Annotated in this window: 50 protein-coding genes, 1 tRNA gene and 1 other RNA gene (2 of these 52 cut by a window edge); 29 read left to right on the top strand and 23 right to left on the bottom strand. The window is 66.2% G+C overall.

Going from position 1 to position 56,340, the window contains the following annotated elements:
- Positions 1–712, bottom strand: partial view of a MurR/RpiR family transcriptional regulator gene (locus ASD75_RS10095; protein ID WP_055400817.1) — the 5' portion only. It extends 209 nt beyond the left edge of the window; 712 of the gene's 921 nt are visible here — the first part of the coding sequence; it begins with the start codon at positions 710–712; its stop codon lies off the left edge, out of view.
- A 99-nt stretch (positions 713–811) separates the two neighbouring features.
- On the opposite strand from ASD75_RS10095, the gene ASD75_RS10090 reads away from it, so the two are divergent.
- From ASD75_RS10090 to ASD75_RS10065, 6 genes are all read left to right on the top strand, one after another.
- Positions 812–1,993 carry a M20 family metallopeptidase gene (locus tag ASD75_RS10090; RefSeq protein ID WP_056745310.1) on the top strand — a complete coding sequence of 394 codons (1,182 nt, stop codon included), beginning with the start codon at positions 812–814 and terminating at the stop codon, positions 1,991–1,993.
- Between the two features lie 43 nt (positions 1,994–2,036).
- Complete coding sequence (locus ASD75_RS10085; RefSeq protein ID WP_056745865.1) at positions 2,037–3,026, top strand: tripartite tricarboxylate transporter substrate binding protein; 990 nt, start codon at positions 2,037–2,039, stop codon at positions 3,024–3,026.
- Between the two features lie 130 nt (positions 3,027–3,156).
- Positions 3,157–4,197 (top strand): dihydroorotase, encoded by a 1,041-nt coding sequence (gene pyrC, locus ASD75_RS10080; protein ID WP_056745863.1) that lies wholly within the window; start codon positions 3,157–3,159, stop codon positions 4,195–4,197.
- Positions 4,182–4,955, top strand: coding sequence for a DUF3025 domain-containing protein (locus ASD75_RS10075; RefSeq protein WP_056745308.1), 774 nt, complete (start codon positions 4,182–4,184; stop codon positions 4,953–4,955). Before pyrC ends, ASD75_RS10075 begins: the two co-directional genes overlap by 16 nt.
- 186 nt (positions 4,956–5,141) lie before the next feature.
- Positions 5,142–6,020 carry a protease HtpX gene (gene htpX, locus ASD75_RS10070; RefSeq protein ID WP_056745306.1) on the top strand — a complete coding sequence of 293 codons (879 nt, stop codon included), beginning with the start codon at positions 5,142–5,144 and terminating at the stop codon, positions 6,018–6,020.
- A gap of 229 nt (positions 6,021–6,249) precedes the next feature.
- Positions 6,250–7,824 carry a methyl-accepting chemotaxis protein gene (locus ASD75_RS10065; protein WP_056059331.1) on the top strand — a complete coding sequence of 525 codons (1,575 nt, stop codon included), beginning with the start codon at positions 6,250–6,252 and terminating at the stop codon, positions 7,822–7,824.
- Between the two features lie 19 nt (positions 7,825–7,843).
- On the opposite strand, the gene ASD75_RS10060 is transcribed toward ASD75_RS10065, so the two are convergent.
- Positions 7,844–8,908, bottom strand: coding sequence for a GlxA family transcriptional regulator (locus ASD75_RS10060; protein ID WP_056745861.1), 1,065 nt, complete (start codon positions 8,906–8,908; stop codon positions 7,844–7,846).
- Positions 8,909–9,030: 122 nt separating this feature from the next.
- Here ASD75_RS10060 and ASD75_RS10055 point away from each other — a divergent pair, with 122 nt between their 5' ends.
- Positions 9,031–10,374, top strand: coding sequence for an amidohydrolase (locus ASD75_RS10055; protein ID WP_056745305.1), 1,344 nt, complete (start codon positions 9,031–9,033; stop codon positions 10,372–10,374).
- 34 nt (positions 10,375–10,408) lie between these two features.
- Here the strand turns inward: ASD75_RS10055 and ASD75_RS10050 are convergent, their stop codons facing one another.
- The 10 genes from ASD75_RS10050 to ASD75_RS10005 form a co-directional block, all read right to left on the bottom strand.
- Positions 10,409–12,127, bottom strand: coding sequence for an NAD(P)/FAD-dependent oxidoreductase (locus tag ASD75_RS10050; RefSeq protein WP_056745303.1), 1,719 nt, complete (start codon positions 12,125–12,127; stop codon positions 10,409–10,411).
- A gap of 189 nt (positions 12,128–12,316) precedes the next feature.
- Complete coding sequence (locus ASD75_RS10045; protein ID WP_056745301.1) at positions 12,317–13,384, bottom strand: lysylphosphatidylglycerol synthase domain-containing protein; 1,068 nt, start codon at positions 13,382–13,384, stop codon at positions 12,317–12,319.
- A 17-nt stretch (positions 13,385–13,401) separates the two neighbouring features.
- Complete coding sequence (clsB, locus tag ASD75_RS10040; RefSeq protein WP_056745299.1) at positions 13,402–14,628, bottom strand: cardiolipin synthase ClsB; 1,227 nt, start codon at positions 14,626–14,628, stop codon at positions 13,402–13,404.
- Positions 14,625–15,398 (bottom strand): endonuclease/exonuclease/phosphatase family protein, encoded by a 774-nt coding sequence (locus tag ASD75_RS10035; protein ID WP_056745297.1) that lies wholly within the window; start codon positions 15,396–15,398, stop codon positions 14,625–14,627. Before ASD75_RS10035 ends, clsB begins: the two co-directional genes overlap by 4 nt.
- A gap of 186 nt (positions 15,399–15,584) precedes the next feature.
- Positions 15,585–16,502, bottom strand: coding sequence for a cysteine synthase A (gene cysK / locus ASD75_RS10030; RefSeq protein ID WP_056059308.1), 918 nt, complete (start codon positions 16,500–16,502; stop codon positions 15,585–15,587).
- 125 nt (positions 16,503–16,627) lie between these two features.
- Positions 16,628–17,695 (bottom strand): RNA 3'-terminal phosphate cyclase, encoded by a 1,068-nt coding sequence (gene rtcA, locus ASD75_RS10025; RefSeq protein WP_200947581.1) that lies wholly within the window; start codon positions 17,693–17,695, stop codon positions 16,628–16,630.
- Positions 17,692–18,912: an RtcB family protein gene (locus ASD75_RS10020; RefSeq protein WP_056745296.1), complete on the bottom strand. Its 1,221-nt coding sequence runs from the start codon at positions 18,910–18,912 to the stop codon at positions 17,692–17,694. Before ASD75_RS10020 ends, rtcA begins: the two co-directional genes overlap by 4 nt.
- Before the next feature lie 21 nt (positions 18,913–18,933).
- Positions 18,934–19,674 carry a hypothetical protein gene (locus tag ASD75_RS10015; RefSeq protein ID WP_056745295.1) on the bottom strand — a complete coding sequence of 247 codons (741 nt, stop codon included), beginning with the start codon at positions 19,672–19,674 and terminating at the stop codon, positions 18,934–18,936.
- A gap of 27 nt (positions 19,675–19,701) precedes the next feature.
- Positions 19,702–20,835, bottom strand: coding sequence for a slipin family protein (locus ASD75_RS10010; protein ID WP_056745856.1), 1,134 nt, complete (start codon positions 20,833–20,835; stop codon positions 19,702–19,704).
- 297 nt (positions 20,836–21,132) lie between these two features.
- Positions 21,133–21,205, bottom strand: a tRNA-OTHER gene (locus tag ASD75_RS10005).
- Between the two features lie 344 nt (positions 21,206–21,549).
- On the opposite strand from ASD75_RS10005, the gene rtcR reads away from it, so the two are divergent.
- Together rtcR and rnpB are read left to right on the top strand one after the other, a co-directional pair.
- Positions 21,550–23,184 carry an RNA repair transcriptional activator RtcR gene (gene rtcR / locus ASD75_RS10000; protein ID WP_056745294.1) on the top strand — a complete coding sequence of 545 codons (1,635 nt, stop codon included), beginning with the start codon at positions 21,550–21,552 and terminating at the stop codon, positions 23,182–23,184.
- Between the two features lie 10 nt (positions 23,185–23,194).
- Positions 23,195–23,534: RNase P RNA component class A (gene rnpB, locus ASD75_RS11870), an RNA gene on the top strand.
- Positions 23,535–23,600: 66 nt separating this feature from the next.
- Here rnpB and ASD75_RS09995 read toward each other — a convergent pair.
- The 6 genes from ASD75_RS09995 to ASD75_RS09970 form a co-directional block, all read right to left on the bottom strand.
- Positions 23,601–24,824, bottom strand: coding sequence for a M48 family metallopeptidase (locus ASD75_RS09995; RefSeq protein WP_056745293.1), 1,224 nt, complete (start codon positions 24,822–24,824; stop codon positions 23,601–23,603).
- A 2-nt stretch (positions 24,825–24,826) separates the two neighbouring features.
- Positions 24,827–26,092: a YjgN family protein gene (locus ASD75_RS09990; RefSeq protein WP_056059294.1), complete on the bottom strand. Its 1,266-nt coding sequence runs from the start codon at positions 26,090–26,092 to the stop codon at positions 24,827–24,829.
- A gap of 290 nt (positions 26,093–26,382) precedes the next feature.
- Positions 26,383–27,177: an rRNA pseudouridine synthase gene (locus ASD75_RS09985; protein WP_056745292.1), complete on the bottom strand. Its 795-nt coding sequence runs from the start codon at positions 27,175–27,177 to the stop codon at positions 26,383–26,385.
- A gap of 33 nt (positions 27,178–27,210) precedes the next feature.
- The gene (locus tag ASD75_RS09980; protein WP_056745291.1) at positions 27,211–28,908 is read right to left on the bottom strand and encodes an MBL fold metallo-hydrolase; all 1,698 of its coding nucleotides are present in this window, start codon (positions 28,906–28,908) and stop codon (positions 27,211–27,213) included.
- 80 nt (positions 28,909–28,988) lie between these two features.
- Positions 28,989–29,741: an Asp/Glu racemase gene (locus ASD75_RS09975; RefSeq protein WP_047351093.1), complete on the bottom strand. Its 753-nt coding sequence runs from the start codon at positions 29,739–29,741 to the stop codon at positions 28,989–28,991.
- A gap of 92 nt (positions 29,742–29,833) precedes the next feature.
- On the bottom strand, positions 29,834–30,796 hold the full coding sequence (locus ASD75_RS09970) for a tripartite tricarboxylate transporter substrate binding protein (protein ID WP_052952277.1): 963 nt from the start codon (positions 30,794–30,796) through the stop codon (positions 29,834–29,836).
- Between the two features lie 98 nt (positions 30,797–30,894).
- Here ASD75_RS09970 and ASD75_RS09965 point away from each other — a divergent pair, with 98 nt between their 5' ends.
- Positions 30,895–31,764, top strand: coding sequence for a LysR substrate-binding domain-containing protein (locus ASD75_RS09965; RefSeq protein ID WP_056745290.1), 870 nt, complete (start codon positions 30,895–30,897; stop codon positions 31,762–31,764).
- A 7-nt stretch (positions 31,765–31,771) separates the two neighbouring features.
- Here ASD75_RS09965 and ASD75_RS09960 read toward each other — a convergent pair whose 3' ends face one another.
- Positions 31,772–32,974 (bottom strand): MFS transporter, encoded by a 1,203-nt coding sequence (locus ASD75_RS09960; RefSeq protein ID WP_056059279.1) that lies wholly within the window; start codon positions 32,972–32,974, stop codon positions 31,772–31,774.
- Positions 32,975–33,097: 123 nt separating this feature from the next.
- Between ASD75_RS09960 and ASD75_RS09955 the strand changes: the two genes are divergently transcribed.
- A complete protein-coding gene (locus ASD75_RS09955) occupies positions 33,098–33,982 on the top strand; it encodes a LysR family transcriptional regulator (RefSeq protein ID WP_056745289.1) in 885 nt (294 codons plus the stop codon).
- A 25-nt stretch (positions 33,983–34,007) separates the two neighbouring features.
- Here ASD75_RS09955 and ASD75_RS09950 read toward each other — a convergent pair whose 3' ends face one another.
- Positions 34,008–34,205 (bottom strand): hypothetical protein, encoded by a 198-nt coding sequence (locus ASD75_RS09950; RefSeq protein ID WP_015012532.1) that lies wholly within the window; start codon positions 34,203–34,205, stop codon positions 34,008–34,010.
- A 120-nt stretch (positions 34,206–34,325) separates the two neighbouring features.
- Positions 34,326–35,030 carry a glutathione S-transferase N-terminal domain-containing protein gene (locus ASD75_RS09945; protein ID WP_056745287.1) on the bottom strand — a complete coding sequence of 235 codons (705 nt, stop codon included), beginning with the start codon at positions 35,028–35,030 and terminating at the stop codon, positions 34,326–34,328.
- A 95-nt stretch (positions 35,031–35,125) separates the two neighbouring features.
- Here ASD75_RS09945 and dapF point away from each other — a divergent pair, with 95 nt between their 5' ends.
- The 4 genes from dapF to lepB all read left to right on the top strand — a co-directional run bounded on the left by dapF (position 35,126) and on the right by lepB (position 38,514).
- A complete protein-coding gene (gene dapF, locus ASD75_RS09940; RefSeq protein ID WP_056745286.1) occupies positions 35,126–36,007 on the top strand; it encodes a diaminopimelate epimerase in 882 nt (293 codons plus the stop codon).
- Complete coding sequence (locus ASD75_RS09935; protein WP_056059265.1) at positions 36,004–36,693, top strand: DUF484 family protein; 690 nt, start codon at positions 36,004–36,006, stop codon at positions 36,691–36,693. Before dapF ends, ASD75_RS09935 begins: the two co-directional genes overlap by 4 nt.
- A gap of 56 nt (positions 36,694–36,749) precedes the next feature.
- Positions 36,750–37,727: a tyrosine recombinase XerC gene (locus ASD75_RS09930; RefSeq protein WP_056745282.1), complete on the top strand. Its 978-nt coding sequence runs from the start codon at positions 36,750–36,752 to the stop codon at positions 37,725–37,727.
- Between the two features lie 118 nt (positions 37,728–37,845).
- Complete coding sequence (gene lepB, locus ASD75_RS09925) at positions 37,846–38,514, top strand: signal peptidase I (protein WP_082522360.1); 669 nt, start codon at positions 37,846–37,848, stop codon at positions 38,512–38,514.
- 47 nt (positions 38,515–38,561) lie between these two features.
- Here lepB and ASD75_RS09920 read toward each other — a convergent pair whose 3' ends face one another.
- A complete protein-coding gene (locus tag ASD75_RS09920; RefSeq protein ID WP_056745281.1) occupies positions 38,562–40,217 on the bottom strand; it encodes a methyl-accepting chemotaxis protein in 1,656 nt (551 codons plus the stop codon).
- A gap of 32 nt (positions 40,218–40,249) precedes the next feature.
- Positions 40,250–40,777 (bottom strand): chemotaxis protein CheW, encoded by a 528-nt coding sequence (locus tag ASD75_RS09915; protein WP_099731229.1) that lies wholly within the window; start codon positions 40,775–40,777, stop codon positions 40,250–40,252.
- 228 nt (positions 40,778–41,005) lie between these two features.
- Between ASD75_RS09915 and ASD75_RS09910 the strand changes: the two genes are divergently transcribed.
- The 14 genes from ASD75_RS09910 to murD all read left to right on the top strand — a co-directional run.
- Positions 41,006–42,241 carry a class I SAM-dependent rRNA methyltransferase gene (locus ASD75_RS09910; protein WP_056745280.1) on the top strand — a complete coding sequence of 412 codons (1,236 nt, stop codon included), beginning with the start codon at positions 41,006–41,008 and terminating at the stop codon, positions 42,239–42,241.
- Positions 42,242–42,353: 112 nt separating this feature from the next.
- Positions 42,354–43,415, top strand: coding sequence for a GTP-binding protein (locus ASD75_RS09905; RefSeq protein WP_056745279.1), 1,062 nt, complete (start codon positions 42,354–42,356; stop codon positions 43,413–43,415).
- A gap of 197 nt (positions 43,416–43,612) precedes the next feature.
- Positions 43,613–44,410, top strand: a complete 798-nt coding sequence (dksA, locus tag ASD75_RS09900; RefSeq protein ID WP_082564985.1) for an RNA polymerase-binding protein DksA — start codon at positions 43,613–43,615, stop codon at positions 44,408–44,410.
- 47 nt (positions 44,411–44,457) lie between these two features.
- On the top strand, positions 44,458–46,197 hold the full coding sequence (locus tag ASD75_RS09895; protein WP_056745278.1) for an STAS domain-containing protein: 1,740 nt from the start codon (positions 44,458–44,460) through the stop codon (positions 46,195–46,197).
- 153 nt (positions 46,198–46,350) lie between these two features.
- Complete coding sequence (gene hslV, locus ASD75_RS09890) at positions 46,351–46,917, top strand: ATP-dependent protease subunit HslV (RefSeq protein WP_056059237.1); 567 nt, start codon at positions 46,351–46,353, stop codon at positions 46,915–46,917.
- A gap of 132 nt (positions 46,918–47,049) precedes the next feature.
- Positions 47,050–48,375 carry an ATP-dependent protease ATPase subunit HslU gene (gene hslU / locus ASD75_RS09885; RefSeq protein WP_056745276.1) on the top strand — a complete coding sequence of 442 codons (1,326 nt, stop codon included), beginning with the start codon at positions 47,050–47,052 and terminating at the stop codon, positions 48,373–48,375.
- A gap of 252 nt (positions 48,376–48,627) precedes the next feature.
- Positions 48,628–49,056, top strand: coding sequence for a division/cell wall cluster transcriptional repressor MraZ (gene mraZ / locus ASD75_RS09880; RefSeq protein WP_015012546.1), 429 nt, complete (start codon positions 48,628–48,630; stop codon positions 49,054–49,056).
- 8 nt (positions 49,057–49,064) lie between these two features.
- A complete protein-coding gene (gene rsmH / locus ASD75_RS09875; RefSeq protein ID WP_056059230.1) occupies positions 49,065–49,991 on the top strand; it encodes a 16S rRNA (cytosine(1402)-N(4))-methyltransferase RsmH in 927 nt (308 codons plus the stop codon).
- 1 nt (position 49,992) lies between these two features.
- Positions 49,993–50,322 carry a cell division protein FtsL gene (ftsL, locus tag ASD75_RS09870; protein ID WP_056059227.1) on the top strand — a complete coding sequence of 110 codons (330 nt, stop codon included), beginning with the start codon at positions 49,993–49,995 and terminating at the stop codon, positions 50,320–50,322.
- A complete protein-coding gene (locus ASD75_RS09865; RefSeq protein WP_056745274.1) occupies positions 50,319–52,064 on the top strand; it encodes a penicillin-binding protein 2 in 1,746 nt (581 codons plus the stop codon). The genes ftsL and ASD75_RS09865 overlap by 4 nt, the downstream gene beginning before the upstream one ends.
- On the top strand, positions 52,064–53,578 hold the full coding sequence (locus ASD75_RS09860) for a UDP-N-acetylmuramoyl-L-alanyl-D-glutamate--2,6-diaminopimelate ligase (protein ID WP_056745272.1): 1,515 nt from the start codon (positions 52,064–52,066) through the stop codon (positions 53,576–53,578). The genes ASD75_RS09865 and ASD75_RS09860 overlap by 1 nt, the downstream gene beginning before the upstream one ends.
- The gene (murF, locus tag ASD75_RS09855) at positions 53,569–55,047 is read left to right on the top strand and encodes a UDP-N-acetylmuramoyl-tripeptide--D-alanyl-D-alanine ligase (RefSeq protein WP_056745270.1); all 1,479 of its coding nucleotides are present in this window, start codon (positions 53,569–53,571) and stop codon (positions 55,045–55,047) included. Before ASD75_RS09860 ends, murF begins: the two co-directional genes overlap by 10 nt.
- Before the next feature lie 39 nt (positions 55,048–55,086).
- Entirely contained in the window at positions 55,087–56,265 is a 1,179-nt protein-coding gene (gene mraY / locus ASD75_RS09850; protein WP_015012552.1) for a phospho-N-acetylmuramoyl-pentapeptide-transferase, read from the top strand.
- On the top strand, positions 56,262–56,340 hold the start of the coding sequence (gene murD, locus ASD75_RS09845) for a UDP-N-acetylmuramoyl-L-alanine--D-glutamate ligase (protein WP_369817477.1). 1,898 nt of this gene lie beyond the right edge of the window; the window shows 79 of its 1,977 coding nt (coding positions 1–79); its start codon is at positions 56,262–56,264; its stop codon lies off the right edge, out of view. Before mraY ends, murD begins: the two co-directional genes overlap by 4 nt.

Genomic DNA, 56,340 nt, shown 5'->3' with positions numbered 1-56,340 from the left:
GGTGGTGGGACAGCGCCGCCAAGGGCGCGGCGGCGCTGTCGGTGATGGCCAGCACCTGGGCCCCGGCGTCGCGAAAGCGCTGCGCCACTTTCACCGGCCCGCTGGCGTAGCGGCGGATGCTGAAGACCAGCAAGGCATCTTCGGGCTGGATCCACAGCAGCTGGTCGGTGGCGTCCACCGCGCCAGCCCCCAGTTCGTGCACGCCCGGGCGGCACATGTTCAGGTGCAGCGCCAGCCAGGCGGCCACCGGGGCACTGTTGATCTGCGCCAGCACAAAGATGCGTCCCTTGCCCTGTGCGATACGTGCCACCATGGCCTCGAAGGCCGCCATGTCCAGTCCGTCGCGCGTGGTGGTGAGGTTGTGCTGGTCGTGCAGCAGCGCGTCGTCCACGCACTGCTGCAGGCTGCGCCGGGTGCCGATGGTGACCGGCGCGCGCTGCCCCGCCGTTTGCAGCAGGGCGGTGACCTCGGCCCGCGCCTCGCGCTGGGCCTCGGCATAGCTGCCGTAGCCCAGCTTGGCAAACAGCCGCACCACGGTCGATGCACTGGTGCCAGTGCGCGCAGCGAGGGCGGTGGCGGACTCCAGCAGGGCGTGGGGGTAGTCGCGCCCCAGGGCCTCGGCCAGCGCCCGTTCGCTGGCGGTCAGGTCGGCGTCCTGGCGGGCCAGCCGCTCGGTCAGCAAGGCGCTGGATTCGTGCAATGATGATTTCATAAAATTCTCATTCGTGCAAAATACGTTGCAGAACCCCGGGTCGCGTGCAACACTGCGGCCCAAATTTTGCCCCTACCTGGGGCTTGCCCAAGGACAACGATGCTCAATACCCTGAACGAAGTTCTGCTGCCGGTGCGTGCGCAGGTCCTGGACTGGCTGGCCAGACAGCAGCAGTCCATGCAAGACCTGTTGCAAAAAGTGGTCAATATCGAGAGCGGCAGCCGCAATGAGGCGGGCGTGACAGCCGTGGCCCATGCCCTGGCCGAGCGCCTGCAGGCGGCCGGTGTGCCGGTGCAGTTTGAGCCCGTGCCCGGTTATGGCGTGCTGCTGCATGCGCAGGTCAACCCGGCAGAGGGCGCTGCAGCCGGTGGCGCGCCCATCATCCTCATGGGGCACATGGACACGGTGTTTCCCGATGGCACCGTGGCCAAGCGCCCTTACCGCGAAGAAGCGGGGCGCGCCTACGGCCCAGGCGTGGCCGACATGAAGTCCGGCCTGGTGCTCAACGTGTTTGTGGCCGAGGCCTTTGCGCGCTGCGGCGGCCTGCAGGCGCCGCTGCACCTGTTCTTCTCGTGCGATGAAGAGATCGGTTCGCCCGCCACGCGTGACCTCATCATGGCCCGCGTGCGGGGGGCGCGTGTGGTGTTCAACGCCGAGCCGGGCCGCGTCAGCGGCAACGTGGTCACCAGCCGCAAGGGCTCGATGGTGGTGGAGTTCGAGGTGCAGGGCGTGGCCGCGCATGCAGGCATCAACCATGCCGCTGGCGCCAGCGCCATCGAAGCCCTGGCCCGCAAGACCCTGGCGCTGCATGCGCTGACCGACCCGGCCACGGGCGTCACCTGCAACGTGGGCGTGGTGCAAGGGGGCATCGTGCCCAACATGGTGGCCCCACACGCCCGCGCTGAGGTGGACCTGCGCTTTACCGCCGACACCAACCCCGACGAACTGCTGGAGCGCGTGCGTGTCATCGTCGAAGAAGAGTCCGTGCCCCGCACCCAGGGCCGCATCACCACCACGCGCCGCACCCTGCCCATGAAGCCCACCCCGGACGACCTGCTGGCGCTGTACCAGCAAGGCGCGCGGTCGCTGGGCTTTGAGGTGCAAGGCGAGTTCACCGGCGGCGCGGCCGACAGCGGCCTGACCGCATCAGTGGGCGTGCCCACGCTGTGCGCCACGGGCCCGGTGGGCGGCCACGCACACACCGAACGCGAGTACTGCGAGCTGTCCACCTTTGTGCCACGCGCGCAGGCCGTGGCGCTGGCCGTGCTGGCACACCCCTGATTTCTTGTACCTCCCCGCCCCTTTTTTGAGTTCTTTGATCGTCATGCACACCACACCTTCCCGTCGCCACCTTCTGACCACCGGACTGGGCCTTGCCGGCCTCACCGCGCTGCCCGCCATGGCGCAAGACAAGTTCCCTTCGCGCCCGATCACGCTGGTGGTGCCCTTCCCGCCGGGTGGGTCGGTGGACATCATGGCGCGCCAGTATTCCGAGCCGCTGTCGCGCGTGCTGGGCGTGCCCATCGTGGTGGAAAACCGCGCCGGCGCGGGTGGCTCGGTGGGGGCGCAGTATGTGGCGCGCTCCAAGGCCGATGGCTACACCCTGGTCGTGTCATCGCAAAGCAGCCACCTGGCCAACCCGCTGACCCAGCCCAAGATCGGCTACGACCCGGTCAAGGATTTTGAGAACATCGCCATCCTGGGCCGCCAGCCCAACGCGCTGGTGGTGCACAGCAGCCTGCCGTTCAAGACCTTCAAGGAGTTCATCGACTACGCCAAGAAGAACCCGGGCAAGCTCAACTACGGCAGCGGCGGCGTGGGCAGCATGGGCCAGCTCAATGTGGAAATGCTCAAGGTGTCCACGGGCGTGTTCACCACGCACATTCCCTACCGTGGGGGCACGCCGCTGATCACGGGCGTGCTGGGCAACGAGGTGCAGTTCATCCTCGACAACCTGGTCATCATGCTGCCCCACATCCAGGCGGGCAAGGTGCGCGCCCTGGCCGTGGCGGCCGACCAGCGCCTGCCGCAACTGCCCGATGTGCCCACCATGGCCGAGGTGGGCCACCCCGAGCTCAACCTCACATCCTGGACGGGCCTGGCCGCGCCTGCGGGCACACCCGATGCGGTGGTGCAGACGCTGTACAAGGCCGTGCGCCAAGTGGCCACATCGCCCGCCATGGTGGCCAACCTCAAGGACCGTGGCGTGATCGTGCCTGAAGAGATGTCGCCCGCCGCGTTCGAAAAAATGATGGCGGACCGGATGGTGAAGTTCGGCGCGGTCGTCAAACGCGCAGGGATCACCGCCGAATAAACCGGCAGATCTGCCCCTGGCGCTACCGTGATGAGCCGTTTCATGCGGTAGCGCTACGAACATATGCCTCGCTAGCTATGAAATTGAGAGCGCTTGGAGGCGGCATGTCCGCAATGGGACAATGACGCCCATGACTGCAGCCCCCCAAACCCTCACCATCACCCGCCCCGACGACTGGCACCTGCACGTGCGCGACGGCGAGCCCCTGCACACCGTCGTGCCCCACACCGCCGCCCAGTTCGGGCGCGCGATCATCATGCCCAACCTGCGCCCACCGGTCACCACGGCCGAGCAGGCCCTGGCCTACAAGCAGCGCATCCTGGCCGCCGTGCCCGCCGGCATGAGCTTTGAGCCGCTGATGACGCTGTACCTGACCGACAACCTCCCACCCGAAGAAATCGTGCGTGCCAAGGCCGCAGGCGTGGTGGCCTGCAAGCTCTACCCCGCAGGCGCCACCACCAACAGCGACGCGGGCGTGACCGACCTGCGCAAGACCTATAAAACGCTGGAAGCCATGCAGAAGGCCGGCATGCTGCTGCTGGTGCACGGCGAAGTGACCAGCAGCGACATCGACCTGTTCGACCGCGAGGCCGTGTTCATCGAGCAGCAGCTCATCCCGCTGCGCCGCGACTTCCCCGAGCTGAAGATCGTCTTCGAGCACATCACCACCAAGGATGCGGCCGACTACGTGGCCAGCGCCGACCGCTTCACCGCCGCCACCATCACCGCGCACCACCTGCTGTACAACCGCAACGCCATCTTCATCGGCGGCGTGCGCCCCCATTACTACTGCCTGCCGGTGCTCAAGCGCGAGACCCATCGCGTGGCCCTGGTGCAGGCCGCCACCAGCGGCAGCAGCAAGTTCTTTTTGGGCACCGACAGTGCACCGCACCCGGCGCACCTCAAGGAGCACGCCACCGGCTGCGCGGGCTGCTACACCGCCCACGCGGCCATCGAGATGTATGCGGAGGCATTCGACAATGCCGGGGCGCTCGACCAGCTCGAAGGCTTCGCCAGCTTTCACGGCCCGGACTTCTACAGCCTGCCGCGCAACACCACCACCATCACCTTGCGCCGCGAGTCGTGGACACCGCCCGACAGCTTTGCGTTTGGCGAAGCCGAACTCAAGCCCCTGCGCGCCGGTGAAGCCCTGCCGTGGCGGCTGGTGTAAGTCCGCCCTTCGACGCCATCGACTGGAGCGCTCCCTGGCTGGCGCCGTGGCGCGGCCTGGGCCAACCCCTGGCCCAGCAGCTGCTGCAGGATGACCCATCGGTGCACCAGGCATTGCAGACCGCAGCGCCGCAGGGTGCTCCCGTGGTCTTTGTGCCCCAGTCTTACCTGCCCGAAGGCACCGCCTACGAGCAGTACATCTGGGACACCCGCCGCGTGCCCACGCGCGACAACCTGCACGACTTCTTCAACGGCCTGGTGTGGTTGCGGTTTCCGCACACCAAGCGGCGTCTGAACCAGCTGCAGGCCCAGGCCATCGCCGCCGATGGCGTGCAGGCCGTGCGCGGACCGCTGCGCGATGCACTTACGGTGTTTGATGAAAACGGCGCACTGCTGCAGGCGCCGGATGCCCTGTGGGATGCGCTCCGGGCGAGGGACTGGCAGCGCCTGTTCACCGACCTGCGCCCGCTGTGGGGCCAGGCCCGGCTGGTGCTGTTCGGGCACGCACTGCTCGAAAAGCTGGTTTTTCCGCGAAAACCCATGGTGGCGCACGTATTTCATGTGCCAGCAGCTATTGATTTCATAGCGAACGTGGATGCGTGGCTGGCAGGGCAGGTGGAGGCCTCGGCATGGTCCAGCAAGCCCTTCACGCCGCTGCCCGTGCTGGGCGTGCCCGGCTGGTGGCCGGCCAATGCAGCGCCGGGCTTCTATGCCGATGCGCAGGTGTTCCGGCCCTTGCGGGCTGCGGCGGTTTCGTAATTCCCGCCAAGGCTTGTGTGATAAGGCCCCGGCCGGGGTTTGCACCTACCATAGCGCGATGAAATCGCGGCCATGGGGGGCTGTCACGGCCTCGCCGCCTGGAGACTGGCGCTTGAAGCGGCGCCCCCGGCCCCCATCTGAGCCAGCAAACACTCGTTGTTGTTTACCCCACGGAGAAACCATTCCATGAAGCGGATCCTTTTGTTTGTGATGACCAACCTGGCCGTCGTTGTCGTGCTGGGGGTGGTGGCCAGCCTGCTGGGCGTGAACCGCTACCTCACGGCCAACGGGCTCAACCTGGGCGCGCTGCTGGGCTTTGCGCTCATCATGGGTTTTGGCGGCGCGATCATCTCGCTGCTCATCAGCAAGCCCATGGCCAAGTGGACCTCGGGTGTGCGCGTGATCGACGGCTCCGGCTCGCCCGATGAGCGCTGGATCGTCGAGACCGTGCGCAAGTTCGCCGACCAGGCCCAGATCGGCATGCCCGAAGTCGGCATCTTTGAAGGCGACCCCAATGCCTTTGCCACGGGCGCGTTCAAGAACTCCGCCCTGGTGGCGGTGTCCACCGGCCTGCTGCAGGGCATGACCCGCGACGAGGTCGAGGCTGTGATCGGCCACGAAGTGGCCCACATCGCCAACGGCGACATGGTGACCATGACACTGATCCAGGGCGTGATGAACACCTTCGTGGTGTTCCTGTCGCGCGTCATCGGCTACGCGGTGGACAGCTTCCTGCGCAAGAACGACGAGAACAGCTCGGGCCCTGGCATCGGCTACTACGTGACCACCATCGTGCTCGACATCGTGCTGGGCTTTGTGGCCGCGATGATCGTGGCCTGGTTCAGCCGCCAGCGCGAGTTCCGCGCCGACGCGGGCGCAGCCCAGCTGATGGGCCGCCGCCAGCCCATGATCAACGCGCTGGCCCGCCTGGGTGGCATGCACCCCGGCGAGCTGCCCAAGAGCGTGGCGGCCATGGGCATCGCCGGTGGCATTGGCAAGCTGTTCAGCACCCACCCGCCCATCGAAGAGCGCATTGCTGCGCTGCAAAACGCACAGCAGCAATAACCCGAACCGCCTCAGGCGCGACGCCTGATCGGCCCCGAAGGCCGCCACAGTCTTGCACTGTGGCGGCCTTTTTGTTGGTGCGTGGCGGCTGTTGCTTTGGCGCTCCGGCAGGGTGTGGCCTGTTGTGGGCCGGCTCAAGGACTTGTAACCTTTTGTCGATACATTCCCAACGCCTGCCACCTCCAGCGGCTGTCCCGCGTTGCCCCATTCACCCTCACGAGAGCCTCCCATGTCCATCTCCCACGCACGTGTTGCTGTCCGCCTGGCCCTGGCTTTTGGTGTGGTCTGCCTCGTCATGTCCCTGTCGGCGGCGGTGGGCATCTGGCGGCTGGCCGGGCTGCAGGACATTGCGGACGACCTGGGCGGTGCGTCGTCCGAGCGCGCACTGCTGGCGCGGGAGCTGCACGCCATCGTGGTGCTCAGCTCCGCCCGCGCCGAAACGCTGCTGGAGATCGACAACAACCCCGACTACGCGGCGCGCATCGACGCCGACCGCAAGACCACCTCGGCCCGCTCGTCCGAAGTGCGCAAGCGCCTGGACGAGCTGGCGGCAGACCCGGAATCGCAGGCCTTGTTCGATGCCATCGACAAGGCGGGCAACGGTTTTCGCACGGTGCGGGACGACCTCGTCAAGCGCCGCAAGGCGGGCGAGGCCCTGCCGCCCGACGCCATTGCCAAGCAGCTGCGGCCTGCGGCAGACGCCTATGCCGCCTCGGTGAACAAGCTGGCCGAGTACCAGCGCCAGCGTGTGGCCGAGGCCCGCGAGGCTGCCGCCCGCAGCGAGAGCCAGGGCATCACGCTGTTGGCCGCAGGCTCGTTGGTGGGCTTGCTGCTGAGCCTGGGCTGCGCCTGGCTGCTGTCGCGCTCCATCCTGCAGCCCCTGGCCCATGCGTCCGAGGTGACCGACCGCATCGCCGAAGGCGATCTCACTTCCCCCGTGCCCGCGCCGCAGGCGGGCAACCGCGACGAGCTGCAGGCCCTGCTGGCGCGCCTGGGGGGCATGCAGGCGCGGCTGGCCGAGCTAGTAGTGGGCATGCGCCAGGCCAGCACCTCGGTGGCCGGTGCCAGCAGCGAGATCGCGGCGGGCAACAGCGACCTGTCGGCCCGCACCGAGCAGACCGCCTCCAACCTCGAAGAGATCGCCGCCAGCATGGAGGAGCTGCTGGCCACCGTGCGCCACAGCGCCGACGCGGCTGCGCAAGCCAGCACCCTGGCCACTGGCGCCAGCAGCGTGGCCCAGCGCGGGCGTGAGGCGGTGGACCGCGTGGTGGGTACCATGGACGGCATTGCACTGTCGTCGCGCCGCATTGCCGACATCACCAGCGTGATCGATGGCATTGCATTCCAGACCAACATCCTCGCGCTGAATGCGGCCGTGGAGGCAGCCCGTGCTGGCGAACAAGGGCGGGGCTTTGCGGTGGTGGCGAGCGAAGTGCGCAGCCTGGCGCAGCGTTCCGCCACGGCGGCGAAGGAGATCGGGGGCCTGATCAGCGACAGCGTGCGGCAGGTGGACGAGGGCACCCAACTGGTCCACGCGGCAGGCGGCACCATGGGCGAGATCGTGAACTCGGTGCAGCAGGTGGCCACCATCATTGGCGAGATCAGCACTGCGGCGCGCGAGCAGACCACGGGCCTGAGCCAGGTGGGCGAGGCGGTCTCGCAGCTCGACCAGATGACGCAGCAGAACGCCGCACTGGTGGAGGAGTCCTCGGCCGCCGCGCAGGGGCTGCGGGTGCAGGCGCAGCAGCTGGCCGAGCTGGTGGAGGCGTTTCGCCTGCCTTCGGGCAACGCGCTGCCTCGCTAGGCGAGAGTACACCGGGCTTTCACGTCAGATCCACCCGCCAGCGCCGCCGGGGCGCACGCAGTGCGTGGCGCTTGCGGTACTCCCCCGGCGCCATGCCGGTGTAGCGCACAAAGATGCGCCGGAACGCCGCCGGGTCGGCATAGCCGCAGGCCGTGGCAATGCTGGGCACGCTCTCCAGCGTCACCTCCAGCAGCACCTTGGCGCGTGCGCAGCGCAGGCTGTGCAGGTGGTCCAGCGGCGACTGCGACAGCTCCAGCTGAAAGTGCCGCAGCAAAGTGCGCGGGCTCACCGCCGCCGCCTCGGCCAGCCGGGCCAGCGAATAGGGCTCGTCCAGATGGGTCTCCATCCAGGCCATGGCGCGGGCCAGGGTGCTGTCGCGCGTCGCTGGGATGTGTTGCTGCGCGTTGGCCTGCAGCGCAGCCCGGGCGCGTTCGTGGTCGGGCCGCAGCACGCTGGCGCAGGTCTGGGCCAGCGCGTCGCCCAGTGCGTGGCGCACCAGGGCGATGGCCATTTCTCCCAGGCTGTGGGGCAACGCGCAGCTGAGCCAGGGGCCGTCGTCGGTCAGGTCGTGGCCTGCATCGAGGTCGATGTCGGGAAAGTCGCGCTCAAACCCGGCCAGGTAGAACCACGGCAGGCCGCAGCGGCGGCCCTGCAGGCGCCCGCTCTGCGCCGCCAGCCAGGCACCGTTGCCGACGGTGAGCACCTTGTGCCCGGCATCCAGCGCAATGCCGATCTGGCGCGAGAGGGCGCGGTGGCGCGACGCCACGCTGCGGATGGCGGGGATGTCGGCAGCGTGGAAGGAGGGAATGAACCAGGCGAATGCCGGCCCCTCGGCAGGTGCCGCCGTGGGCTGCGTGTAGGCCGCCAGCGGGCCCGGCTGGTGCGCCAGCGGCAGGCCTTGGGCGTCCAGCAGCCGCCAGGCCAGGCGGGGCGAGCCAGCTCCGCCCCGCAAGCCGGCCAGCAGATTGGCGCTGCGCAAGAGGTCGATGAACTGCAGTGCGTTGCCCACCGCCGATTCGGGCAGCAGCGGGATGTCGATGCGAAAAACCGGCGCCGTCGCAGAGGGGACAGAAGAACGGGGCATGGCGATATTGGCTCTGTGGATGGCCATTTTCGCTTGTCTGCAGCGTGGGGTGGGCTCTTAGCATGAACGTGCGTTTTTTGCCGCGTTCCTTTTTGTTTTCACTTCCTGCACGGATCTGTCTCATGCACAAACCCCTCTCTGCCATCTCGCTGGCCACCGGCCTGCTTCTCAGCGGGCTGACGTTCGCACAGTCCGCCCAGGCCCAGGCCCTGGACGCCGCCGGCCTGCAGGCCATCGATGCCGCCGTGACGGCCGTGGCGCCCAAGATGGTCAACTGGCGCCGCGACATCCATGCCCACCCCGAACTCTCGGGCCAGGAAGTGCGCACGGCCAAGCTCGTGGCCGAGCACCTGAAGAAGCTGGGCATGGACGTGCAGACCGGCGTGGGCGGCACCGGCGTGGTGGGCACGCTCAAGGGGGGCCTGCCCGGCAAGGTGGTGGCCCTGCGCGCTGACATGGATGCCCTGCCCGTGCCCGAGAACACCGGCCTGCCGTTTGCGAGCAAGGCCAAGGCCAACTACCTGGGCAAGGAAGTGCCCGTGATGCACGCCTGCGGCCATGACGCCCACACCGCCATGCTGATGGGCGCGGCCGAGGTGCTGGCGGGCATGAAGGCGCAGCTGCCGGGCACGATCAAGTTCATCTTCCAGCCCGCCGAAGAGGGCGCGCCCGTGGAGCCCGACGCCAACGGCAAGGTGCCCAGCTTCGGCGCCAAGGCCATGATCGAAGCCGGTGCGCTCAAGGACGTGCAGGCCATCTATGGGCTGCACATCACCTCCAACCTGCCTGGCGGCGTGGTGGGCTACCGCAGCGGCCCGCTGATGGCCGGGTCGGACAACATCACCATCCATGTGGAAGGGCGTGGCGGCCATGGCTCGTCGCCGTGGGCCACCATCGACCCCATCGTGGCCGCCAGCCAGGTGGTGATGGGCCTGCAGACCGTTGTGAGCCGCCAGCTCAACATCAGCCAGGAGCCGGCCGTGGTCACCATCGGCCAGATCCAAGGCGGCACCCGCTACAACATCATCCCCGACAAGGTGGAGATGATGGGCACGCTGCGCACCTTTGACGAAGACATGCGCCAGGAAGCGCTCAAGCGCATCACCACCACGGCCGAGTCGATTGCCGCCGCCAGCGGTGCCAAGGCCAGCGTGCGTTTTGGCCCCGTGGCCTACCCCGTGACCACCAACCCCGCGCCGCTCACGCAGGCCTCGCTGCCCGCGCTGAACCTGGCCATGGGCGGCAAGACCATGGTGATCCCGAAGGTGGCAGGGTCGGAGGACTTCTCGGAGTTCCAGAAGGTCGTGCCGGGCTTCTTCTACTTCCTGGGTGCGCCACCCAAGGGCAAGGATTTTGCCAAGGCCCCGCCCAACCACTCTGCGCTGTTCGACATCGACGAAGACCAGTTGCCCGTGGGCGCCCGCTCGCTGGCGGCGCTGGCCGTGGACTTTTTGCAGCGCAAGTAAGCGGTGCCCCGGGCCGGCACCGCCAGGAGGCAGGTCAGCCCGTTGCGCCCAGCAGGCTCCGGGCCACGGCCTCGCCGACCTTGATGCCATCCACGCCGGCGGACAGAATGCCGCCCGCGTAGCTGGCGCCTTCGCCCGCCGGGTACAGGCCCGGCGTGTTCAGGCTTTGCAAGTTGTCGCCACGGCCAATCTTGAGCGGCGACGAGGTGCGTGTCTCCACGCCCGTCAGCACCGCGTCGTGCATATCAAAGCCCTTGATCTTGCGGCCGAACACGGGCAGCGCCTCGCGCAGCGCCTCGATGGCATAGCCGGGCAGGGCAGCGTGCAGGTCGCCCAGGGCCACGCCGGGCTTGTACGAGGGCTCCACGCTGCCCAGCTGGGTCGAAGGCTTGCCCGCAATGAACTCGCCCACCAGTTGGCCCGGTGCGCTGTAGTCACGGCCGCCCAGCACAAACGCATTCGATTCGAGCTGGCGCTGCAGCACGCTGCCCGACAGGGGGTGGAACTGCCCGGCAGGCAGGGCCTCCACGCCGTAGGTCTGGCCCAGGTGGGTTTCAAACGCCTGCGCGTCCTGCGGGTAGTCGCGCGGATCGATGCCCACCACCATGCCCGCGTTGGCATTGCGCTCGTTGCGCGAATACTGGCTCATGCCGTTGGTCACCACGCGGTGGGGCTCGCTGGTGGCGGCCACCACCGTCCCACCGGGGCACATGCAAAAGCTGTACACCGCGCGGCCATTGGCGGCGTGGTGCACCAGCTTGTAGTCGGCTGCGCCCAGCAGCGGGTGGCCTGCGTGGCGGCCCCAGCGGGCGCGGTCGATCACGCCCTGCGGGTGCTCGATGCGGAAACCGATGGAAAACGGCTTGGCCTCCATGGCCACGCCGCGCTGGTACAGCATGGCAAAGGTGTCGCGCGAGCTGTGGCCCAGCGCCATCACGACGTGGTCGGCGCGCAGCTCGGTGGTCTCGCCCGTGGCCTGGTTCAGCACCTTCAGGCCGCGCAGGTGGCGCGCACCGCCTGTGCCTTCGATGACCACGTCCGTCACGCGCTGCTCAAAGCGGATCTCGCCGCCCAGCGCAATGATCTGCTCGCGCAGGTTTTCCACCACCTTCACCAGCTTGAAGGTGCCGATGTGCGGGTGGGCGACATACAGGATTTCTTCGGGTGCACCGGCCTTGACGAACTCGTTCATCACCTTGCGGCCCAGGTGGCGCGGGTCCTTGATCTGGCTGTAGAGCTTGCCGTCGCTGAAGGTGCCTGCGCCGCCTTCGCCAAACTGCACGTTGCTTTCGGCATGCAGTTCGCGCTTGCGCCACAGGCCCCAGGTGTCTTTGGTGCGCTCGCGCACGGTCTTGCCGCGCTCCAGCACGATGGGCTTGAAGCCCATCTGCGCTAGCACCAGCGCAGCAAAGATGCCGCAGGGGCCAAAGCCCACCACCACCGGGCGCAAGGGCAGCTCGGCAGGCGCCTGGCCCACGGGGTGCCAGGCCATGTCGGGCGTGGGCTGGATGTGCGGGTTGCCAGCGAACTTTGCGAGCAGCGCGGCTTCGCGCTCAGGCTGGGCCAGCGTGATGTCCACGATGTAGACCGCTAGCAGATCCACCTTGCGCGCGTCAAAGCTGCGCTTGAAGACGTGCAGGTGGGTAATGTCGGCGTCAGCCAGGCCCAGGATTTGGGCGGCAGCGGCGCGCAGGGGCGCCTCGGGGGCTTCGGCCACGGTGAACGGCAGCCGGATTTCGGAGAGTCGGATCATGGTCTTGCGGGCCCGTGTCGATCGGGCGAAAAGCAATGGCGTGGGGCCGGGATGATACGGGGTCCGCGCAGCGGGCGGAACCCCTGTCGGACCGACTTACCGGGGTATCGGGCGGTAAGGATATATAAAAATGATAGCAACAAGGCCAATATGCACTAGCGCATCTGGCACTTTTGGCTGAAATTCTCACTACGGAGTGCGCTGCATGCCTTGCGCAGGCCCCTGGCGCCAGTGCAGCTCGGCCACACCCAGCGCCACGGCCGCCAGCACCAACGGCCCAAAGTAGTACAGCGCCCGGTAGGCCAGCAGTGCCGCCAGCACCTGTTCTTGCCCCAATGCGTCGGTGGCCAGCAGCGCCACGCCCACGGCCTCCAGCACGCCCAGGCCCGCAGGCACCCGCAGCACCAGGCCGGCCACGGCCCCCAGCAGCACCGTGGCCAGGGCGGCGGGGTAGGCCACCTGGTGTTGCAGCACCGTCCACAGTGCGGCGCCCATAAGCATCCAGTTGGTGGCCGATGCCGCGATTTGCCACAGTGCCACGGGCCAGTGCGGCAGCGGAAACGCGTGGCCGCGCAGCGTGAGCGCGCGGCCCCTGCGCACCGCGCACAGTGCCAGGTACGCCAGCGGCAGGCCGCCCAGTACCGTGCCGCCCAAGTGCCATTGCCAGGGCGCTACCGTCCACCCGGCCACTGCCGGTGGCTGCCACAACCATGACAGCACGCCTGCCAGCATCAGGTAGCCCACCCAGTTGGTCACGATGCTGGTGCCCACCACCTGGCCGATGGTGCCGGGGTCCACACCGCGCCGGTCGTACAGCCGGTAGCGCACGCCCACGCCGCCAATCAGCGAGCCCAGGTTGAGCGTGAACGGATAGCTCGTCATGGCAATCGCCAGCGTGGTGCCGCGCGTCAGGCGGTGGCCGCTGCAATGGCGCCCCACCCAGTCAAAGCTGCCGTAGGTGAAGTGGCTCAGCAGCGCCAGCGCGCCGCCCAACGTCAGTGCGGTGGTGGGCAGGTCGCGCAGCGCCTGCAGCACGGCGGGCCAGTCCACCGTGCGTGCCTGCCGAAAAATCAGCCCGGCCACCACCGCAAAGAAGGCGAGGGCGAGCCCCCGGGTGAGCCAGGGCCACCAGGCTTGCTGCGGCCAACGCCGCCAGCCGCTGGTGGTGTTGCGGTTGCTGCTTCTGCGGGATGGCGCCTGCAGGGCGTCGGTGGTGCCGCCCGCCTTGGTGTCCGCGTGCAGCGTGGGGATGGCCATGGTGGGCGCCTGCCAGTTCAGGTGGCGGGCTCTGCCGCATCCGCCCCTGGGTTGGCGAGCGTGATGTGGGGCTCGTGCCGGGGCAGCCAGCCCGCCCATGCGGGGAACCAGCGCAGCAAGTGGAACACCGCATAGCTGCGCAGCAGGCGCAGGCCGTTCCAGCGGCTGGGGGCTGCGGCTTCCACCTGCTTGCAGCTGTGCTCCATCAGGTGCGACAGGCGGCGGTGCAGGTGGGCGTTGAAGGCACGGTCCTGGATGATCACGTTGGCCTCCAGGTTCAGCGACAGGCTCAGCGGGTCAAGGTTGCTGGAGCCCACGGTGGACCAGTCTTCGTCCACCAGCGCCACCTTGCCGTGCAGCGGGCGGTCGCAGTATTCGTACACCCGCACGCCTGCGCGCTGCAGGTGGTCGTACAGCAGGCTGGCGGCCGTCTTCACGATCGGCATGTCGGGCTGGCCTTGCAGGATGATGCGCACATCCACCCCCCGTTTCGCGGCGCGCCGCATCTCGCGGATGAACCGGTAACCCGGGAAGAAGTAGGCGTTGGCAATCACCACCCGGCTGCGCGCTGCGCGCAGGGCCACGCGGTAGTGGCGCTCGATGTCGTTGGTGTGCTGCTGGTTGTCGCGTGTCACGAACATGGCATGGGCCGTGCCCGCGTGCGGGCGCCCGGTGATGCCTGCGGCCTGGTGGCGCTTGCGGTCCTGGCGGCTGAGCACGGCCTCGCGGGTGAAGTGGTGCATCTGCGCCACGATCGGGCCGCGCACCTGCACGGCATAGTCTTGCTTGGCTTCGGGGCCAAAGTCGGCCACATGGTCGGCCGAGTAGTTGATGCCACCAATGAACCCCAGGTGCCCGTCCACCACCACGATCTTGCGATGCATGCGGCGCAGCAGGTTCAGCCGCTGGCCCAGGAAACGGCGGCCCGGGTCAAAGATGCGAAAGTGCACGCCTGCCTCCACCAGGCTGCCGACAAACTGGTCCGACAGATCGGGCGAGCCAAAGCCGTCCACCAGCACATGCACCTCCACGCCCCGCCGGGCGGCCGCCAGCAAAGCGGCGTGCAGCTGTTGGCCGATCTTGTCCTCGAACAGGATGAAGGTTTCCAGCATCACCTCGCGCCGTGCTTCGGCAATGGCCTGGAACACGCGGGGAAAGAACTCCTCGCCGTTTTCGAGCAACTCGAAATGGTTGCCGGGCACCCAGCGGGACGAGCGGGGCGCGCGGAAGGTAGGGCGTTTCATAGCAGGATCTCCGCAGCCAGGGGCGCATGGTCCGAGAGCTTGTCCCAGGGTTTCTTGGGCAGTGCCAGTGGCGAGTGAACCGTCGCGTTGCGCACATAAATGCGGTCCAGCGCCAGCAGCGGCATGGCCGCCGGAAACGTGCGCACCGCCCGGCCAAAGGCCTGCACAAACACTTCCTGCAATCCCGCCTCGTGCTGAAGCACCCGGTGGGCACGGTGGCGCCAGTCGTTGAAGTCGCCCGCCAGCACCACGGGCTCGTGGGCGGGAAAGCTGTTGACCAGGTCGCACACGCGGCGCAGCTGGTGCTGCCGGTGCGACTCCTGCAGGCCCAGGTGCACACACACGGCATGCACCGGCAGGTGGTGCCCGGGAGGCTGCAGCACGCAGTGCAGCATGCCGCGCCGTTCGGGCCCGCTCACCGAGATGTCGTGGTTCTCGTAGTGCGTGATCGGAAACTTGGACAACAACGCATTGCCATGGTCGCCGTTGTCATACACCGCATTGCGGCCGTAGGCGTATTGCGACCAGATGGTGTCGGCCAGAAACTCGTAGTGCGGAACCTGCGGAAAGTTGGCGAACCGGCTGGCGTGCCGGTGGTGCGTGCCCAGCACCTCCTGCAAGAACACCAGGTCGGCCGCCACGTCGCGCACGGCCTCGCGCAGCTCGTGCAGCATGAAGCGCCGGTTGAAGGTGGTGAAGCCCTTGTGCACGTTCACGGTGAGCACCTTGAACGCAATAGGCTGGGAGTCTGTCGCGGAGTTCGGGGCCATGGGCAGTTGCAATCGTTGGGAGGGGCTCCGGCGAAATCACCGCAGAGGTGGGCCGGTGCGAACACTGATTGTTCTGGCCTGCGTGCCCTGCCGCTGTAGGACGGCTGGCCGTGGCTTTGTGCTGCGCAGCCCAAAAAAAAGGGCCCCGAAGGGCCCTGGTGTGAGTGCGCTGCGTGCCGGCGGCCATCAGGCCGGCAGGAAACCTTCCACCGACAGGTAGCGCTCGCCCGTGTCGTAGTTGAAGCCCAACACCTTGGCGCCTGCGGGCAGCTCGGGCAGCTTCTGGGCAATGGCGGCCAAGGTGGCGCCGGACGAGATGCCCACCAGGATGCCCTCTTCGCGCGCAGAGCGGCGGGCGTATTCGCGGGCCGGTTCGGCATCGACCTGGATCACGCCGTCGAGCAGGCTGGTGTCGAGGTTCTTGGGGATGAACCCCGCGCCAATGCCCTGGATGGGGTGGGGCGACGGCGCGCCGCCCGAGATCACCGGCGAGGCCGTGGGCTCCACCGCAAACACCTTGAGCTGGGGGAACTTGGCTTTGAGCACCCGCGCCACGCCCGTGATGTGGCCGCCCGTGCCCACCCCCGTGATCAGCACATCAATGCCGTCGGGGAAATCTGCCAGGATCTCCTGCGCCGTAGTGCGCACATGGATGTCGATGTTGGCGGGGTTCTCGAACTGCTGCGGAATCCACGAGCCAGGCGTCTGCGCCTGCAGCTCTTGCGCGCGGGCGATGGCACCCTTCATGCCTTTTTCGCGCGGGGTCAGGTCGAACTGCGCGCCATAGGCCAGCATCAGGCGGCGGCGTTCGATGCTCATGCTGTCGGGCATCACGAGGACGAGCTTGTAGCCCTTGACGGCCGCCACCAGCGCCAGGCCAATGCCGGTGTTGCCCGAGGTGGGCTCGATGATGGTGCCGCCGGGCTTCAGCGCGCCGGACTTTTCCGCGTCTTCCACCATGGCCAGCGCAATGCGGTCCTTGATGGAGCCGCCGGGGTTGCTGCGCTCCGACTTCACCCACACATTGGCGCCGGGGCCGAACAGGCGGTTGATGCGCACGTGGGGCGTGTTGCCAATGGTCTGAAGAATGTTGTCAACTTTCATGGCGTCTCCTGTGAGGTGTCGGATGGGTCAAAGGGAAGGGGTGTGGTGCGCATTCTGAACCACTTGTTCTACGGCCCTGGTCATATGGATATAGCCAGGGTATGGGTCCATGCCGCGCTGGCCCTTCAGGGCACGGGAGATATCTCAACGTGCATGGCATCCTCTGAGGGGGTGATCTGAACCTGAACCGGCAAGCCTAGCGCGATGGTCTGCGCATTGGTAACCGTGTGCTGCGTAACCTTGGTGCAGGTGTAGCGCGCGGCCTGCCCACTGCGCCACACAGACAGAGCCAGCGGCAGCATCCACTGGTCCGCCAGGTGCGGGCCCAGCGCGCCGGTGCTGCGCTGGTAGGCGCGCACCTCGTCCACCAGCCGCTTGGCAACCTGCTCGGCCGACAGGCTGCGCTCGCCCAACTGGCAAAACACCTCGGTCACCTGCGCATACTCCAGCGTGGCGATCAGTGCGTTACCCGGGCCCTCGTTCTGGCGTGTGGATGGCTGGCGCAGTTGGCCGGCCTCAAACGTCCAACCCATGCGCTGGCCCAGCGCCTCCAGCTCCCGCGTAGCAATGTTGCGCGCCAGGCCGGGTGCCAGTGCCTCGCCCCAGCCGTTTTGCAGCGGGCCGCGCTCCAGCACATCCACCGGCGCCAGCGGCTGCGTGGTGGCGGTGGCGGGCACGATGTGCGCCACCAGCTCGCCGCCCCCGGCGGGGTAGAAGCCCCGCCGCTGCAATTGCAGCTCCAGCCCCACACCCAGCCGCCGCACCAGCGGCGCAAAGGCGCGTTCCAGAAAATCAAACGGCGGCGCCATCGGGTTGTGCGTGCCACCCGCCAGCTCGACCTTGCTCGGGCCATCGGCCAGCATCAGCGCGGGCAGCACCGTCTGCAGCACCAGCAGGCAACTGCCTGCCGTCGCGATCTGAAAACGGTAGTCGCCCGCACGCACCACGCCGGGTGTGAACACCAGCGTTTGCGAATTCAGCTCCGCGCCTTCGGCCTGCCCGCCGCACACGGCCACCGCCGCTTGCACGCAGGCCAGGTGCTGGCGCATCAGCCCCGGCTTGGGACGCCCCGCACGGATGCGCGTGATGTGCAGCGGGCGGCCGGTGACCATGGACAGGGCCAGGCCGGTGCGCAGGATCTGGCCGCCGCCTTCGCCGGTGGAGCCGTCTAAGTCCAGTTGCTGCACGTTCATCCCTTCACGCATACGACTTGCTTGAGCGTGTAAACCACCTCCACCAGGTCTTCCTGCGCCGCCATCACCGCGTCAATGTCCTTGTACGCCATCGGAATCTCGTCGATCACGTCCGCGTCCTTGCGGCATTCCACGCCTTCGGTGGCCTTGATCTGATCTTCGACGGTGTACATCTTCTTGGCCTTGGTGCGGCTCATGGTGCGGCCTGCGCCGTGGCTGCAGCTGTTGAAGCTCTCAGGGTTGCCTTTTCCGCGCACGATGAAGCTCTTGGCCCCCATGCTCCCCGGGATGATTCCCAGCTTGCCTTGCTCGGCACTCACCGCGCCCTTGCGGGTCACGAACACGTCTTGCCCGAAGTGCGTTTCGCGTTGCACGTAGTTGTGGTGACAGTTCACCGCCTCAATATGCGTCTCGAACGGCTTGGTGATCACCTTGCGCAGCGCGGCAATCACGCGGCCCATCATCACCTCGCGGTTGGCGGCGGCAAACTTTTGCGCCCACCCCACGGCCTTCACGTAGTCGCCGAAGTACTGCGCGCCTTCTTCGAAGTACGCCAGGTCTTTATCGGGCAGGTTGCGCTGGTTCATCTCCGCGTCCTTCTTGGCCAGCTCGATGAAGTGGGTGCCGATGGCGTTCCCCACCCCGCGCGAACCGGAGTGCAGCATCACCCACACGCTCTGGTGTTCGTCCAGGCAGATCTCGATGAAGTGGTTACCCGTTCCCAGCGTTCCCAGGTGCTTGTAGTTGTTGGTGTTCTTGATGCGCGGGTGCGCCTCGCAAATTTCCTCGAACTCATCCACCAGCCCGGCCCAGGCGCGGTCGGTTTCAGCGGGCGGCGTATCCCAGCTCCCCTTGTCGCGGCCAAAGCGCTTGGGCGTCATCCCCACAGGCACGGCGCGTTCGATGGCGGCGCGCACTCCAGACAGGTTGTCGGGCAGGTCGCTGGCCGTGAGCGTGGTCTTGCACGCCATCATTCCGCACCCCAGATCCACCCCCACCGCAGCAGGGATGATGGCCTTGAGGGTGAGCACCACCGAGCCGATGGTCGCGCCGATCCCCAGGTGCACATCGGGCATCACCGCCACGTGCTTGAACACGATGGGCAGGCGCGCGATGTTGCGCAGCTGGTTCTTCGCGTCTTCCTCCACAGGCACGCCGTTCGTCCACATCTTCACGGGAACGCCGTTGGGGACTTCGAGTTGTTCATAGTTGCTCATACATTCTTTCGTCTCTGTCGTTCATTGAACCATTCCGCGTGCCGCAGCCTGCGCGTAGTTCTTGAGTTCGTCGTCGTTCTTCACATTGCGTGTGAAGGCATCCATGTGCGCCTTCAACTCCTTGGGTCGGTTCAGGCGTGACCCTTCGTGCCCGATCCCGTGCAGTGCCGACACCTGCGCTTCGCGCCAAGGCATCGCCAGCATTTCGCAGAACACCTGCCACATCGCGTCACGCCATTCAGGGATGTCCTTGGCGCTCCAGAACGTGGGCCACACGTCAAACCACATGTAGCTCACGAAGTAGAGTCGGTCGCTTCGGCTCCCGATGGGGCTGGGCCCGATGTCCAGGCGCGGACCAAGACACTCACGCCACAATCTGGGCAGCGCCCGCACCATGCGCATCGCGTCGGCCAGCGGCACAGACGGGTCGTTGACCATGTGCGGGATGTCTCCGGCGTTGTTGCTCATCACGTGGTTCAGTCCGATGCCAACCTGATCGTCGCTGTAGGGCGCCAGGTCGGTTCCTGCGTTGGTGAACAACACGGTCTGGATCTGCGTCCATTGCAGCGGCGTGGCTTCGAACGCGGGCTCTTCGAGGTCCCAGTACCACTCCTGACCGCCCTTGTCGGGTACGGGGCGGTCGAACAGGTAACTCAGGGCCGCGTTGTAGACCACTGGGTCGAGGCCAATGGATTCGCAGGTGACCGCAGCGTTGTCCCGCCGCTGGCGCTTTTCGCGGGGCGTCAGTTTTTTGTTCTTCATCGCATTCCTCCTCGCGCTTTGCTCACTTCAGCGCATCTTCACCAATCCATTCAATACCTGGTCCAGACCGCAGAAGACGGAGATCTTGTCGATGCGCTCGGCCACGCGTTCCAGCGTCTCCAGCTCCTTCATGCGCAGGGCGACGGGGTTGTCCTCCATCACCTTGGCCGTGTTGAGCAGCGAGCGCGTGGCTGCGGCTTCCTCGCGGCGGCGGATCACGTTGGCCTCGGCCTGCTTCTGGGCCTGCACCACCTGGGTCAGGATGGTCTTCATCTCGCCCGGCAGCACGATGTCCTTCACGCCCACGCTCTCCAGTTGCATGCCGTAGGGCAACAGCTTGGCGGCCATGTGTGCGCTCACCACGTCGTCGATCACCGTCTTGTTCTCTAGCAGCTCGTCGAGCGTGCGGGTGCCCACGGCGGCGCGCAGCGCAAACTGCAGCTCGCGGTACAGGTGGTCGGCAGGCTTTTGCAACTGGGCAAAAGCGCGCAGCACATCGGTGTAGCGGTAGGTGGCGCACAGGTTCAGGCGCAGGCTGACCTTGTCGCGGGTCATGATGTCCTGGCCCGAAACCTCCACGGCTTGCAGGCGCAGGTCCACCAGCTCCATGGCCACAGTGCGGCCGTACTTCCAGAAGGCGTAGGTGCCAGCCGTGAGCAGGCGCTCCACCTTGCCGTCCACCGTCAATAGTGCGCACTGGCCCTCGGGCACCTGCACCTGCAGCACGCCGGCCAAGCCGGTCACGCTGCGCTGGCGCAGCTGGGTCTGCGTCAATCGCGCCACCAATGCGGTGGGTAACTCAGCGCCCGCTTGCAGATCCACCACTTGCACGCTCACCTCCACCAAGCCTTTCCAATAAAGGCGGCGGGTGCCGGGGGGCAGGATCTCGACCAGCACGCCGTTTTCGCTGCGCAGGCCCACTTCGGTTTCCGACAGGTTGACCTGCACAAACTCGGCGGCCACCGTCGCGGGCTCTTGCGCCATCAGGTACTCGGCCAGGCCGTGGGTGAAGGCGGGTTGTTCCAGGGCGAAGGTCTCCACGCGCAACTGGTCGGTGCCCGCAAACAGCCAGTAGGTGCCGCTGCGCAGCACGCGGTCAAAGCTGCCGTTGCGCAGCAGTAGGGCGCGTTCGTTCTTCTTGACGGTGGCGCGTTGGAACATCTTCGTCAGCATCTCTTTTTCCTCTCTCTACTTCGTTGTCGTATCGGGTTGCCGTTACAGCGATGGCGGGGTGCCAGGGGGTGCAGCCTGGGCCTAGCAGTGCGCCGTGGTTACTGCCCCAGCCCCCAGGAGGGGAGGGCGGCAGCACGGCTGGCTGCGGGCGCGGGCTGTGCCGGGTGCTGGCACAAACCGCCACCGGCTGACGGGGTGAATCCCTTGCGGTCGCTGCGCAACCTCGGGGCCTCTCCCCGCGTTCGGCGGGTGGTCTTTCGACCGGTACTTCCAATCAAGGTCTTGCGACCGTGGGCAGGAATCGAACCTGCGACAACCGCCTTTCGGCGGGGCTCTACCAGACTGAGCTACCAGTGGTGGCACGCCTGGAGTCGAACCAGACACTTCCTTTCGGAGTGGTCACCACGACCGTGCCGCTACCCAGCGTTGGCGATGTGCGGCATGCAGAACATCAACAGAACCCGAAGGCCCCGGACGCCCGGCACCGGTGGGGCGAACATTTGTCCTAACCCCAGCCTGTGAGCGGTCACCGCTTGCGCTGGATGCTTCTTCTATTGCCAGATGTGTGCCAGCTTGTGGCGAGTGGTATTCAACTTGCGCAAGCTGTTGATTTGTATGGTGATATTTTTGTTTTACGAAATTGGTGTGGTGTGCGCTTATCGGAATAACTAGAATGAAAGCTAGTTAAATAGATAAAATTAAATGCGCAAAAACAAGGTGGTCATAGGGTTCCTCGGCACCCAGCTCGACTCCGGCCGGGGCGCCGGGCGGTGGGAGAAGTGGCGCCCCACCGTATCGCTGGTGCAGCATGAGGACGTGGTGATCGAGCGGCTGGAGCTGCTCTACACACCACCGCACCGCGAGCTGGCCCACCAGGTGCGCACGGACATGGCGACTGCCTCGCCCGAGACCACGGTGAACCTGGTGCCGCTGCCCATTGCCGACCCGTGGGACTTTGGCGAGGTCTATGCCCAGCTGTACGACTGGACGCAGGCCTACCGCTTTGACACCGAGCGCGAGGAGTACTGGACGCACATCACCACCGGGACGCACGTCGCGCAGATCTGCCTGTTTCTGCTGGTGGAGTCGCGCCGCATTCCGGGTGTGCTGGTGCAGACCTCTCCGCCCAAGCGCCAGCAGATGGGCAACCCTGGCAGCTACACGCTGATCGACCTGGACCTCTCGCGCTACGACGTGATCGCGCAGCGCTTCGGCGCGGAGCAGCAGGATGCGGTGCAGTTCCTCAAAAGCGGCATTGCCACGCGCAATGCGCGCTTCAACGCGCTGATCGACGAGGTGGAGCGGGTGGCGGTGCGCTCGCGCGCACCCATCCTGTTCACGGGGCCCACGGGCGCAGGCAAGTCGCACCTGGCGCGGCGCATGTATGAGCTGAAAAAATCCCGCCACCAGGTCGAGGGCGAATTTGTGGAGGTGAACTGCGCCACGCTGCATGGCGACGGTGCGGCGTCCACGCTGTTCGGCCACAAGAAAGGTGCGTTCACCGGCGCCGCGGCCGACCGCGCCGGCCTGCTGCGCACGGCGCACAAGGGCGTGTTGTTTCTGGACGAGATTGGTGAGCTGGGCCCGGACGAGCAGGCCATGCTGCTCAAGGCCGTGGAGGAAAAACGCTTCTACCCCCTGGGCAGCGACCGCGAAGTGGAGAGCGACTTTCAACTGGTGGCTGGCACCAACCGTGACCTGCGCACCGAGGTGGCGGCAGGGCGCTTTCGTGAGGACCTGTTTGCGCGTATCAACCTCTGGAGCTATGTGCTGCCGGGCCTGGCCCAGCGACCCGAAGACATCGAGCCCAACGTGGAGCACCTGCTGGTACGTGCGGGCACGGAACTGGGACGCAGCGTGCGCTTTTCCAACGAAGCGCGCGCCGCCTACCTGCGCTATGCCCAGTCGCCCGAAGCGTTGTGGACCGGCAATTTCCGCGACCTCTCGGCCAGCGTGACACGCCTGGCCACGCTGGCTGACAGCGGTCGCATCGGCCTGCCCCTGGTCGAGGCCGAGATCGCCCGTTTGCGCTGGCTGTGGCAGCCCGCCAGCGATGCGCGCAACGGGCTGGTATCTGCAACAGGGACGGTGGGACGCGACGAACTCGCGGCCCTGCTGGGCGACGAGGCGGTGGAATCCATGGACCTCTTCGACCAGCTCCAACTGGCGGCGGTGCTGCAGGTCTGCCGCCAATCGCGCACTTTGTCGGACGCGGGGCGCCTGCTGTTCCAGGCCTCGCGCACGCAGCGCACGGTGGTCAATGACGCGGACCGGCTGCGCAAGTATCTTGTGCGCTTTGGTCTGGACTGGGATCGCGTCGTGGCCGCTGGGCGATAATCCCACCCGTGAAGCACGCCAGACCGCCGCTGGTGCAATCTGGGAAACCAGGCACTGGAGGAACGTCCGGACTGCACAGGACAGCGTAGCAGCTAACGGCTGCCCACCGTGAGGTGAGGATCAGAGCAACAGAGACGAGTCCCGGGGGAGTGCCGCAAGGTAGACCACCGGGGGTGAAACGGGCAATCTCTACGCGCAGCAATACCAAGTAGGCCAACGTTGATGTGGTTCCGCAGAGTTGGCGGGTAGGTAGCACCGAGCCGTGGTGGCGACACCCGGCCCAGATTAATGGCGGTCACACTGCGGGCAACCGTGGTGCACAGAATCCGGCTTATCGGCGCGCTTCACACTTTATTTCCACCCCGACTCGCCAAGGGTCGTGTGGTGAGCACGCCGCCCCTGTGGCGCGGCTGTGTTCAGTTTTTTGCGCAATGGGGTGCTTGCCCCCGCTCCAGCTCTGTCGCACGCTCCACCGTGTCGGGGTGGCTGCTCAGCAGCGACCAGACAGGGTGCGAGCCGATCTCCTGAGCCACCTTGCGCTGGCGCGCTGCATCGGGTGTGCTGGCCCCGGAGGAGGGTGCCGATGCTGCGGCGGTCGGGCCCTTGCCCTGGTCTTTTTTCTGGGCCTCTTCGTTGTCCTCATCGCGCGCAATCGCCAGCAGCAGCTGGCCCATGGGCGCAGTGGGCAGTGCGGCGTGGCGCATGACGGCGATGGCGTAGCAGTCGGCCTCGCGCTCATGGCTGCGGCTGTAGGCCAGGCCGGTCAGCAAGGATGCACCCGTAGAAACGATGCCGGACACATCGCCCAGCGCCAGCCCCAGGCCCATGTTGAGCACGCCCTGCTGCACCACCATGCGCGTGGTGTGGCGCTGCACCACGTGGCCGACCTCGTGGGCCAGCACGCCCACCAAGGCGTTGTCGTCCAGGCCCTTGTCGGCGGCTGCCTTCACGATGCCGTCGGTCATCACGATCTTGCCGCCGGGCAGCGCAAAGGCATTGGCGCCCATGCCGGATCGGAACTCCAGGGACAAAGGCGGCCGGTAGCCGGAGTAACGCTGCAGGCCAGGGGGCGTTTGCTGCACCAGGGCATCAAAACGCGCCTTGAGCTGATCTTGTCGGGCCGAAGGCAGCTTGCTGGGCTTCAGGGTGCCGTTGTCCATCTGCTGGAGCACGTTCTCGGCCACGCTGGTCTCCCAGCTGATGGGCACAAACCGCGTGAGCTGCGTGGCCGCCCAGGGTGTGCCGTAGCGGTAGAACAGCGTGAGGCCAATGACGGCGGCGGCCGTCACGCCCAGCAGCACGGGCCAGCGGGTCTGCATGCGTTGTGCGATGCCGGGGCGCTCGCCTGCAGCAGCCAGGGCGGCGCGCCATTCGGTCACGGCATCGATCTCCACGCTGCCATGGTCGCGCAGATCGACGACCACGCGGGGTTGCGGCTTGCGCTCGTTCCAGGCCTCGGGCCAGCCCACCTGTTTCCAGGCAAAGACCACAGGCTCGGCCCCGGGCTGTGAGAGCGGGTGCAGCACCAAGGAGGGGCCTTGCGGCGTGGGCCGCAGGCCCACCACCACGGGCCGGGCCTTGCTGCTCTGGCCATCGAACCAGCGCCCGGGGACGAGGGCTGGGTGCGCAGATGCCGACATGTTCAGCCGATGAGGTCGAGGCCAGCGGCATCCGCCAGTGCATCGCCCAGGCCCCCCTGCTGCTGGCGCACCATGGCACCGGTCACCTGCTCCACGCCGCCCTTGACGTGCAGGGTGACGGACTCGCACTTCATGCGGTATTCGCTGACCCGCGCAAACGGGCGGTACAGCCCCAGCGTCAGAAGGGTGAGCAGCATGTTCTTGATGCGCAGCCACACGTAGCGGCCGCTCTTGAGGTGGCACTTGAAGCGGGCCACGTGGCTCACGCCGATGTTGTTCCACATCAGCTGGAACATGCGCGCCTCGCGGTACGCGCGGGCCGGTGCCGACGCCAGGATCAGCATGAAGATGCCCGCGATGATGGACACGATGATCACCACAAACATCCACAGGCCCAGGCGGTCGCTCTGGCTGGCTACCAGGGCGATGGAGCTGCCTGCGAGGATGCCGATCAGCGCCGAGAACCCCACCACGCACAGGATGAACACAGCCACGGTGGCCATCCACACCTTGACGAAGTCCATGTACACGGGCTTCCAGCGGCCTCGCTCGGCACCCACCTGGGCCTTGAGCACCAAGAGGCTCTTGAAGTTGTATTCGGTGCGGATCACGCACAGCACCGACAGCACCAGGCCCAGCAGTACCAGGCCGCCCATGGCGGGCGTGAAGCGGGGCATGGGTTGTTTCTTGCCCTCTTCTTCGATGGCCTCCAGCGCCTGGGCCAGGTCGGGCGACAGCAGCTGCAGACCATAAAACACGCCAAACCACACCAGCGCCAGCGCAAAAACAGGCCAGCTGGCGATGTAGACCTCTTTCCAGCTGGCCGTGAACTGCAGTCGCAGCCCGCGCCACCGCGTGGCGCCCAGGCGAAACCGCATGGCGCTGGCCCAGATGAAGGGCGCCAGCGCCGCGCCCGCCAGCAGGAACAGGCCCACCGCCGTGTCCTGCCCGGTGTTGGCGGCCAGGTTGTAGGCAATGGTCAGCAGCATCAGCAGCACAAAGCCCATCACCATCTTGCGCTGCTGCGCGGTGAATTCGAGGGGGCTGCCGGCCACCAGCGTGTGGCTGTAGAAATACTGGGCGGTGCGGCGGCGCGCCCAGGGGGTGTAGATGCCCAGCGTGACGATGGACAGCAGCACGTTGACGATCCAGACCCGGAAATACTCGCCCCCGCTGCCCGTGAACTCGAGCGGGTGGGCATCGATGTTCATCGGCATGAAGGTGGACATCGGCCCCGCAGCGCCGCCAGACGATTGGTTTGTGTTCATGAACTCCCTCCAAAGTGCTGCGCAGTGTAGCAGCGGTGCGGATCGAAGGAATTCAAATGAAAAAGGCTTGAAGCGCTTGTTGTAAAAGCGCTGGTAGCTATGTTTTCAGGAGCATATGTGCTTGACTTGTCCGGTGCGCATCGGCAGGGTGCGGCTGGGCCTGCAAGCCCTTAGGGCAACGCTGAACAAGTCCCTCGCGCACCGCGCACCCCTGCTTTGGGCGGTCTGCCGCGTTGCAAACCATCCCAAATCAGGGCACGCGCCACTGCGGGGACTTATTCAGCGTTGCCTTAGAACTTCTCCCACGGCTGCAGGTAGCGCCACTGCCCCTCGGGCACCTTGGCCAGCGGCACGCGGCCGATGCGGATGCGCTTCATGCCCACCACCGTCAGGCCCACCGCTTCGCACATGGCCGGGATCTGGCCGGGGCGGATGCCCTTGAGCGCAAAGCGCAGCTTGGTTTCGTTCTGCCAGCTCACCTTGATGGGGGGCAGGGGGCGGCCATTGAACGTGAGGCCATGGCACAGGCGCTGCAGGCCATTGGGCGCGATGTCGCCCTTGACCTCGACGATGCACTCCTGCTCCAGCGACTCGATGTCTTCGGCCAGCTTGCGCGCGATGCGCTTGTCTTGCGTGTACACCACGAGGCCGCTGGCCTCGGTGGGTAGCGGGGTGAAGCATTCGAGCTGCTTGAAGTGGCGCTGCAGCACGCGGATGCCCGAGGCGTCTTCCGGCAGGTGGGACGCCGCGCTGAGCAGCGTGAGCGCCTGTTGCGCACCCTGACTGCGGCTGGCGTGGGCCGCCTGCCCTGTGGGTGAGCCAGGCAGGCCCAGGCCGGCTTCAAACCCTGCGGGCTTGTGCAGCAGCAAGGTCACTGGGGTCAGCTCCAGCAGGCTGGCATCGGGTGCAACCGCCACGGCCTGATCGGGGCGCACGCGCGCGCCGGGGGCTTCCTCGATCTGGCCGTCCACGCTCACAAAGCCGCCCTCGATGAATTGCTCGGCCGTGCTGCGCGAGCAGCTCAGCTGTTCGGCCACGCGTTTGGCCAGGCGGATGTGGGTGGGGTCAGGGTTCTTGTCGGTCATTGAATATGAAGGCGGTCTTGGTGTTCTTGTGGTTCAGTCATTGCCGGGCTGCAGAGAGCGAATGCGCTCCACATGCGCCAGCAGCGAGCGCTGGGCCACCAGCCACATGCGCTGCGGTACGTCGTCATAGGCGTGGCGCACCCAGTCGTCCATGCTGCCCTGGGGCAGGGCCTGCATGGCAGCCAGCACCTTGGCCTCGCGCGCCAGGCGGTGGGCCCTGAGCTTGGCGATGGCATTGCGGGCACCGAGGACCGGGCCCCCCAGCACGTAGCCATGCGCGGGCAGGATGAACTCCACGCTGTGCTCGGCGCAGACCGCATCCAGCCGGTCCAGCGAATCCAGGTAGTCGGCCATGTTGCCGTCCGGCGGGTCGATCACCGTGGTGCTGCCGTTCAGGATGTGGTCACCACTGAACAGCAGCGCGTCTTCCACCAGCAGCAGGCACAGGTGGTTGGCCGCATGGCCTGGGGTGTGGATGACCTGCAGGGTATGGGTGATTTTGCCTTCAGGTGCTAGTCCCTCAAGCACGAGTAGCTCATTATTTTGTAGCGCCCGGTCGGGAGTGAACTGGCTGGCCGCGCGGGCCGTGGGGGCCGACGGCAGGCCCAGAACGGGCGGGCGCGCCTTGCCGGCCTGCACACACATCGCCTGCAGCGGCGCCGCGCCGGGAGAATGGTCGGCGTGCGAGTGGGTGCACACAATCATGCGGATGTCGCCCCCCGCGGCACGCCAGAGCTTGTCCAGGTGCTCGGCGTCGGCCGGGCCAGGGTCGATGGCGATGAAGCCCGTGGCCGGGTCGCCCACCAGATAGCTATTGGTGCCAGGGCCGGTCATCACGCCGGGGTTGGGGGCGGTCAGGCGCATCACGTTGCGCAGCAGCGGCACGGGGCGCTCAGTCTGCCAGTCCAGTGGGTGCACGATCTGCCCGTCGGGGCAGACCAGCGCCAGCTCGCCAAACGGCATTTCGTCCTCCATGTAGCGCGCTTCCTTGCCTGCCAGCAGGCCGGCGCGCGGGCAGCTGACCCACAGGGGCTGCTCGTGCGCCACGGCGTCCAGCACCGCCTGGGTGCTAGAAAATTGTGCCAGGCGCTGCAGCGTGCGGATGGTCGGGAAGATCATGAAGAACTGCCCCGCCTCGTGCCGCGCCAGCGCGTCGGCAGGGCGCACCCACACGGGCTCGAACTGCTCTGCCTCGTCGGCCACGGGCTCTTGGCCCTCGGGCATGCGGGCCACCAGAAAGGGCACTTCAAAGCGGCGCGCCAGGTCACGGTCGGCCGTCCAGTGGGCCAGCAGGTACACCCCGTCGGCCGCCAGGCGCAGTCCGCGTGCGGCGCACTGTGCGGCAAACGGCTGGTGGCGGTCGATGGCGGCAATGTCCTGCGCATCGGCCATCTGCCCTTGGCGGGGGCCTTCTGCATGGCGCGCCAGCAATACGCCCAGCTCTTCAAAACTCTCGCGGATGGCGGCAATCGCCTGGGTGAGGTGCTGGTCGCTTTGGGTGGGGCGGCGGTCCGCAGCGGCGTGCGTCGCGGGTGCTGCGTCCAGCGCATCAATGCCCCCGCCGGGGAACACATAGGCGCCAGGCGCAAAACTGGCCGTGGCCGAGCGCCGGGTCATGAGGACTTCGAGCCCGCCGCCGCCAGGCACATCGCGCAGCAGCAGCACGGTGGCAGCGGGGCGGGTGGCGACGGGTTCTCGGTGGGGGTGGAGTTGTTGGCTGGAGCGGGGCATCGGGCCATTATCCGGCGTTGCCCTGCAGCCTGCCCGCCAGCTGCTTTCGTCAACGGACAGGCCTCTTGCCCTTGGGGAGGTCAGTAGGCGCCAGAGAGCAGGGCCCCTGCGTTGGGTACCCGCGTTTCCAGCCCCAGGCGCTTGAGCATCGCCCAGGTGGTGCAGGCTGCAGCGGACACGACAGGAATGCCCAACTGGTCCTGTGCCATCTGCACGGACGCCAGCGAGGGCATCTGCACGCAGGCCGAGATCACCACCACGTCCACGCCGCGCGTGTCCAGCCGTTGCACCAGCTGGGCCGGGGCGGCGGGGTCCTGCGCGCCCACCTGCAGGTTGTCGGCAATTTCCAGCGACAGGCTGTCGTGCACGGCAATGCCCTCGTGCTCGATGTAGTCCACCACCAGCTGGGTCAGCGGCTTCATATAGGGCGTGAGCACCGAGACCTTCTTGGCGCCCATGGCCTTGAGCCCTTCGACCAGCGCGCCTGCGCTGGACACCACGGGCGCGGGCTTGCCATTGGCCACGGTGACCTCATGCAGCCGCTTTTCGGATGCGCGGTGGTAGCCCAGGCCCATGCTCATGATGGCCACGAGGCAGGCATAGCCCATCACGTCCATCTTGCCGTCCGACAGCTCCAGCGCGCAGCGGTCGGAGTCGCGGTCCATCGCGGCCAGCTCTTCCTTAGTGACCTTTTGCATGCGCATGCGGCTGGCGTGGAAGCTGAAGCGCTCGGGCAGGATCTGCTCGCGGGCGCGCAGCATGGCCGGGATCTCGGTCTCCATGGTGGTGTTGGAGCTGGGCACGATCTGCCCGATGCGGTAAGTGCGTTGCATGGTGGTCTTTCAGGAGTCAATGGGCAAAGCGCTGCCCGCCCGGCGCGCGGAGCGCCGGAAATAGGATCGCGCAGGGGATGTCTGTGGGCCGGTCAGTCGGCCTTGATACCGGCGGCCTTGATGGTCTTGGCCCAGTAGGCGGTTTCGGTCTTCACCAGCTCACCGAGGGCGTCGGGCGGCAGGTAGCGCAGTTCGATGCCGGCAGCGTCGGCGCGCTGGCGCGTCTCGGGCATGTCGAGCGCCTTCTTCACATCGGCCGTGAGCTTGGCCACCACGGCGGGTGGCGTGGCGGCCGGGGCGAACAGGCCCACCCAGGCTTCGAGCTTGAAGTCGGGCATGCCGGCCTCGGCCACGGTGGGCACGTTGGGCAGGCCCGGGTGGCGCTTGGTGCCGGTGACGGCAAAGGCCTTGAGCTTGCCGCTGACCACATGCTGCATGACCGACGGTGGCGTGGTGATGAACACCTGCACCTGGCCCGCCAGCACATCGGCCACCGCAGGGCCCGAGCCACGGTAGGGGATGTGGGTCATGAAGGTGCCGCTTTGCTGCTTGAAGATCTCGGTGCCGATGTGCGACAGCGAGCCGTTGCCCTGCGAGGCGTAGTTCACCTTGCCCGGGTTGGCCTTGAGGTACGCGATGAATTCCTTGAGGTTGTTGGCTGGCACCGAGGGGTGAGCGGCAATCACGTTGGTGGCCACGGTGAGCAGCGCGACGGGGGCGAAGTCCTTGGCCTCCCAGGGCAGGCTGGGGGTGAGGGCCGGGTTGCCCACGTGGTAGGCCGAGTACGAGATCAGCAGGTTGTAGCCATCGGGTTTTGCGCGGGCCACGGCGCCGTAGGCCACGTTGCCGCTGCCGCCCGCCTTGTTGTCGATCACCACCGGCTGGCCGATCACGCGCGCCAACGGCTCGTTGAGCAGGCGGGCCGAGGTGTCCACCACGCCGCCGGGCGGGTTGGGCACGGTGAGCGTGATGGCCTTGCTGGGGTAGTTGTCTTGCGCCATGGCCAGGCCCGAGAGGGCCAGCGTGGCAGCCAGCAGGCTGTGCTTGATCGTCATGTTCGTCTCCACCAGATGTTGTAGTGAAGGTATTGTGGAAACAAGCGAATCAGCAGTCCAATATATTGTTGGTCTTGATCAAGACCTGAAAAGTATCAATGGAACTGCGCCATCTGCGTTACTTCGTCGCCCTGGCGGAAGAGCTGAGCTTCACACGCGCCGCGCAGCGCCTGCATGTCTCGCAGCCGCCGCTGAGCCTGCAGATCGCCCAGCTGGAACAAGAACTGGGCGCCCAGCTCTTCGTGCGCACCAGCCGGCGCGTGGAGCTGACGCTCGCAGGCCAGGCCTATCTGGTGGATGCACGCGCGGTGCTGGAGCGGCTGGACACGGCGCGCCAGCGTGTGGCGGCCATCGGCCAGGGGCAGGCCGGGCGCATTGAAGTGGGGCTGTCGGGCTCGCATTTCCTCGGGCCGTTTCCGGCGGCGCTGGCGCGCTACCGACAAAGCCATCCGGGCGTGGATGTGGTGCTGCACGAGATGCAGCCTTCGCTGCAGCAGGCGGCCCTGCGCGACAAACGCATCGATGTGGGCATCTCGCGCACGGCCGTCAACGACGACCAGCTCGCCAGCACCCTGCTGTGGCCCGACCCTGTGGTGGCGGCTTTGCCGCCCGGCCACCCGCTGGCGGCGCGCAAGGCACTGGCCTTGAAGGACCTGCGCAGCGAGGCCTTCGTGATGCTGCGCCGCGATTCATCAGCCCATGCCGAGCACATGGTGCAGTGCTGCGTGCAGGCCGGCTTTGCGCCCCAGGTGGCGCAGACCACGGTGGAGCTGGCGGCCGTGCTGAGCCTGGTGGCGGCCGGGCTGGGCGTGGCCCTGGTGCCGTCGTCCCTGGGCATGCTGTTCGGGCCGCGCGTGGTGTTCAAGCCCCTGGGCGCCAAAGCGCCGCGCGCCGATGTGCATGCGGTGCAGCGGCGCGACGACCTGCTGGGCGTGGTGCCGGCTTTCGTGCGGGTGATGGCGGGCTGAGGTGGGCTCAGTGCCCCACAGGCACCACACCAGCGGCACGCACGGGGATGCCGCTGCGCCGGTCCAGCACACCGCTCCAGTGCGTGAGGGCCAGCGACACCAGCACCACCAGCGCTCCGATCCACGGCGTGTGCTGCAGGCCCAGGTGCGTCACGATCAGACCACCGGCCCACGCGGCGCCGGCGATGCCCAGGTTGAAGGCGGCGATGTTCAGGCCCGAGGCCACGTCCACCGCCTGCGGCGTGAAGCGCTCGGCCTGCTTGACCACATACACCTGCAGCCCCGGCACATTGCCGAATGCCACGGCGCCCCACAGCAGCACGGTGCCCACAGCCAGCCAGGGGTGGGGCGCGGTGAACTGCAGCAGCAGCAGCACGGCCGCCAGCAGCGCAAAGATGATGCGCAGCGCCGGGATGGGGCCCAGCCGGTCGGCCAGCTTGCCGCCCCAGAGGTTGCCCACGGCCACGGACACGCCGTACACCAGCATCACCCAGCCCACCGAACCCGCGCTGAACCCCGAGATGTCGGTGAGGATGGGCGCGAGAAAGGTGAACGGAATGAAGGTGCCGCCGTAGCCGATGGCCGTCTTGGCATATACCAGCAGCAGGCGCGGCTCGGCCAGCACCTTGGCCTGCTGCAGCAGCGAGGCGGGCGGGGTATGCGCCAGGTTGCGCGGCACGAAGAGGGCGCTGCCGATGAAGGCTGCCGCGCCCAGGGTTGACACGGCCAGGAAGGTCTCGCGCCAGCCAAAGTGCTGGCCGATGAAGGTACCCAGCGGCACGCCCGTGACCAGGGCCACCGTGAGGCCGGTGAACATGATGGCAATCGCACTCGCGGCCTTTTCGCGCGGCACGAGGCCGGTGGCGATGGTCGAGCCGATCGAGAAGAACACGCCATGCGCCAGCCCGGTGAGGATGCGCGCGGCCACCAGTGTCTCGTAGCTGGGTGCCTGCCAGGCCAGCAGGTTGCCGGCGGTGAACAGCGCCATCAGCGCCAGCAGCAGCGCCTTGCGCGGCAGCTTGCCGGTGAGTGCGGTGAGCACCGGGGCGCCGACGGCGACCCCCAGGGCGTACAGGCTGACCAGCAGGCCCGCCGAGGGGATGCTGATGGAAAGGTCTGCCGCCACGGTGGGCAGCAGGCCAACGATCACGAACTCGGTCGTGCCGATGGCAAAAGCGCTGAGCGTCAGCGCGAGCAAGGCAATGGGCATGGGAATACTCCAGTTTTCAGGCTTTCGGGCTCTGGAGTGTGGGCGTTTGGGTCTTGCAGAAAAAGATCGTTAAGTGCCATTGATAATTGATTTGAAATCAACAATCAGGCGCCAGGAGTCCCCATGAAAACCACGCTGGAAGAACTGCAGGCCTTTGTCGCCGTGGTGGATGGCGGTTCGATCACGGCCGCAGCTGACGCACTGGGCCAGACCGTCTCTGGCATCAGCCGGGCACTGGCGCGGCTGGAGAAAAAGCTGGACACCACGCTGCTTCGCCGCACGACGCGCCGCACTGAGCTGACCGAGGAGGGCCAGGCCTTTTTGCAGCGCACGCGCGCCATCCTGGCCTCCATCGACGACGCCGAGGAGCACATGGCTGCGCGCCGCCAGCAGCCCGCAGGCCGCCTGCGGGTGAATGCCGCCACGCCTTTCATGCTGCATGCCGTGGTGCCCCTGGTGCCAGCGTTTCGCGAGGCGTATCCGCAGATCACGCTGCAACTGGACACGGACGAAACGTACATCGACCTGCTGGAGCGGCGCACGGACGTGGCCATCCGCATCGGACAGCTCCAGGACTCCACCCTGCATGCGCGCCCCCTGTGCACCAGCCGCGTGCGGGTGCTGGCCAGTCCCGACTACCTGGCGCGGACGGGCAGGCCCAAGAGCGTGGCGGACCTGGCGCGGCACACGCTGCTGGGCTTTAACCAGCCTGAGTCGCTTAACCACTGGCCGCTGCGGGGCGAGCATGGTGATGCCTGGCCCATCGTGCCCAGCCTCACCGCGTCGAACGGCGAAACGTTGCGCCAGCTCGCGCTGCAGGGGGTGGGCATCGTGTGCCTGTCCGATTTCATGACGGCCGGTGACCGTGCGCGTGGCGACCTAGTGCAGGTGCTGGCCAAGGACACGGTGGAGGTGCGCCAGCCCATCAGCGCGGTGTACTACCGCAACACGCAGCTGGCGGCACGCATCGCGTGTTTTCTGGATTTTCTGCAGGAGCGTCTGGGCTGAGCAGGCCTGCCTTGCAGGCCCGCCGTTAGCGCAATGCGCGCAGCTGCTGCAGGCGAAGCAGCACCGCGTCGATGACGGCATTGGCACCCTCCACATCGCAGCTCCACAGCATTTCCAGCAACTCGATCAAGGCGATGGCGTTCGTTTCCTGCAGCGCTGCACGGGCGGCAGCCTGGAGGTCGTGCAGGTCCAGATCCTGAAGAACATCAACGGTCAATCCCATGGGGCACTCCCTGTTTTTTTGAGGAGGCCCATGGTAGGTGCGTGGCGGCCGGGTGCCGGGCTGCGCGGCATGATCAAGATCAAGGGCCGATGAGAAACCCAGGCGCCCTGGCGCCCGCCGTCAGCCGCGTGCCGGAATCGCCAGCCCCCGGGCCACCGCCGGGCGCGCCACAAACGCATCGAGCACGCGCTGCACTTCCTTGAACTGGCCAAACTCCACCAGGTCGCCCGCGCCATAGAAGCCGATGAGGTTGCGCACCCAGGGCAGGATGGCAATGTCGGCGATGGTGTACTGGTCGCCCATCACCCATGGGCGGCCCGCCAGGCGCTCGTCCAGCACCTTGAGCAGGCGCTTCGATTCAGCGACATACCGGTCGCGCGGGCGCTTGTCCTCATAGTCCTTGCCCGCAAACTTGTGGAAGAACCCGAGCTGGCCAAACATGGGGCCCACGCCGCCCATCTGCCACATCACCCATTGCAGGGTCTCGTAGCGCCCGGCAGTGTCCTGCGGCATCAGCTGGCCGGTCTTGCTGGCCAGGTACACCAGGATGGCGCCGGACTCGAACAGCGCCAGCGGCTGGCCGTCCGGGCCGTTCGGGTCCAGGATGGCCGGGATCTTTTTGTTGGGGTTGAGCGAGAGAAACTCGGGCGAGGTCTGGTCATTGGTCTCAAAGCTCACCAGGTGGGGCTCGTAGGGCAGGCCCAGTTCTTCCAGTGCAATCGACACCTTCACGCCGTTGGGCGTGGGCAATGAATACAGCTGGATGCGGTTGGGGTGCCGGGCGGGCCATTTGCGGGTGATGGCAAAAGCGGAAAGATCGGTCATGCGAGGTTCCTGAAAAAGCCGGTGAAATCGAGAGAAGCTGCCAAGCGTAAGCCCGCACGTGGTTTGGCGCAGGGGCGGGGCCATAATCCCATCCCATGCAGATTCGCTTCACCAAAATGCAGGGCGCGGGCAACGATTTTGTGGTGCTCGACGAGACCCAGGGCCGCCTGGGGCTGAACACGGCCCAATACCGCTTCCTGGCAGATCGACACTTCGGTGTCGGGGCCGACCAGATCCTCACCGTGCGGCCTTCTCCTGGTGACGGCATTGACTTCGAATACGTGATCCACAACGCCGACGGCGGCGAGGTGGAGCAGTGTGGCAACGGTGCGCGCTGCTTTGCGCGCTTTGTGCATGACCGGGGCCTGTCGGGCAAGGACACCATCCGCGTGCAGACCAAAAGCGGCGTGATCGCGCCCCGCCTCACGGGCGACGGCCGCGTCACGGTGGACATGGGGCGTCCCGAGTTCGACCCCGCCCAGGTGCCGTTCGACACCACCGGTCTCACGCCCGTGCAGCAGGGTTTGGGGCAAAAATGGCCGCTGGCGCTAGAAGAATATGCCCCTGGTGCTTCTGTTTTGATAGCTGTTGCCTCCATGGGCAACCCGCATGCGGTGCAGCTGGTGGACAACGTGGACACCGCTCCGGTCGCGCAGACCGGGCTGCTGATCGAGCGCCACGCGCGCTTCCCCCAGCGGGTGAACGCCGGCTACCTGCAGATCGTGGACCGCTCCCATGTGCGCCTGCGCGTGTTCGAGCGCGGCGCAGGCGAGACCCTGGCCTGTGGCACCGGCGCCTGCGCGGCAGTGGCCAGCGGCATCCGCCTGGGGCTGCTCGACCCCGAGGTGCAGGTGGACACGCGCGGCGGCCGCCTCACCATTGCGTGGAGCGGTGCCGACACCGATTCCGTTTTCATGACAGGCCCCGCCACCACGGTGTTCGAGGGCCAGATCGACATTCCCGACACGCTCGTATGACTACCCACATCCCACCGATCACCGAAGACGACATCGCCCAGTTCCTCACCAACACGCCCGGCTTCTTCGAGCGCCATGCCGAGGTGCTGGCCAGTGTGCAGATCACCAGCCCGCACGGCGCGCGTGCGGTGAGCCTGCAGGAGCGCCAGGCTGAGATGCTGCGCGAGAAGATCAAGGGTCTGGAACATCGCATCATGGAAATGGTGCGCAACAGCACCGAAAACGCCGCCATTGCCCAGAAGGTGCACCAATGGACTGGCAGCCTGCTGCAGGTGCGCGACCCGTTCGACCTGCCTCAGGCCGTGGTCGACGGCGTGCGCACCCTCTTCGACGTGCCCCAGGCGGCGGTGCGTGTGTGGGAGGTGGCAGCGCCCTACATCGACGCCGACTTCACCCAGGGCGCGAGCGAGGACGCGCGGGCATTTGCGTCGTCGCTGACCATGCCGTTCTGCGGGCCCAACCTGGGTTTTGAGCCTGCAGGCTGGTTGGCGCAAGAGGCCGGTGAGCCTGCCCAGTCGCTGGCCCTGCTGCCGCTGCGCGCAGGCGCCATCGACAGCGCCACGCCTGCGTTTGGCCTGCTGGTGCTGGGGTCGCACGATCCACAGCGTTTTGATGCCACGATGGGCACCGACTTTTTGTCGCGCATGGCAGAGCTGGCGAGCGCAGCCCTTCTGCGGCTTCAGTAAGCAGTCGCAAGCCCCGCCGCCATTGCCAACCCAACGGCGTCTCAGCCACGGCCTCCATGCCTGAAACGCCTGCGGCACCCACCACGCTCGACCCCCACGTCCTGCGGTATCTGGAACATGTGCGCGTCGAAAAGCGGCTGGCCGCGCGCACGCTCACGCTCTACACCCTCGACCTCGAAAAACTGGCGCAGTTTGCGGCCAGCGTGAATGTGCCGTTGCTGCAGTTACAGACCGCTCACATTCGCCGCTTTGTCGCGCAGATGCACAGCGGCGGCCGCAGCGGGCGGGGCATCGCGCTCATCCTGTCGGGCTGGCGCGGCTTTTTCATCTGGGCGGGGCGGCAGGGGCTGATCCCGCACAACCCGGTGCAGGACGTGCGTGCCCCCAAGGCGCCCAAGCCTTTGCCCAAGGCGCTGGGGGTGGACGACGCCGTGCGGCTGGCCGAGTTCGACAACACTGGCGCCGACCCCTGGCTGGAGGCGCGCGATGCAGCCATGGTGGAGCTGCTGTACGGCTGCGGGCTGCGCGTGGGCGAACTGGCGGGGCTCGATGCCATCCCCAACGCCGACACCCAGCGCCAGGGTCGTGGCTGGGTGGACCTGCAAGCGGGCGAGGCCCATGTGTTCGGCAAGGGCAGCAAGCGGCGCAGCGTGCCGGTGGGCGCGGCTGCCACGGCCGCGCTGCAGGCCTGGCTGCAGCTGCGGGCCACACCGTTTGGGGGCGAGGGCTCTGTGCGGCTGGACACTGCCCTGTTTGTGGGCCAGCGTGGCAAACGGCTCACGGCCCAGTCCATCTGGCTACGCCTGCGCCAGCGCAGCCAGCAGGCGGGGCTGACCACGCCGGTGCACCCGCACATGCTGCGCCACTCGTTTGCCAGCCACCTGCTGCAGAGCAGTGGCGACCTGCGTGCGGTGCAGGAGCTGCTGGGCCACGCCAACATCACGACCACGCAGGTGTACACGCGGCTCGACTTTCAGCACCTGGCCAAGGTGTATGACGCGGCCCACCCGCGCGCGCGAAAGAAGTCCCCCTGAGTTGCCGTGCGGCGTCCCTCCAAAGGGCGGCGCGCCTGCTGGCCTGGCGGAACCAAGTGACAACCAGGCGCCTCCGAGCAACGTGGCGCCCGCTGTGGAGCGCCCTGGAGTTGTCCTCATGCTGCTGAAATGGATCCAATCGAACCGGTGGTTCATCGTGTTGCTGTTGTGCTTTGGCGTTTTTCGCACTGCAGTGGCCGACTGGAATCCCATCCCTTCGGGCTCGATGCGGCCCACGCTGCTGGAGGGGGACGTGGTGCTGGTCAATCGCCTGGCCTACGACCTCAAGCTGCCGCTCACGGACATGATCCTGGCGCACATTGATGATCCGCAGCGCGGCGATGTGGTCACCTTCTCCTCCCCACTGGATGGCACCCGCCTGATCAAGCGCATTGCGGCCTTGCCCGGAGACACGGTGGAGATGCGCAACGAGGTGCTCTACATCAACGGCCAGGCGGCCGAATACGAGATGCCCGATTCTGTGCAGGAGCCGGTGCTGCCAGGCCACACGCTCACGGCCACGCGCTGGACAGAGCGCCTGCTGGGGCATGAGCGCCGCGTGCAGTGGCTGCAGGGCGTGACTGCGCGCAGCAGCTTCGATCCGGTGCAGGTGCCCGAGGGCGAATACCTGGTGCTGGGTGACAACCGGGACAACAGTGCCGACTCGCGCTACATCGGCCTGGTGCCACGCCATCTGCTCATCGGGCAGGCGCACCGCGTGCTGCTGTCGGCCGATGTGCTGGGCCACTGGGCGCCGCGTCTGGAGCGCTTTGGCAAGGCGCTGTAGTCCCTCCAGTTCATCAGGGGCGCGGCCTGCACGCCTGGCCGCGCTGCTCAGACGGCTGCCATCGGCGGATGGGCGTGACCGAGCGAGGGGCGGCGTACGGGCCGGTGCTGCGCGACAGCAAGTGGCTCATGGACGTGGACGAGGGCTTGGACCGCAGGCAGCTTGAAGGTGGCAACCGTGTCGACCAGTTCGCCCGCCTGCTGGTTCAGGCTGGCAGCGGCTGCGGCCATTTCTTCCACCAGTGCGGCGTTTTGCTGTGTGGCCTGGTCCATCTGCGTTACCGCTTCGTTGATCTGGTCCACCCCCTGGCTCTGTTCGGTGCTGGCGGCAGTGATATCGCCCATGATGTCGGTGACACGGCGGATGGAGGCAACGACCTCACTCATGGTTTGACCGGCGCGGTCCACCAGGGCAGACCCGGCTTCCACGCGCTCCACGCTGGTTCCGATCAGGCCCTTGATCTCGCGGGAGGCCTCGGCCGAGCGGCTCGCCAGCACGCGCACCTCGGTGGCCACCACGGCAAAGCCCCGGCCCTGGTCGCCGGCGCGGGCGGCCTCCACCGCCGCGTTCAGCGCCAGGATATTGGTCTGGAACGCGATGGAGTCGATGACCCCGATGATCTCGGAGATCTTGTTGCTGCTGTCGTTGATGTCCTTCATGGTGCGCACCACGTCAGCCACCACCTCGCCACCCTGCACTGCAATCGAGGTGGCGGTCTGGGCCAGCTGGTTGGCCTGGCGGGAGTTCTCGGCGTTCTGGCGCACAGTGGCGTTGAGCTGCTCCATGGAGGCGGCTGTCTCTTCGAGCGCACTGGCTTGCTCTTCGGTGCGCGAAGACAGGTCGTTGTTGCCCTGTGCGATTTGTTCCGAAGCGCTGGCTACGTTGATGGAGCTCTGGTGCACCATGGCTACCATGGTGGCAAGGCTGTCCTGCATGCGCTTGAGTTGCGCCATCAGGCTGGAGGTGTCGCCGGGCCTGAGGTCAATGGCCACGGTCAGGTCGCCGTGCGCCACGCTGCGCGCCAGTGCGGCAGCAGTGCCCGGCTCGGTGCCCAACTGGCCCACGATGCTGCGGGTCACGAGGTAGCCAAAGCCCAGGGCGAATAGCACACCACTGGCAATAGCCAGCGCCACGAACCATCGCGTATTGGCATAGGACTCGACCGCTTGGTCATACTCCTTGCGCGCGGTGTCCAGTTGCACCTGCACCAGAGCGCCCAGCACGTCTTGCAGCGGATCGAGTGCGGGGTACATCTCTCGTGCTGCATAGTCGGTCAGGCCCGGCAGGTCCTTGTTACCGATCAGGTTTTCCAGCGCTTGGACGGCGCCATCGGCTTTGGGCTGCAGCTCTTTGAATTGGGCTGCCAAGCGCACTTCGTCGGCCACCAGCTCGGTCGCCAGATAGGCGTTCCAGTTGTCACTGATGTCCTTCTTGGCTCTGGCGATCGAATCCAACCCTTGCTGCGGGGTGAGCGCGCCGTCGCGCACCTTGTGTGCGGTATCCACTACGTTCACGGCGTACGCGTCTGACACCAGCTTGATCTGTTTGAGTGGCACCACGCGGTCCTGGTACACGGTATTGAGCCCCGCGTTGGCGCGCTGCATGCCAGTGAGGCCTGCGCTGCCGATCACAACGGTCAGCACGCAAAGTACGGCCAGCAGCAGAGACAGGCGGGTAGAAATCTTCAGGTCATTGAAGTTCATGATTAGCAGTTCCTTGTGGGTGATGCAGCCGCTCAGTGGCTGGTGGCAGGTGTATCACTCGCTACCGATTTGGCAAGAAATTTCTCGATATCGAGCAGGATCAGCATGCGCGGGCCGACCGAGCCGATGGCCAGCAGGTGTTCGGGCTTGACGTTGCCGCGCAGGGCGGGCACGGGGCGCAGCTGTTCGCGCTCCAGCGTGAGCACGTCGGACACGCCGTCCACCACCACGCCCACCGTCCGCTGGCCGATGTGCAGCACGATCACCACCTTCAGGTGGTCGTACTGCACAGCGGTCTGGCCCAGCTTCAGGCGCAGGTCGAGGATGGGCACGATCACGCCGCGCAGGTTCATCACGCCCAAAAGCTCACCGGTCGCGTTGGCGATGGTGGTGGGCTTCTCGTAAGACCGGATCTCCTGCACGCGCAGGATGTCCACCCCGTATTCCTCGTTGCCTATCTTGAAGGCCAGAAATTCGCGAAGATCGGTCATCACGGCCTGGGCCGTGCCGGGCGCGGGAGCCAGGCGGGTGATGCTGGGGCGTGTGGCAGAGGTGGTCATCGGAGTGTTTGTGATAAAAATGATAATTTACGCAATTTTATCGATTGCAAATCATATTTGTCAAATACGCGGTTTCAATGAGGCAGATCGGCTGCGTTCCTGCCGGGCTGGGAAGGGCTGGCTGGGCCTGCCTGATGGGGGTGTGACCAGGGGCGTGGGTAGCTTTTGCGCGCAGTTTTCCATCGGCGGGTGGCTCACCCGTGCCCGCCAGCACGCACAATCCGGGTCATGAAAACCCTCCGACTCCGCGCAGGCAAAGAGCGCTCGCTATTGCGCCGCCATCCCTGGATCTTTGAATCGGCCATCGCCAAGGGCGGCGGCGACAGCGGCGAGACCGTGCGCGTGGAATCGCACGAAGGCCAGTTTCTGGCCTGGGCCGCGTACAGCCCCAGCTCGCGCATCCGTGCCCGGGTGTGGAGTTTTGATGAGGCGCAACGCATTGACGCTCCGTTTTTTATAGCTGCTTGCGCACGTTCCATCATCGCCAGGGCACGTTTTGGCGTGCAAAGCGATGGCGTACGCCTGGTGCATGGCGAGTCCGACGGCCTGCCCGGGCTCATCGTGGACCGCTATGGCGATACGCTGGTGGCGCAGTTCACCAGCGCAGGCACCGAGCGCTGGAAGGGGGTGATTGCCGATGCGCTGCTGCGCGAAACGGGGCTGACCAAGCTCTACGAGCGCTCGGATGCCAGCGTGCGTTCGCTGGAGGGCCTGGAGCCCGCCACCGGCTGGCTGCGCGGCGGGCCCACGGGTGCTGCAGGTGATGGCGAGGGGCCGCCGCTCGAACTCACGATCCGTGAACACCAGTGGCGTCTGACGCTCAACATCGCTGAGGGCCACAAAACCGGCTTCTATCTGGACCAGCGCGACAGCCGCCAGCGGTTTGCCGACTACACCCAGCGCCTGGGCTTCAAGCATGTGCTCAACTGCTTTTGCTACACCGGTGGCTTCAGCGTGGCGGCACTGGCGGGCATGCGTGCAGCGGGCACTGTGGCCGACGGGCACGTGACCTCCATCGATTCCTCGGGCCCGGCCCTGGAGCGCGCCCGCGCCCATGTGGCGCTCAACGGGTTTGATCCGAACCGGGCCACCTTCCTCGATGCCGACGTGAATGCCTCGCTGCGCCAGTTCCTCAAGGAAGGCCAGCGCTTTGACGCCATCATCCTGGACCCGCCCAAGTTCGCCCCCACGGCGGCCCACGCCGAGCGGGCCGCGCGCGCCTACAAGGACATCAACCGGCTGGCGCTGCAGTTGCTGTCGCCCGGCGGGGTGCTGTTCACCTTCTCGTGCTCGGGCGGCATCAGCGCCGACCTGTTCCACAAGATCGTGGCCTCGGCTGGCGCCGATGCAGGGGTGGACGGCTACATCCTGGAGCGCCTGGGCGGCGCGCCCGACCATCCGATGACGCTGGAGTTTCCGGAGGGCGAGTACCTCAAGGGGCTGGTGGTGATGCGCAAGGGGTGAGCTTTCCGGTGCCAGCAGGGGCTTGACAGCCTCGGTACACTGAAAAAGATGCCCCTGGGTGGGGCACTGCGCCGCGCAGCGCAAGTATTTGATTCCCTTGAAAGACAGATTTATGGCACTGATCCCCGTCACCATCCTCACCGGCTTCCTGGGCTCGGGCAAAACGACGTTGCTCAAGCGCCTCTTGAGCGAAGCCCATGGCCAGAAGATCGCCGTGATCGAGAACGAATTCGGCGAAGAAAACATCGACAACGACATCCTGGTGACCGAGTCCAAGGAGCAGATCGTGCAGATGAGCAATGGCTGCATCTGCTGCACCATCCGCGAAGACCTGCGCGAGACGCTGCAACTGCTGGCGGCCAAGAAGCGCAAGGGCTTGCTCGACTTTGACCGCATCGTGATCGAGACCACCGGCGTGGCCGACCCGGGCCCCGTGGCACAGACCTTCTTCATGGACGAAGAGATCGCCGAAACCTACCTCATCGACTCGATCATCACGCTGGTGGACGCCAAGCATGCGCCACAGCAGCTCAACGACCGGCAGGAGGCGCGCCGCCAGGTGGGGTTTGCGGACCAGATCTTCCTGTCCAAGATCGACCTGGTGTCCAAGGACGAGACCGACGCGCTGATCCATCGCCTGAAGCACATGAACCCGCGCGCGCCCATCAAGGCCGTGCATTTTGGCGAAGTGCCGCTCAAGGAGGTGCTGGACCTGCGCGGCTTCAACCTCAATGCGAAGCTGGACATCGACCCGGACTTCCTCAAGGAAGAAGGGGATGGGCATGGCCACCACGACCATGACCACGAACATGGCAAGCACTGCAGCCACCCCTCCCACCAGCATGAGCACGGCCATGGCCATCATCATCACCACGATGACGATGTGAAGAGTTTTGTGTACCGATCGGACCGCCCGTTCGATCCGGCCAAGCTCGAAGACTTCCTTGGCGCCATCGTCAATATTTACGGCCCGCGCATGCTGCGCTACAAAGGGGTGCTGAATATGAAGGGCACTGAACGCAAGGTCATATTCCAGGGCGTGCACCAGCTCATGGGCAGCGACCTGGGCCCCCAGTGGGCCGAGGGCGAGGCGCGTACCAGCAAGATGGTCTTTATTGGCATTGACCTGCCCAAGGACATCTTCCTGCAGGGGCTGGAGCAAAGCCTGGTCTGACCTGTTCGCCGGTTCCGAGGGGGCAATGGAGCCCGATTTGTGTTGTATCTGCAACGTTTCCGTTTGCGTCAGCCCAGGTCGATACAATCGCGCCCCGGCAAGAACCTGTGAACAGGTTCTAGACCCCGGAAGGCTTGCCACACGCCCTTGGCTGCGAATGCAGCTGGGGCCCGCCCGTACTGCGAGGAGACCAGGAAGTGAAAGCCGACACCAGCAAATCCAAGGGGGCCACCAAGGCACCCCCTGCCGCGGCGAAAAGCGCCGCCGCCCCAGCGGCACCCAAAGTTGCTGCGAAGGCCACTACCAAGGCTGCTGCGGCACCCAAGGTGGTCGCGCCCCCGGCCGTGGCGGCACCCGCTCCGGCGCCCGCACTGCAAGCGGGCTCGCAGGTACCCGTGCGCACAACCCGGCCTTCTTCCCGATTGGCCCAATTGACCGTACCATCCATGGCACAGACGGTGGCTTCGACAGCTGCCAAAGCCAGTTATCAACACACCATGCCCACGACCGCGCAAGCGCAGCCCACTTACACGGCTGCCAAAAAAGACCCCAAGCTGGCGAACAACTGGAAAACCAAGTCCGTCGCCGAGCTGACCGACGCTGAAGTCATGGCCATGCCCGACAGCGAGTACATGAACGAAAAGCAGATGGCGTTCTTCCGCCTCAAGCTCGTTCAGCTCAAGCAGGACATCCACAACAGCGCCGGCGAAACCACTGAGCATCTGCGTGAGGACACCGTGGTGGTGCCCGACCCGGCCGACCGCGCCACCATCGAAGAAGAGCACGCACTGGAGTTACGCACCCGCGACCGGGAGCGCAAGTTGCTCAAGAAGATCGAACAATCCATTGCCCGCATTGATGCAGGTGACTACGGTTACTGCGACGAAACCGGTGAGCCCATTGGTGTGGGCCGCCTGATCGCACGTCCCACCGCCACGCTGTCGCTCGAAGCGCAGCAACGCCGCGAACTCAAGCAGAAGATGTTTGGGGATTGAGCAGGCAGCCGCCTGTTGATCAACGAGCGCACTCTGCACCCTGAGCCATGAGCAAGGAAGAATCGACCCCTGGCGGCCTGCTATCGAAGGTGGTGCGGTTCGTGAAGAATCCGACCGTCAATTGGACGGAGCTGGACTCCCTCCAGGACGACCGGGAGAGCCAGTACAGCAAGCAGATGCTCAAGGAGATGATCGAGCGCAAGCGCCGCAACGATTTTGTGCGGCGCCGCGAGTTCGATCAGCTGCGCAAGCTGCGCCAGCGCGAGGTCTTGCACGGGCAGCGGGTGGAAGATGCCGCAGGGCGCCCCTCGTTTTTCCAGAGCAGCATGGCATCGCCCGACGAGCGGGCCGTGACGCTCAAGAAGATCGACGAGATCGAAGCGCAGATGTCCCAGCAGTGGTGGAAGAGCAAGCAGGGCGCCGACGCACCCACCCAACCAGGGGTGATGCCGGATTCCAGCACGGAGGCGTCTGCGGAAGAGCAAGCCCGTGCCTATGCGCCCACGGTGCCCGGGAGCCTGTCTGCCCCGCTGGATACCAAACCCGCCGTTCAGCCTCTGTTCGCTGATGACAGCATGGCCATTGGCCGCTTTGGTGGCACGGACGCCACCATGCTGCCCGGCAGCACCCCACACGTCGAAGCATCCTTCAGCCCTGCGGCTCCCACGGCTGCGCCCGCGCCCGCATTCGAACCGGAGGAATTCGTGCACGAACCCGATCTTGAAGAAGCCGCCATCCGGTTTGCCAATGGTGACCATGCAGGGGCCGAGTCTGGCCTGCTGGAGGTGCTGGCCCAGCACCAGCAGGACGATCCAGCGCAGCAGCTGGAAATCTGGATGACGCTGTTCGACCTTTACCGGGCCACCGGGCAGCACGACCGTTTTGACACCCTGGCCATCGACTTTGCCGCGCAATATGGCCGCTCGGCGCCGCTGTGGTTTTCCATCCCGGCGCAACTGGGCCTGGCCGTTGAAGTGGCTCCCGCTGCCGAGCCTGCCGCTGCCATGCGCCGTGATTTCAGCTGGAACGCTCCGCCCACCGTGGCGGTTTCTTCGGTGGCGGCACTGCAGGCCTCGCTGGCCCGTGCTGCGTCACCCTGGACGCTGTCCTGGTCACGCCTTGCTTCGATTGACGAGGCGGCAGTGCCCCTGTTGGCTGACCAGTTCAGCCTGTGGGCCGACCGCGATGTCCAGATCGTGTTTTCGGGGGTTGAAAAACTCCATGCCCTGCTCGATGCCAAGACCCAGTCGGGCGACCGCTCGAACAGCCCCGAGTGGTGGCGTTTGCGCATGGCAGCCATGCGCCTCATGGGCAAGCCCGACGAGTTTGAACTGGTGGCGCTCGACTACTGCGTGACCTACGAAGTCTCTCCGCCCTCCTGGGTGTCGCCACGTTGCGGATACTCGGACAACGAGGGTGTGTCTTCAGGCTCTGCGCCTCTGGCCGCCGACAGCGGTTTCATGGCGTCCGATCTCGGTGAGTCGTCGGTCCCCGCTCCCTTGGAGACCGGACCCGTCGCACAGCTCAGCGGCCATATCGACGGCGATGCCACGCCCCTGCTGCAGCCGTTCGAGGCGCACTTCAAGCCCGGCGTGCCGCTGACCATCGCCTGCGACAAGCTGATCCGGGTGGACTTTGCTGCTGCAGGCTCCGTGCTCAACTGGGCGGCCGAGCAACAGGGCCACGGCCATGTGATCCAGTTCCACAACCTGCAGCGGCTGGTGGCGATCTTCTTCAACGTGATCGGAATCAACGAACACGCCTGGGTGGTCCCCCGGAAGAACTAGCCGCACCTCTCCTGGGGTGGGGCTGTTCCGGTCCAGATTCCAGTCTTGCGGGTAGTCCGGAATGGCGTGTCGCGTGGTTGCCCAGGCTGCGTGTGCGGCATCCGTCCCGAGGTCGGCTTGCAAAATGCCCGGTGATCCCCATCTGCCGCAGCTATGGATTCATCTCAAGACAACCATCCGGTGTTCCACGGCACCACCATCCTCAGTGTGCGTCGCCAGACGCCTTCCGGCATCCAGGTCGCCATCGGCGGCGATGGGCAGGTCACGCTGGGCAACATCGTGGTCAAGGGCACGGCGCGCAAGGTGCGCAAGCTCTACCACGGCAAGGTGCTGGCGGGCTTTGCGGGCGCCACGGCCGATGCCTTCACGCTGTTCGAGCGCTTCGAGGCGAAGCTGGAAAAGCACCAGGGCCACCTGACGCGCGCTGCCATCGAACTCACCAAGGACTGGCGTACCGACCGGGTCTTGCGCCGCCTCGAAGCCATGCTGGCCGTGGCTGACGCCAGTGCGTCGCTCATCATCACCGGCAATGGCGACGTGCTGGAGCCCGAGCAAGGCATCGTGGCGATTGGCTCGGGGGGCGCTTATGCGCACTCGGCGGCCAAGGCGCTGCTGGTGAATACCGAGTTGTCTGCCCAAGAGATCGTGAAAAAGTCGCTCGAAATTGCGGGCGAACTCTGCATCTACACCAACATGAACCACACCATCGAGACGCTCTGAGCGTGCGACGGTGGAACAGGCCCCGCGCAGGCCTCACGGTCAGCGCATCGAGGGCTGAATGCTCTGTTTTTTATAGCTGCTTGTGCATGATTCACTAGCGCTACAGTCCCATTTGATACCAGGAAGACCTGTATGTCGTCCATGACCCCCCAGGAAATCGTCTCCGAGCTGGACCACCACATCGTGGGCCAGGCCAGCGCCAAGCGTGCCGTGGCCATCGCTCTGCGCAACCGCTGGCGTCGCCAGCAGGTGGAAGGCAGCCTGCGCCAGGAGATCACGCCCAAGAACATCCTCATGATCGGCCCCACTGGCGTGGGCAAGACCGAGATTGCACGCCGCCTTGCAAGACTCGCCGATGCGCCCTTCATCAAGGTCGAGGCCACCAAGTTCACCGAGGTGGGCTACGTGGGCAAGGATGTGGATTCCATCATCCGCGACCTGGCCGAGATGGCGGTGAAGCAGACGCGCGAGGCCGAGATGAAGAAGGTGCGCACCCGCGCCGAAGATGCCGCCGAGGAACGCATCCTGGACGTGCTGATCCCCCCGGCCCGCGCAGCGGCAGGCAGCGAACCCGCCGCTGACAACACGGCCCGCCAGGTCTTTCGCAAGAAGCTGCGCGAAGGTGCACTGGATGACAAGGAGATCGAGATCGACGTGGCCGAAGGCCGCCCCCAGCTCGAAATCATGGGCCCCCAGGGCATGGAAGAGATGACCGAGCAGCTGCGTGGCATGTTCAGCCAGCTGGGGCAGGACAAGCGCAAGACCCGCAAGCTCAAGATCGCTGAGGCCCTGAAGCTCATTGCCGATGAAGAGGCGGCCAAGCTGGTCAACGAAGAGGACATCAAGACCCGCGCGGTGGCCAGCGCCGAGCAAAACGGTATCGTCTTCATCGATGAGATCGACAAGGTGGCCGCGCGGCAGGAAAGCAGTGGCGCCGACGTATCGCGCCAGGGCGTGCAGCGCGACCTGCTGCCGCTGGTGGAGGGAACCACGGTGTCCACCAAGTACGGCATGATCAAGACGGACCACATCCTGTTCATCGCCTCGGGGGCGTTCCACCTGTCCAAACCCAGCGACCTGATCCCGGAGCTGCAGGGACGGTTCCCGATCCGGGTGGAGCTGGAATCGCTGTCGGTCAAGGACTTCGAAGCCATCCTCACCCAGACCCATGCGTCGCTGGTCAAGCAGTACCAGGCGTTGCTGGCCACCGAGGGCGTCACGCTGGAGTTCGCGCCCGAGGGCATCACCCGCCTGGCGCACATCGCCTTTGAGGTGAACGAACGCACCGAGAACATCGGCGCGCGCCGCCTGTCCACGGTGATGGAGCGCCTGCTGGACGAGGTGAGCTTTGACGCCACCCGCCTGGCCGGCCAGGCCATCACCATCGACGCCGCCTACGTCGATACCCGCCTGCAGACTCTGAGCCAGGACGAGGACCTGTCGCGCTACATCCTGTGACCACTCGGTCAACCCTTGAGAGGTCACTTTCATAGGCCTCTCTAAGTGCTTCTTTTTCAACGACTTTTGGCATTCTGGTGTCTGAAAAAACGCATCTAAGTCGTTGATTTCATTGAAAAGTTTGTGGGACAACCCCCTTGTTCGGTGTGCTTTTCCTGCTACAGTGCAAAAAAGTGCAATTAAGTGGTGAAAAGTGCCCTCAGGGTCCGTTTCTGGACCTGCGAGGCGCAAAACCGAACTGGGAATCTGTCCGTGTTTCAAGGTGCCTCGTCGCTGAGTCTCGATGCGAAGGGTCGGCTGTCCGTGCCGACCCGGCATCGTGACGTCCTCGCGGCCACGGCATCCGGTCAGCTCACCATCACCAAGCACCCGCACGGCTGCCTCATGGTCTTCCCCCGCCCTGAATGGGAGAAGTTCCGCGAGCGCATTGCCCAGCTGCCCATGTCCGCCCAGTGGTGGAAGCGCATCTTCCTGGGCAATGCCATGGATGTGGACATGGACGCCACCGGCCGTGTGCTGATCTCCCCCGAGCTGCGCGAAGCCGCCGGTATTTCCAAAGACACCATGCTGCTGGGCATGGGCAATCATTTCGAACTCTGGGACAAGGCCACCTACGACGAACAGGAAGCCAAGGCCATGCAGGGTGAGATGCCGGATGTCTTCAAGGACTTCTCCTTCTAAGGCGCGCTGTGACATCCCCCTTGCAACACACCACCGTCCTGCTGAACGAGGCCGTGGACTCTCTCCTGGGCGGCGCAGGCCCGGAGCCTTCCGGCACCTGGATCGATGCGACCTTCGGGCGCGGCGGGCACTCCCGCCTCATCCTGCTCCGGCTGGGCCCCCAGGGGCGCCTGGTGGCCTTTGACAAGGACCCCGAAGCCATCGCCGAAGCAACGCGCATCACCGATGCGCGTTTTTCCATTCGGCACGAAGGTTTTCGCCATCTGGCCGACCTGCCGCCTGCCAGTGCTGCGGGCGTGCTGATGGACCTGGGCGTGAGCTCGCCCCAGATCGACAGCCCCGAGCGGGGCTTCAGTTTCCGTTTTGACGGTCCGCTGGACATGCGCATGGATACCACGCGCGGCGAAAGCGTGGCCGATTGGTTGGCCACGGCCGAAGTCGGTCAGATTGCGGAGGTGATACGTGACTACGGTGAAGAACGGTTTGCTGGCCCCATTGCAAAGGCGATTGTTGCTCGGCGCGAAGAACGGGGTCCTCTTGCAACCACCGCAGAATTGGCCGACCTCGTGGCTGGCGCGGTCAAAACCCGCGAGCCGGGCCAGAACCCTGCAACGCGCACATTTCAAGCTCTTCGGATTTTCATCAACGCCGAGCTTGAAGAGCTGCAACAGGCGCTAGAGGCCAGCCTCTCGGTGCTGCAGCCCGGTGGGCGGCTGGTGGTCATCAGCTTTCATTCGCTCGAAGACCGCATCGTCAAGCAGTTCATCGCCAAACATTCCAAGGAGGTCTACGACCGCCGCGCACCGTTTGCTGCGCCGCAGGCCATGAAGCTCATCGCGCTCGACCGCATCAAGCCCAGTGCGGCCGAGGTCGAGGCCAATCCCCGCTCGCGCAGCGCCATCATGCGCGTGGCCGAGCGCACGGCGGTCGTCTGACATGACGCGGCTCAACGTGGTCCTGTTGCTGGCGGTGCTGGCCAGTGCGATCTATCTGGTGCACACCCAGTACGAATCGCGCCGCCTGTTCACCGAGCTGGACCGCGCCGTGGCCGAGGCCCGCCGTCTGGAGACGGAGCACCAGCGCCTGCAGGTGGAAAAGCGCGCCCAGGCCACTCCGCTGCGGGTGGAGAAGATCGCGCGCGCGCAGTTGAACATGCGCACCGCCACCCCAGCGATCACTCAGTACGTGTCTGACCCGCAAGGCGTCGCAACTGCCACCGCAGCGGCAGCCGCCGCCGCTTCGCAACCCGCCGGGGTGCAGCCATGAGCCGCAGCGTGCTCTACACATCCAGCCCTTTGCTGGCCAGCAAGACGCCGGTCTGGCGCAGCAAGTTCATCGTGGCGGTGATTGGGCTGGGCTTTCTGGGGCTGGCTGGGCGGGCGGCCTATGTGCAGGTGTTTGGCAACGCGTTCTTCCAGCGTCAGGGCGAGGTGCGTTTTGCGCGCACGCTGGAGTTGCCTGCCAACCGCGGCAAGATCGTGGACCGCAATGGCCTGATCCTGGCGTCCAGCGTGCCGGCTGCCAGCATCTGGGCGATCCCCGAAGACGTGGACCAGGACAGGCCCGAGGTTCGCGCCAAGCTCAAGCAGCTGGCCAAGCTGCTGGACATGCCGCAGGCCGACCTGCTGAAAAAGCTGGCGGATGAGGACAAGACCTTCGTCTGGATCAAGCGTCAGCTTGACTGGGACGTGGGCCAGCAGATCGCAGCCCTGGACATCAAGGGCATCTACCAGCGCAAGGAATACAAGCGCCAGTATCCCGAGGGCGAGGCCGCCGCACACGTGGTGGGCTTCACCAACGTGGAAGACCACGGCCAGGAAGGCATGGAGCTGGCCTTCGACAAGGAGCTGGCAGGCAAGCCCGGTTCGCGCCGCGTGATCAAGGACCGATTGGGCCGCGTGGTGGAAAGCGTGGGCGAAACCGTGCCCCCGGTCGATGGCAAGGACATGCAGTTGTCCATCGACAGCAAGGTGCAGTTCTTTGCGTACCAGAAGCTGCGCGACCAGGTCGCCGCGCACAAGGCCAAGGCGGGCAGTGTGGTAGTGCTCGATGCCCACACGGGTGAGCTGCTGGCGCTGGCCAACTACCCGAGCTACGTGCCCGACAAGCGCCAGAACCTGACTGGCGAGCAGCTGCGCAACCGTGCGCTGACCGACGTGTTCGAGCCCGGCTCGACCATGAAGCCGTTCACCATCGGCCTGGCGCTGGAGACCGGGCGCGTGCGCCCAGAGACCGTGGTGGATACCAACCCCGGACGCATCACCATCACAGGCTCCACGATCTCGGACACGCACAACTACGGCGTGCTCACGGTCGAAGGCGTGATCCAGAAGTCCAGCAACGTGGGCACCACCAAGCTGGCCATGCAGATGCCCGCGCGCGAGATGTGGGAGACTTTCTCGGCCGCCGGTTTTGGTCAGAAGCCCCAATTGCACTTCCCGGGCGTGGTGACGGGCCGCCTGCGCCCCTACAAGAGCTGGCGCCCCGTGGAGCAGGCCACCATGTCGTACGGCTACGGCCTCTCGGCCAGCCTGTTCCAGATGGCACGGTCGTACACCGTGTTTGCCAATGGCGGTCGGGTGATTCCCGCCACCATGCTCAAGACGGCCGAGCCCGCCGTGGGCGTGCCTGTTTTTTCCGAGCGCACGGCCGACCAGGTGCGCAAGATGCTGCAGATGGCCGCAGGCCCCGGCGGCACGGGCCAGAAGGCGCAGACCGTGGGCTACTCCGTGGGCGGCAAGTCGGGCACGGCACGCAAGCAGGTGGGCAAGAACTACGCCTCGGGCAAGTACCGCGCGTGGTTCACCGGCATGGCACCCATCGACAAGCCCCGCATCATCGTGGCCGTGATGATCGACGAGCCCAGCAATGGCGTGTTCTACGGCGGTGCCGTGGCTGCGCCGGTTTTCAGCGAGGTAGTGCAGCAGACCCTGCGCATGATGGGCGTGCAGCCCGACATGGCCGTCAAGCCGCAGATCGTGGCCAATGCCGTGGAGGAGTCGCTGTGATGCAAGCGCCGCTCCACACCCTGCAGACTGCCAGCGACGCGGTGCAATGGCTGCGCACGCGCGTCACCGGCGCACTGCACACCGACAGCCGCCAGATCACGCCCGGCGACGGCTTCATTGCCTGGCCCGGTGCCGCCACAGACGGCCGCGCGCATGTGGCCGACGCCATGGTGCGTGGCGCCACGGCCTGCCTCGTCGAACAGGCGGGGGTCGAGGCCTTTGCTTTTGCGGGCGACCACATGGCCGCGCTTCAAGGTCTCAAAGCCGCCACAGGGCCCATCGCCGCCGAATGGTTTGCACAACCCACGCAGCAGCTGAAGGTGCTGGCGGTGACGGGAACCAACGGCAAGACGAGCACGGCGTGGTGGCTCGCAGGTGCTCTGAATGTGCTATCGAATGAGGAGCAATCAGGGCAAGATCAATGTGCGCTGGTGGGCACTTTGGGCATGGGACTGCCACCCGCGCTCACCTCCACCGGCATGACCACGCCCGACCCGGTGCGGTTGCAGCGCGCGTTTGCCCAGTTTGTGGCGCAGGGCCTCGGTGCCTGCGCCATCGAGGCCTCGTCGATTGGATTGGCCGAGGCCCGGCTTGACGGCACGCACATCCACGCGGCCATCTTCACCAACTTCACGCAAGACCACCTGGATTACCACGGCAGCATGGCCGATTACTGGCTGGCCAAGCGGGCGCTGTTCGACTGGCCGGGCCTGCAGGCTGCCATCATCAATGTGGACGACCCCGCAGGCGCCCAACTGCATGGCGAGCTGAAGGGCAGTGCCCTGGATCTGTGGAGCGTCTCGGCCCAGGGGGCTGCGCGCCTGGCGGCGCAGGACATCACCCTGGGCGACCAGGGTCTGTGTTTCACGGTGGCCGAGGGCTCTGACCGGCACCTGCTGCAAACTCGCGTGATCGGCCAGTACAACGTGCTGAACCTGCTGGGGGTGCTGGCTACGCTGCGCAGCCTGGGTGTGCCGCTGGTCCGCGCTGTGCGCGCCTGCGCCAGCCTGCAGCCCGTGCCGGGCCGCATGCAGCGGCTGGTGGCGGTGGGCCAGCCCCTGGTGGCCGTGGACTACGCACACACCCCCGACGCTTTGGACAAAGCCCTGCAAGCCCTGCGCCCCCTGGCCACCGAGCGTGGCGGGCGGCTGTGGTGCGTGTTCGGCTGCGGCGGCGACCGCGACGCGGGCAAACGCCCGCTGATGGGTGCCGTGGCCCAGCAGCAGGCCGACCAGGTGCTGGTGACCAGCGACAACCCCCGCAGCGAAGACCCGGCCGCCATCCTGCACCAGATCCTGCAGGGCACGATTGCCGGTGGCACCGTGCGTGCTGAGCCCGACCGTGCGGCCGCCATCGCCCAAGCCATTGCCGAAGCCGCACCTGCCGACGTGGTGCTGATTGCCGGCAAGGGCCACGAAGACACCCAGGAGGCGGCAGGCGTGCGCGTGCCGTTCTCCGACATGGCCCACGCGCAGGCTGCGCTGCAGGCCCGAGGAGCCCACACATGGGCATGAACACCATTGCACCCGTCATGACACTGCAGCAAGCCTGGGCACTGCTGCAGCCGCGTATTCCCGCTGCCCGCTTGGTGGGCGATGGCGCCACGCCGCTGGCGCGTGTGCACACCGACACGCGCACCCTGCAGCCGGGCGATCTGTTTGTGGCGCTCAAGGGCGAGCGTTTTGATGCCAACGCCTTCCTGGCCGATGCCCGTGCTGGCGGTGCCGCTGCAGCCATTGTGCACGGTGGTCTGGAGGCAGCCGGTTTGCCCGGCATCGAAGTGCCCGACAGCCTGGCTGCGCTGGGCGCACTCGCCACGGGCTGGCGTACGCAGTTCCACCTGCCGCTGATCGGCGTGACGGGCAGCAATGGCAAGACCACGGTGACGCAGATGATCGCGTCCATCCTGCGTGCCTGGCAGGGTGAGGCTGCGTTTGCCACGCAGGGCAATTTCAACAACGACATCGGTGTGCCGCTGATGCTGATGCGCCTGCGCGCCAGCCACCGCGCCGCCGTGATCGAGATGGGCATGAACCACCCTGGCGAGATCGCCACGCTGGCCGCCATGGCCCAGCCCACGGTGGCCTTGGTCAACAACGCGCAGCGCGAGCATCTGGAGTTCATGCATACCGTCGAGGCGGTGGCCCGCGAGAACGGCTCGGTGTTTGCCAGCTTGCCCGCCGATGGCGTGGCCGTGTTCCCGTCAGGGGATGCCTACACGGGCCTGTGGCAGTCGCTGGCTCTGGGGCGGCCCGGCCGCCGCACGGTGACCTTTGGTGATGGCGGCGATGTTCGCTGTGCGCAGGCCACGTGGGAGCGCGGCGCCTGGGCGGTCACCCTGGCCACACCACGCGGCGAGATCACGACCCGCCTGCACATCGCTGGCCGCCACAACGTCACCAACGCGCTGGCAGCCACGGCGTGCACGCTGGCAGCGGGTGCACCCGTCGCGGCCATTGCCCAGGGGCTGCGCGACTTCACACCGGTCAAGGGCCGTTCGCGCGCTTTCAGTGTGACCGTCGCGGGCCGCGACATCACGGTGGTGGACGACACGTACAACGCGAACCCCGATTCCATGCACGCTGCCATCCAGGTGCTGGCCGAACTGCCAGGCCCGCAACTGCTGGTGATGGGCGACATGGGCGAGGTGGGCGACCAGGGGCCACAGTTCCACACCGAGGCCGGCGCACTGGCCCGTGAGGCTGGTATCTCCACGATGTTTGCGCTGGGCGCGCAGTCGGTGCACGCCGCGTCGGCGTACGGCGACGGGCAGGGTGGTGTTGCCCGGCATTTCAACGATATGAGCGCACTGCAGGATGCGGTGCGCAACGCCCTGCCCACGGTGGGCAGCGTGCTGGTCAAGGGATCGCGATTCATGAAGATGGAACAGGTGGTCGAGGCGATCAGCGCCGCCGCACTGCCCCCAGAACAACAACAAAAGCCGATCAATCCACGGGAGGGACACCATGGCGCAACGCATTGATATTGCCCGTACGGTGCCAGCCCATGCCGGAGGTGCCACATGCTGCTGATGCTGTCGCAATGGCTGCAGGGCCTGTCGCCCGAGTTCGGCTTCTTTCGGGTGTTCCAGTACCTCACGTTCCGTGCGGTGATGGCCGCCATGACGGCGCTGCTCATCGGGCTGGTGGCCGGCCCCAAGGTGATTCGCATCCTCACCTCGCTCAAGATCGGCCAGCCCATCCGCGGCTATGCGATGCAGTCGCACCTGTCCAAGAGTGGCACGCCCACCATGGGCGGTGTGTTGATCCTGTTGTCGATCGCCATTTCCACCCTGCTGTGGTTTGATCTGTCCAACCGCTTTGTGTGGATTGTGCTCATCGTCACGCTGGGTTTTGGCGCCATCGGCTGGGTGGACGACTGGCGCAAGGTGGTCAACAAGGACCCCGAAGGCATGCGTTCGCGCGAGAAGTACTTCTGGCAGTCGGTGATCGGTCTCATGGCCGCGCTGTACCTGGTGTTCAGCATTTCTGAAAGCTCCAACGCCAAGGTGTGGGAGCTGTTCGTGGGCTGGGTGCAGTCGGGCTTTTCGCTGGACCTGCCGCCCAAGGCGGGGCTGCAGTTGCCCTTCTTCAAGGAAGTGAGCTACCCGCTGGGCGTGCTCGGCTTCGTGATCCTCACCTATCTCGTCATCGTGGGCTCCAGCAATGCGGTGAACCTGACCGACGGCCTGGACGGCCTGGCCATCATGCCCGTGGTGATGGTGGGCTCGGCGCTGGGCGTGTTTGCTTATGTCACCGGCAGCTCGGTGTATTCCAAGTACCTGTTCTTCCCGCACATTCCGGGTTCGGGCGAGTTGCTGATCTTCTGCGCTGCCATGGCGGGCGCGGGCCTGGCTTTCCTCTGGTTCAACGCGCACCCCGCCCAGGTTTTCATGGGCGACGTGGGGGCACTGGCGCTGGGCGGAGCCCTGGGCACCATCGCCATCATCGTGCGCCAGGAGATCGTGCTGGCCATCATGGGCGGCATCTTTGTGGTCGAGGCCCTGTCTGTGATGCTGCAGGTCACCTGGTTCAAGTTCACCAAGAAGCGCTATGGCGAAGGCCGCCGCCTGCTCAAGATGGCGCCCCTGCACCACCACTTTGAAAAGAGCGGCTGGAAAGAAACGCAAGTGGTCGTGCGCTTCTGGATCATCACCATGCTGCTGTGCCTGATTGGCCTGTCCACGCTGAAACTGCGATGAACCCGAACGATCCTCTTGTCCCTGACCCCCTCGGCACGTCCGAGGCCATGCCCCCGTTGCCAGGGGCTGGGGTGG

The organism is Acidovorax sp. Root568 (assembly GCF_001427445.1).
Lineage (GTDB): Bacteria > Pseudomonadota > Gammaproteobacteria > Burkholderiales > Burkholderiaceae_C > Acidovorax > Acidovorax delafieldii.
This window is presented reverse-complemented; position numbering and strand designations above follow the sequence as displayed.

What these genes read in the sequence shown, in the direction of transcription:
- ASD75_RS10090 (WP_056745310.1), top strand. Translation starts at nt 812, where the DNA reads ATGCTCAATACCCTGAACGAAGTTCTGCTGCCGGTGCGTGCGCAGGTC.
- ASD75_RS10085 (WP_056745865.1), top strand. Translation starts at nt 2,037, where the DNA reads ATGCACACCACACCTTCCCGTCGCCACCTTCTGACCACCGGACTGGGC.
- pyrC (WP_056745863.1), top strand. Translation starts at nt 3,157, where the DNA reads ATGACTGCAGCCCCCCAAACCCTCACCATCACCCGCCCCGACGACTGG.
- htpX (WP_056745306.1), top strand. Translation starts at nt 5,142, where the DNA reads ATGAAGCGGATCCTTTTGTTTGTGATGACCAACCTGGCCGTCGTTGTC.
- ASD75_RS10065 (WP_056059331.1), top strand. Translation starts at nt 6,250, where the DNA reads ATGTCCATCTCCCACGCACGTGTTGCTGTCCGCCTGGCCCTGGCTTTT.
- ASD75_RS10060 (WP_056745861.1), bottom strand. Translation starts at nt 8,908, where the DNA reads ATGCCCCGTTCTTCTGTCCCCTCTGCGACGGCGCCGGTTTTTCGCATC.
- ASD75_RS10055 (WP_056745305.1), top strand. Translation starts at nt 9,031, where the DNA reads ATGCACAAACCCCTCTCTGCCATCTCGCTGGCCACCGGCCTGCTTCTC.
- ASD75_RS10050 (WP_056745303.1), bottom strand. Translation starts at nt 12,127, where the DNA reads ATGATCCGACTCTCCGAAATCCGGCTGCCGTTCACCGTGGCCGAAGCC.
- ASD75_RS10045 (WP_056745301.1), bottom strand. Translation starts at nt 13,384, where the DNA reads ATGGCCATCCCCACGCTGCACGCGGACACCAAGGCGGGCGGCACCACC.
- clsB (WP_056745299.1), bottom strand. Translation starts at nt 14,628, where the DNA reads ATGAAACGCCCTACCTTCCGCGCGCCCCGCTCGTCCCGCTGGGTGCCC.
- ASD75_RS10035 (WP_056745297.1), bottom strand. Translation starts at nt 15,398, where the DNA reads ATGGCCCCGAACTCCGCGACAGACTCCCAGCCTATTGCGTTCAAGGTG.
- cysK (WP_056059308.1), bottom strand. Translation starts at nt 16,502, where the DNA reads ATGAAAGTTGACAACATTCTTCAGACCATTGGCAACACGCCCCACGTG.
- rtcA (WP_200947581.1), bottom strand. Translation starts at nt 17,695, where the DNA reads ATGAACGTGCAGCAACTGGACTTAGACGGCTCCACCGGCGAAGGCGGC.
- ASD75_RS10020 (WP_056745296.1), bottom strand. Translation starts at nt 18,912, where the DNA reads ATGAGCAACTATGAACAACTCGAAGTCCCCAACGGCGTTCCCGTGAAG.
- ASD75_RS10015 (WP_056745295.1), bottom strand. Translation starts at nt 19,674, where the DNA reads ATGAAGAACAAAAAACTGACGCCCCGCGAAAAGCGCCAGCGGCGGGAC.
- ASD75_RS10010 (WP_056745856.1), bottom strand. Translation starts at nt 20,835, where the DNA reads ATGTTCCAACGCGCCACCGTCAAGAAGAACGAACGCGCCCTACTGCTG.
- rtcR (WP_056745294.1), top strand. Translation starts at nt 21,550, where the DNA reads ATGCGCAAAAACAAGGTGGTCATAGGGTTCCTCGGCACCCAGCTCGAC.
- ASD75_RS09995 (WP_056745293.1), bottom strand. Translation starts at nt 24,824, where the DNA reads ATGTCGGCATCTGCGCACCCAGCCCTCGTCCCCGGGCGCTGGTTCGAT.
- ASD75_RS09990 (WP_056059294.1), bottom strand. Translation starts at nt 26,092, where the DNA reads ATGAACACAAACCAATCGTCTGGCGGCGCTGCGGGGCCGATGTCCACC.
- ASD75_RS09985 (WP_056745292.1), bottom strand. Translation starts at nt 27,177, where the DNA reads ATGACCGACAAGAACCCTGACCCCACCCACATCCGCCTGGCCAAACGC.
- ASD75_RS09980 (WP_056745291.1), bottom strand. Translation starts at nt 28,908, where the DNA reads ATGCCCCGCTCCAGCCAACAACTCCACCCCCACCGAGAACCCGTCGCC.
- ASD75_RS09975 (WP_047351093.1), bottom strand. Translation starts at nt 29,741, where the DNA reads ATGCAACGCACTTACCGCATCGGGCAGATCGTGCCCAGCTCCAACACC.
- ASD75_RS09970 (WP_052952277.1), bottom strand. Translation starts at nt 30,796, where the DNA reads ATGACGATCAAGCACAGCCTGCTGGCTGCCACGCTGGCCCTCTCGGGC.
- ASD75_RS09965 (WP_056745290.1), top strand. Translation starts at nt 30,895, where the DNA reads ATGGAACTGCGCCATCTGCGTTACTTCGTCGCCCTGGCGGAAGAGCTG.
- ASD75_RS09960 (WP_056059279.1), bottom strand. Translation starts at nt 32,974, where the DNA reads ATGCCCATTGCCTTGCTCGCGCTGACGCTCAGCGCTTTTGCCATCGGC.
- ASD75_RS09955 (WP_056745289.1), top strand. Translation starts at nt 33,098, where the DNA reads ATGAAAACCACGCTGGAAGAACTGCAGGCCTTTGTCGCCGTGGTGGAT.
- ASD75_RS09950 (WP_015012532.1), bottom strand. Translation starts at nt 34,205, where the DNA reads ATGGGATTGACCGTTGATGTTCTTCAGGATCTGGACCTGCACGACCTC.
- ASD75_RS09945 (WP_056745287.1), bottom strand. Translation starts at nt 35,030, where the DNA reads ATGACCGATCTTTCCGCTTTTGCCATCACCCGCAAATGGCCCGCCCGG.
- dapF (WP_056745286.1), top strand. Translation starts at nt 35,126, where the DNA reads ATGCAGATTCGCTTCACCAAAATGCAGGGCGCGGGCAACGATTTTGTG.
- ASD75_RS09935 (WP_056059265.1), top strand. Translation starts at nt 36,004, where the DNA reads ATGACTACCCACATCCCACCGATCACCGAAGACGACATCGCCCAGTTC.
- ASD75_RS09930 (WP_056745282.1), top strand. Translation starts at nt 36,750, where the DNA reads ATGCCTGAAACGCCTGCGGCACCCACCACGCTCGACCCCCACGTCCTG.
- lepB (WP_082522360.1), top strand. Translation starts at nt 37,846, where the DNA reads ATGCTGCTGAAATGGATCCAATCGAACCGGTGGTTCATCGTGTTGCTG.
- ASD75_RS09920 (WP_056745281.1), bottom strand. Translation starts at nt 40,217, where the DNA reads ATGAACTTCAATGACCTGAAGATTTCTACCCGCCTGTCTCTGCTGCTG.
- ASD75_RS09915 (WP_099731229.1), bottom strand. Translation starts at nt 40,777, where the DNA reads ATGACCACCTCTGCCACACGCCCCAGCATCACCCGCCTGGCTCCCGCG.
- ASD75_RS09910 (WP_056745280.1), top strand. Translation starts at nt 41,006, where the DNA reads ATGAAAACCCTCCGACTCCGCGCAGGCAAAGAGCGCTCGCTATTGCGC.
- ASD75_RS09905 (WP_056745279.1), top strand. Translation starts at nt 42,354, where the DNA reads ATGGCACTGATCCCCGTCACCATCCTCACCGGCTTCCTGGGCTCGGGC.
- ASD75_RS09895 (WP_056745278.1), top strand. Translation starts at nt 44,458, where the DNA reads ATGAGCAAGGAAGAATCGACCCCTGGCGGCCTGCTATCGAAGGTGGTG.
- hslV (WP_056059237.1), top strand. Translation starts at nt 46,351, where the DNA reads ATGGATTCATCTCAAGACAACCATCCGGTGTTCCACGGCACCACCATC.
- hslU (WP_056745276.1), top strand. Translation starts at nt 47,050, where the DNA reads ATGTCGTCCATGACCCCCCAGGAAATCGTCTCCGAGCTGGACCACCAC.
- ftsL (WP_056059227.1), top strand. Translation starts at nt 49,993, where the DNA reads ATGACGCGGCTCAACGTGGTCCTGTTGCTGGCGGTGCTGGCCAGTGCG.
- ASD75_RS09865 (WP_056745274.1), top strand. Translation starts at nt 50,319, where the DNA reads ATGAGCCGCAGCGTGCTCTACACATCCAGCCCTTTGCTGGCCAGCAAG.
- ASD75_RS09860 (WP_056745272.1), top strand. Translation starts at nt 52,064, where the DNA reads ATGCAAGCGCCGCTCCACACCCTGCAGACTGCCAGCGACGCGGTGCAA.
- murF (WP_056745270.1), top strand. Translation starts at nt 53,569, where the DNA reads ATGGGCATGAACACCATTGCACCCGTCATGACACTGCAGCAAGCCTGG.
- mraY (WP_015012552.1), top strand. Translation starts at nt 55,087, where the DNA reads ATGCTGCTGATGCTGTCGCAATGGCTGCAGGGCCTGTCGCCCGAGTTC.